The 48,912-nt window shown below is 69.9% G+C and carries 40 protein-coding genes and 1 pseudogene; 28 read left to right on the top strand and 13 right to left on the bottom strand.

Annotated elements, in window-relative coordinates:
- Positions 1–220: 220 nt before the first annotated feature.
- From Q7W02_22415 to Q7W02_22425, 3 genes are all read left to right on the top strand, one after another.
- Positions 221–1,429 carry a CaiB/BaiF CoA-transferase family protein gene (locus Q7W02_22415; GenBank protein MDO8478898.1) on the top strand — a complete coding sequence of 403 codons (1,209 nt, stop codon included), beginning with the start codon at positions 221–223 and terminating at the stop codon, positions 1,427–1,429.
- A gap of 36 nt (positions 1,430–1,465) precedes the next feature.
- Positions 1,466–3,097: a thiamine pyrophosphate-binding protein gene (locus Q7W02_22420; protein MDO8478899.1), complete on the top strand. Its 1,632-nt coding sequence runs from the start codon at positions 1,466–1,468 to the stop codon at positions 3,095–3,097.
- Positions 3,098–3,307: 210 nt separating this feature from the next.
- The gene (locus Q7W02_22425; protein MDO8478900.1) at positions 3,308–5,047 is read left to right on the top strand and encodes an EAL domain-containing protein; all 1,740 of its coding nucleotides are present in this window, start codon (positions 3,308–3,310) and stop codon (positions 5,045–5,047) included.
- Positions 5,048–5,190: 143 nt separating this feature from the next.
- On the opposite strand, the gene Q7W02_22430 is transcribed toward Q7W02_22425, so the two are convergent.
- Positions 5,191–6,366 (bottom strand): MFS transporter, encoded by a 1,176-nt coding sequence (locus tag Q7W02_22430; GenBank protein ID MDO8478901.1) that lies wholly within the window; start codon positions 6,364–6,366, stop codon positions 5,191–5,193.
- Between the two features lie 215 nt (positions 6,367–6,581).
- Between Q7W02_22430 and Q7W02_22435 the strand changes: the two genes are divergently transcribed.
- The 10 genes from Q7W02_22435 to Q7W02_22480 all read left to right on the top strand — a co-directional run bounded on the left by Q7W02_22435 (position 6,582) and on the right by Q7W02_22480 (position 18,248).
- On the top strand, positions 6,582–8,867 hold the full coding sequence (locus Q7W02_22435; GenBank protein MDO8478902.1) for a xanthine dehydrogenase family protein molybdopterin-binding subunit: 2,286 nt from the start codon (positions 6,582–6,584) through the stop codon (positions 8,865–8,867).
- 49 nt (positions 8,868–8,916) lie between these two features.
- Positions 8,917–10,011, top strand: a complete 1,095-nt coding sequence (locus tag Q7W02_22440) for a Zn-dependent alcohol dehydrogenase (protein MDO8478903.1) — start codon at positions 8,917–8,919, stop codon at positions 10,009–10,011.
- A 7-nt stretch (positions 10,012–10,018) separates the two neighbouring features.
- The gene (locus Q7W02_22445; protein ID MDO8478904.1) at positions 10,019–12,229 is read left to right on the top strand and encodes a molybdopterin-dependent oxidoreductase; all 2,211 of its coding nucleotides are present in this window, start codon (positions 10,019–10,021) and stop codon (positions 12,227–12,229) included.
- 183 nt (positions 12,230–12,412) lie between these two features.
- Positions 12,413–12,913, top strand: coding sequence for a YbaK/EbsC family protein (locus Q7W02_22450; GenBank protein ID MDO8478905.1), 501 nt, complete (start codon positions 12,413–12,415; stop codon positions 12,911–12,913).
- Complete coding sequence (locus tag Q7W02_22455) at positions 12,910–13,830, top strand: TIGR03619 family F420-dependent LLM class oxidoreductase (GenBank protein MDO8478906.1); 921 nt, start codon at positions 12,910–12,912, stop codon at positions 13,828–13,830. Before Q7W02_22450 ends, Q7W02_22455 begins: the two co-directional genes overlap by 4 nt.
- Entirely contained in the window at positions 13,827–14,786 is a 960-nt protein-coding gene (locus Q7W02_22460) for a TAXI family TRAP transporter solute-binding subunit (GenBank protein MDO8478907.1), read from the top strand. The genes Q7W02_22455 and Q7W02_22460 overlap by 4 nt, the downstream gene beginning before the upstream one ends.
- A gap of 160 nt (positions 14,787–14,946) precedes the next feature.
- On the top strand, positions 14,947–15,564 hold the full coding sequence (locus Q7W02_22465; protein MDO8478908.1) for an NIPSNAP family protein: 618 nt from the start codon (positions 14,947–14,949) through the stop codon (positions 15,562–15,564).
- 10 nt (positions 15,565–15,574) lie between these two features.
- The gene (locus Q7W02_22470) at positions 15,575–16,618 is read left to right on the top strand and encodes a GntG family PLP-dependent aldolase (protein ID MDO8478909.1); all 1,044 of its coding nucleotides are present in this window, start codon (positions 15,575–15,577) and stop codon (positions 16,616–16,618) included.
- 12 nt (positions 16,619–16,630) lie between these two features.
- A complete protein-coding gene (locus tag Q7W02_22475) occupies positions 16,631–17,356 on the top strand; it encodes a VOC family protein (GenBank protein MDO8478910.1) in 726 nt (241 codons plus the stop codon).
- Position 17,357: 1 nt separating this feature from the next.
- Positions 17,358–18,248 (top strand): TauD/TfdA family dioxygenase, encoded by an 891-nt coding sequence (locus Q7W02_22480; protein ID MDO8478911.1) that lies wholly within the window; start codon positions 17,358–17,360, stop codon positions 18,246–18,248.
- 58 nt (positions 18,249–18,306) lie between these two features.
- Here Q7W02_22480 and Q7W02_22485 read toward each other — a convergent pair whose 3' ends face one another.
- Together Q7W02_22485 and Q7W02_22490 are read right to left on the bottom strand one after the other, a co-directional pair.
- Complete coding sequence (locus Q7W02_22485; protein MDO8478912.1) at positions 18,307–18,579, bottom strand: multiheme c-type cytochrome; 273 nt, start codon at positions 18,577–18,579, stop codon at positions 18,307–18,309.
- Between the two features lie 56 nt (positions 18,580–18,635).
- Complete coding sequence (locus Q7W02_22490; protein MDO8478913.1) at positions 18,636–19,703, bottom strand: AI-2E family transporter; 1,068 nt, start codon at positions 19,701–19,703, stop codon at positions 18,636–18,638.
- Positions 19,704–19,872: 169 nt separating this feature from the next.
- Between Q7W02_22490 and Q7W02_22495 the strand changes: the two genes are divergently transcribed.
- Genes Q7W02_22495 through Q7W02_22505 form a run of 3 tightly spaced genes read left to right on the top strand, consistent with a single transcriptional unit; the run spans position 19,873 to position 22,076 of the window.
- Entirely contained in the window at positions 19,873–21,072 is a 1,200-nt protein-coding gene (locus Q7W02_22495) for a CoA transferase (GenBank protein ID MDO8478914.1), read from the top strand.
- 13 nt (positions 21,073–21,085) lie between these two features.
- Complete coding sequence (gene msrA / locus Q7W02_22500) at positions 21,086–21,733, top strand: peptide-methionine (S)-S-oxide reductase MsrA (protein MDO8478915.1); 648 nt, start codon at positions 21,086–21,088, stop codon at positions 21,731–21,733.
- A 43-nt stretch (positions 21,734–21,776) separates the two neighbouring features.
- Positions 21,777–22,076: a hypothetical protein gene (locus tag Q7W02_22505; GenBank protein MDO8478916.1), complete on the top strand. Its 300-nt coding sequence runs from the start codon at positions 21,777–21,779 to the stop codon at positions 22,074–22,076.
- Positions 22,077–22,217: 141 nt separating this feature from the next.
- Here the strand turns inward: Q7W02_22505 and yidC are convergent, their stop codons facing one another.
- From yidC to Q7W02_22530, 5 genes are all read right to left on the bottom strand, one after another.
- On the bottom strand, positions 22,218–23,666 hold the full coding sequence (gene yidC, locus Q7W02_22510) for a membrane protein insertase YidC (protein MDO8478917.1): 1,449 nt from the start codon (positions 23,664–23,666) through the stop codon (positions 22,218–22,220).
- A gap of 188 nt (positions 23,667–23,854) precedes the next feature.
- On the bottom strand, positions 23,855–25,651 hold the full coding sequence (locus Q7W02_22515; GenBank protein ID MDO8478918.1) for a DUF3413 domain-containing protein: 1,797 nt from the start codon (positions 25,649–25,651) through the stop codon (positions 23,855–23,857).
- Positions 25,648–26,841 carry a CDP-glycerol glycerophosphotransferase family protein gene (locus Q7W02_22520; GenBank protein MDO8478919.1) on the bottom strand — a complete coding sequence of 398 codons (1,194 nt, stop codon included), beginning with the start codon at positions 26,839–26,841 and terminating at the stop codon, positions 25,648–25,650. Before Q7W02_22520 ends, Q7W02_22515 begins: the two co-directional genes overlap by 4 nt.
- Entirely contained in the window at positions 26,838–27,050 is a 213-nt protein-coding gene (locus tag Q7W02_22525) for a hypothetical protein (GenBank protein MDO8478920.1), read from the bottom strand. Before Q7W02_22525 ends, Q7W02_22520 begins: the two co-directional genes overlap by 4 nt.
- Before the next feature lie 87 nt (positions 27,051–27,137).
- Positions 27,138–27,911: a phytanoyl-CoA dioxygenase family protein gene (locus tag Q7W02_22530; protein ID MDO8478921.1), complete on the bottom strand. Its 774-nt coding sequence runs from the start codon at positions 27,909–27,911 to the stop codon at positions 27,138–27,140.
- A gap of 50 nt (positions 27,912–27,961) precedes the next feature.
- Between Q7W02_22530 and Q7W02_22535 the strand changes: the two genes are divergently transcribed.
- Positions 27,962–28,726: a phosphocholine cytidylyltransferase family protein gene (locus Q7W02_22535; protein MDO8478922.1), complete on the top strand. Its 765-nt coding sequence runs from the start codon at positions 27,962–27,964 to the stop codon at positions 28,724–28,726.
- An 18-nt stretch (positions 28,727–28,744) separates the two neighbouring features.
- Here the strand turns inward: Q7W02_22535 and Q7W02_22540 are convergent, their stop codons facing one another.
- Together Q7W02_22540 and Q7W02_22545 are read right to left on the bottom strand one after the other, a co-directional pair.
- Complete coding sequence (locus Q7W02_22540; protein ID MDO8478923.1) at positions 28,745–29,962, bottom strand: LLM class flavin-dependent oxidoreductase; 1,218 nt, start codon at positions 29,960–29,962, stop codon at positions 28,745–28,747.
- Positions 29,963–29,993: 31 nt separating this feature from the next.
- Complete coding sequence (locus Q7W02_22545; GenBank protein MDO8478924.1) at positions 29,994–31,517, bottom strand: ABC transporter substrate-binding protein; 1,524 nt, start codon at positions 31,515–31,517, stop codon at positions 29,994–29,996.
- A 161-nt stretch (positions 31,518–31,678) separates the two neighbouring features.
- Here Q7W02_22545 and Q7W02_22550 point away from each other — a divergent pair, with 161 nt between their 5' ends.
- The 4 genes and pseudogenes from Q7W02_22550 (at position 31,679) to Q7W02_22565 (ending at position 34,014) form a co-directional block, all read left to right on the top strand.
- Entirely contained in the window at positions 31,679–33,094 is a 1,416-nt protein-coding gene (locus Q7W02_22550) for an NAD-dependent malic enzyme (protein ID MDO8478925.1), read from the top strand.
- Positions 33,095–33,262: 168 nt separating this feature from the next.
- Positions 33,263–33,490 carry a type II toxin-antitoxin system HicB family antitoxin gene (locus tag Q7W02_22555; GenBank protein ID MDO8478926.1) on the top strand — a complete coding sequence of 76 codons (228 nt, stop codon included), beginning with the start codon at positions 33,263–33,265 and terminating at the stop codon, positions 33,488–33,490.
- Positions 33,487–33,723, top strand: a complete 237-nt coding sequence (locus Q7W02_22560) for a type II toxin-antitoxin system HicA family toxin (protein ID MDO8478927.1) — start codon at positions 33,487–33,489, stop codon at positions 33,721–33,723. Before Q7W02_22555 ends, Q7W02_22560 begins: the two co-directional genes overlap by 4 nt.
- A gap of 42 nt (positions 33,724–33,765) precedes the next feature.
- A pseudogene (locus tag Q7W02_22565) lies at positions 33,766–34,014 on the top strand (malic enzyme-like NAD(P)-binding protein).
- A gap of 226 nt (positions 34,015–34,240) precedes the next feature.
- Here the strand turns inward: Q7W02_22565 and Q7W02_22570 are convergent.
- The 3 genes from Q7W02_22570 to Q7W02_22580 are packed head-to-tail and all read right to left on the bottom strand — an operon-like array spanning position 34,241 to position 37,424.
- Positions 34,241–35,164 (bottom strand): 2-dehydropantoate 2-reductase, encoded by a 924-nt coding sequence (locus tag Q7W02_22570; GenBank protein MDO8478928.1) that lies wholly within the window; start codon positions 35,162–35,164, stop codon positions 34,241–34,243.
- Between the two features lie 9 nt (positions 35,165–35,173).
- On the bottom strand, positions 35,174–36,034 hold the full coding sequence (locus Q7W02_22575; GenBank protein ID MDO8478929.1) for a 2-dehydropantoate 2-reductase: 861 nt from the start codon (positions 36,032–36,034) through the stop codon (positions 35,174–35,176).
- A 13-nt stretch (positions 36,035–36,047) separates the two neighbouring features.
- On the bottom strand, positions 36,048–37,424 hold the full coding sequence (locus tag Q7W02_22580) for an FAD-dependent monooxygenase (GenBank protein MDO8478930.1): 1,377 nt from the start codon (positions 37,422–37,424) through the stop codon (positions 36,048–36,050).
- Between the two features lie 461 nt (positions 37,425–37,885).
- On the opposite strand from Q7W02_22580, the gene Q7W02_22585 reads away from it, so the two are divergent.
- From Q7W02_22585 to Q7W02_22615, 7 genes are all read left to right on the top strand, one after another.
- The gene (locus tag Q7W02_22585; protein MDO8478931.1) at positions 37,886–40,870 is read left to right on the top strand and encodes a BTAD domain-containing putative transcriptional regulator; all 2,985 of its coding nucleotides are present in this window, start codon (positions 37,886–37,888) and stop codon (positions 40,868–40,870) included.
- 419 nt (positions 40,871–41,289) lie between these two features.
- Entirely contained in the window at positions 41,290–43,173 is a 1,884-nt protein-coding gene (locus Q7W02_22590) for an aldehyde ferredoxin oxidoreductase family protein (GenBank protein MDO8478932.1), read from the top strand.
- Positions 43,174–43,285: 112 nt separating this feature from the next.
- Complete coding sequence (fdrA, locus tag Q7W02_22595) at positions 43,286–44,800, top strand: acyl-CoA synthetase FdrA (GenBank protein MDO8478933.1); 1,515 nt, start codon at positions 43,286–43,288, stop codon at positions 44,798–44,800.
- Between the two features lie 4 nt (positions 44,801–44,804).
- Positions 44,805–46,265 (top strand): DUF1116 domain-containing protein, encoded by a 1,461-nt coding sequence (locus Q7W02_22600; GenBank protein MDO8478934.1) that lies wholly within the window; start codon positions 44,805–44,807, stop codon positions 46,263–46,265.
- Positions 46,262–47,221 carry a carbamate kinase gene (locus Q7W02_22605; protein ID MDO8478935.1) on the top strand — a complete coding sequence of 320 codons (960 nt, stop codon included), beginning with the start codon at positions 46,262–46,264 and terminating at the stop codon, positions 47,219–47,221. The genes Q7W02_22600 and Q7W02_22605 overlap by 4 nt, the downstream gene beginning before the upstream one ends.
- Complete coding sequence (locus tag Q7W02_22610) at positions 47,218–47,604, top strand: gamma-glutamylcyclotransferase (GenBank protein ID MDO8478936.1); 387 nt, start codon at positions 47,218–47,220, stop codon at positions 47,602–47,604. The genes Q7W02_22605 and Q7W02_22610 overlap by 4 nt, the downstream gene beginning before the upstream one ends.
- Before the next feature lie 58 nt (positions 47,605–47,662).
- Positions 47,663–48,496: a DMT family transporter gene (locus Q7W02_22615; GenBank protein ID MDO8478937.1), complete on the top strand. Its 834-nt coding sequence runs from the start codon at positions 47,663–47,665 to the stop codon at positions 48,494–48,496.
- The last annotated feature ends 416 nt before the right edge of the window (positions 48,497–48,912 follow it).

Below are 48,912 nucleotides of genomic sequence, written 5' to 3' on the forward strand. Positions count from 1 at the left end.
ACTGGACGGTGGCCGGCGCCGACGCCATCATCGCGCTGCGGTGCTGCACGCTGAGCGGGCGCTTCGAGGACTTCTGGGAGCGGCGATCCGTCGCCAGGGCGGTGGCCGCATGACCTTATCTCACAATCCTGACGTGCACCCCGCGCCCAGTTACCCAGCGGCGCGCCCAGTTACCCGGCGGCGCGCCCAGTTACCCGAAGACCCCTGCTATACTCCACCGGTGCCCGAAGATATCGCTCCCCTCCACGGCCTCGTGGTCCTCGACTTCACGCGCGTCCTGGCCGGCCCGTACTGCACGCGCCTCCTCGCCGACCTGGGGGCGCGCGTTGTCAAGGTCGAGCGCGCCGGCGGCGGCGACGACATGCGCAAGGGACACCTGCAGCTCGAGCCGGGGCGCGACGACCAGAGCAGCTACTTCACCCGCATCAACGTCGGCAAGGAGAGCGTGGGGCTCGACCTCGGGCGCCCCGAGACGCGCGAGATCGCCCGCGACCTGGCGCGGAAGGCCGACGTCGCGGTCGAGAACTTCGCCCCGGGCGTCGCGGCGCGCCTCGGCATCGACTACGAGACCCTCGCCGCCGCCAAGCCCGACCTCGTCTACTGCTCCATCTCCGGCTTCGGCCAGACGGGGCCGTGGCGCGAGCGCCCCGCCTTCGCCCACATCATCAACGCCGCCTCGGGCCTCATGCACCTCGAACAGGGCGATGCGCCGGCGCCGCAATCCGCGAACCTCCAGGCCGCCGACGTGCTGTCGGGCACGCATGCCTTCGGCGCCATCCTCGCCGCGCTGTGGCGCCGCGCGCGGACGGGAGCGGGCGCGCGGATCGACGTCTCGATGCTGGAGGCCCTGATCGCAGCCGACGACGTCTCCTTCGCGGCGGTGCTCAACGGCGGCGAGGAGATCGGCTCGCCGCGCCCCGGCATGGGCGTCTACGAGATCGGCGGGCGCCATCTGGCGCTCCAGACCGTGGGCTCGACGGAGCTCTGGCCGCGCCTGCTCGAGATGATGGACCGCCCCGAGCTGGCCAATGACCCGCGCTTCGCGACGGCGCAGGCGCGGCGCGAGCACTGGCCGCTCCTCCGCGATCTGATCGGCCAGTGGCTCACGCGCTTCCGGACGGTGGACGAGGCGCTGGCGGCGCTCGGGGCGGCCCGCATCCCCTGCGCGCCGGTGCTCGAGCCGCGCGAGGTGATCGCCCACCCTCATCTTCTGGAGCGCCAGGCGTTTCCCGACGTCTCCCACCCAACGCGTGGCCGCGTGAGAGTCACGGCGAGCCCGTATCACTGGGACGGCCGTCCCGTCCATCCGGCCGGGCCGGCGCCCTACCGCGTAGGCGAGCACAGCCGGCTGGTGCTCTCGGGGCTTCTGGGCTACGATGCGACGCGGATCGACACGTTGATCGCGAGCGGCGCCGTGGAACAACCGTAGGCGCCGCCTCCACCCTACGAGTCGGGAGCGACAGACATGGCCAGGATGACCGGCGGCGAAGCCCTCGTAGCCTCCCTCTATCGCGAAGGCGTGCGGGTGGTGTTCGGCCTGCCCGGCGTCCAGCTCTACGGCGTGATGGCGGCGCTGCGCGACGAGCCGCGGATCCGCTTCATCACCACGCGCCACGAGCAGGCCACGAGCTACATGGCCGACGGCTACGCGCGGGCCGGCGGCGGCATCGGCACGGCGCTCGTCGTCCCGGGCCCGGGGCTGCTCAACGCCGCCGCGGGGCTCAGCACGGCCTACTCCGCCTCCTCGCCCGTGCTCATGCTCTCGGGCCAGATCCCGCGCGAGCAGATCGGCAAGAACATCGGGCTCCTCCACGAGGTCAATGACCAGCTCGACTGCATCGCGCCCGTCACCAAGTGGCGGCGGCGCGTGCTCCAGGTGCCGGACATCCCGGCCGCCGTGCGCGAGGCGTTCGTGCAGCTCAGGAGCGGCCGCCCGCGTCCCGTCGAGCTGGAGATGCCGCCCGAGACCATGGAGGAGGAGGGAGAGGCCGAGCTCTTGGCGCCGGCGGAGGTCGCGCGCGCTAGAGCCTCGGCCGCCGACATCAGCCGCGCCGCCGAGATCCTGCTGGCCGCGAAGAGCCCGATCATCTACGCGGGAGGCGGCGTCAATCTCTCGGGCGCTCACGAGGCCCTGCACGCCGTCGCGGAGTACCTGCAGGCCGGCGTCGCGTGCACGGCCGAGGGCAAGGGCGCGGTCAGCGACCACAGCGACCTCTCGCTCGGCGCCGCGTTCTGGCGCGAGTCGCCGCTCCGCGCCGCCATCCACGCCGCGGACGTGGTGCTCGCCGTCGGCTCGAGGCTCGCCCTGGTCTCCTTCGCGCCTGAGACGCGGATCGTCCAGATCGACGCCGACCCGGAAGAGATCGGGCGCAGCCACAAGACCACGCTGGGGCTCGTGGGCGACGCGCGCGCGACGCTCGAGGCACTCCTGGAGAAGCTCCGCGCGGGGGCGCCCGCCCGCGCGTCCCGGAAGGCCGAGCGCGAGACCCTCCGGGCGGAGATCGCGGCGCAGATGACGCAGGAGCCGCAGGTCTCCATCGTCAAGAGCCTCCGCGCGGGATGCCCTGAGGACACGATCCTGGTCGCGGGCATGACGCAGATCGGCTACTACTCGCGCCCGCTCTGGCCGACGTACGGCCCGCGGACGTACCTCTCGTCCTCGTATTCCGGCAACCTCGGCTACGAGTACCCGGTCGCCCTCGGCGCGAAGGTCGCGCGCCCCGGCAGCCCCGTGGTCGCGGTGATCGGCGACGGCGGCTTTCTCTACAACGCCCAGGAGATGGCCACGGCCGTCCAGCACAAGATCAACGTCGTGGCGGTCGTCTTCAACGATGGGGCCTACGGCAACGTCGCGCGCGACCTCGACGAGGATTGGGGCGGACAGTACGGCTCGGCGCTCCACAACCCCGATTTCATGAAGCTCAGCGAGGCTTTCGGCCTCTACGGTATGCGGGTCAAGGTCCCCACGGACGTGGGCCGGCTCGTCGGCGAGGCCGTAGCCATGGACCGGCCGGTCTTGATCGAGGTGCCCGTGGGCCGGATGCCGCGTCCCGTCTTCTTCCCCCAGCGCAAGGTTCCCAGCAAGTACAAGCGCTGACCCGCCTCGGGCCACCGCCGGCCCTCGGCCGGCCGGTGACACGGAACGTCGGGCCCTCGACGGCCGACATCCAAGAATCGTCACTTTCTCTGTCGATCGACTGAGTACGCCGCTTTCTTTTCAGCCATTTAGACGCCGCCGCCGGTGGCACCAATGTTGCTCGTGTGACGTGAGGATTTCCTTGCCTAGACCACGAGCAGGAGAAAGGGGATGACGATGGACGGCGAGATCAAGCGAGAGGTGGCGTTCGCGGGGCAGCGGGTCAAGCAGAAGGTCGTCTTCGCCCTTGCCCTCTGCTCGGTCATCCCGCTCCTCGTCCTGACGTACGTGCTCCACAGCAACCTCGTGCCCTCCCTGGGCGCTGCAAACCTGAACGACGTGCTCGCCATCCCGACCCTCGTCGCCTTCACCGGACTCCTCATGGCTGGCGGCGGCTACGTCGTCTGGGACCTCGCCAGCGCGGTCACGCACGCGGCCAGCCTCGTCGCAACTGCGCAGCCCGCCGGGGAGACAGCCGGCGCGCGGCACGATGAGATCGGCACGCTCATGGTCTCGTTCAACCGCATGATGGCGACCATCGAGCAGCAGTCCGATGAGATAAGCCAGTTCCCCAGGCGCCTCGAGCAGCTGACCAAGCAGGCATTCCGCGACTCGCTCACCGGGTTGCCGAACCGGGCGCTGTTCATGGACCGGCTGACCCACGGGCTCACACGCGCCCGGCGGCGCCACGAGCACCTGGCCGTGCTCTTCCTCGACCTCGACCGCTTCAAGGTGGTCAACGATACGCTGGGCCACGCGGTCGGGGACCAGCTGCTGGTCGAGGTGAGCAATCGCCTCAGCGCCTCGTTGCGCCCGGGCGACACCGTGGCGCGGCTCGGCGGCGACGAGTTCGGCCTCCTGCTGGAAGACGTGGCCGACGCCGAGACCGCCGACGCGGTCGCCCTGCGCATCGAGGCGGAGCTGGCCAAGCCGCTGCTCTTCGAGGGGCGCGAGGTCTTCATCACCGCCTCAATCGGCATCGCGCTGTCCTCGGCCCGTATCGGGTTGCCCGAGGAGATGCTGCGCGACGCCGACCTCGCCATGTACCACGCCAAGGCCAAGGGCAGTGCGCGCCACGAGGTCTTCGACAACGGCATGAGCGCACCGGCGCTCGACCGGATGGACCTCGAGATGGACCTCCGCACGGCGATCTCGCGCCACGAGTTCCGGCTCCACTACCAGCCCATCCTGCGGCTCGACACGGGCAGGATCACCGAGGTCGAGGCGCTCATCCGTTGGCAGCACGCCAAGCGCGGCCTGCTCCAGCCCGACGCGTTCATCGGCCTGACCGAAGAGACAGGGCTCATCGTGCCCATCGGGCAGTGGGTGCTCAGCGAGGCCTGCCGCCAGGCGCGGGTGTGGCAGCTCGAGTTCCCGAGCGACCCGCCGCTCGTCATGAGCGTCAACCTCTCGGCCAAGCAGTTCCAGCACCCGCAGCTGGTCGACGAGATCACCCAGGCCCTGATGGAGAGCGGGCTCGAGGCGTCGTCCCTCAAGCTCGAGATCACCGAGAGCGTGGTCATGCAGAGCGCGCCGGCGACGCTCGCCAAGCTCAAGGAGCTCAAGGACCTCGGCATCCGCCTCGCCATCGACGACTTCGGAACCGGCTACTCGTCCCTCGGCTACCTCAAGAGCTTCCCCGTGGACACGCTCAAGATCGACCGGTCATTCGTGAGGGGGCTCTCCGGCGAGGGCGGCGACAGCGCCATCGTCCGCGCCGTCGTCACAGTGGCAAAGAGCCTCAACATGGACGTGACCGCCGAAGGCATCGAGACCGACGAGCAGCGGATCGAGCTCAAGGCGCTCGGCTGCGACCGCGGCCAGGGCTTCCTCTTCGCGCGGCCGGCGGACGCGGAGCACGTGACGCCGCTCCTCGCGAGCTCGAAGAGTGGCGCCCTGATCGCCGCCTAGCAGGCGGCCGATACGGGTCCATCTGCTTCGTTGGCGCCCTCGGCCGCACGCTCAACGTACAGGAGTACGCCTCGCGTGCGACCTTCGGGCGCCGCCTCGCATCTGGACCCTTCTCGGCCGCCTGCCGGTTCCAGGAGAGACTGCTAGGCGGGCGCTTGCGTGTGAACCGGCGCCGCGTGGCGCCGGACTTGGATAACCGTGGCGATGGTCAGCAGCATGAAGCCCGCGGAGGCCACGAAGACCATTCGCGGCTCGCCCCGGTCGAGCAGCCACCCGAAGAGGAGCGGCGTGAGCGAGGAGCCCAGGTCAAGCCCGGAGTAGACGAAGCCGTAGACCTTTCCCGAGGCGCCCGGCGGCGTGGCGGCGCGCACGAGCATGTCGCGCGAGGGCGAGGTCGCGCCGAGACAGAAGCCTGCCAGCGCCATCACCACCGGCAAAAGCGCCAACGGCGGCGCCGCGCTCGCGATGACGAGGCTCGCGATCGCGCCGAGGAACATGCCGCCGCCCGCGACCACGTCGTGCCGGCTGGTGCGGTCCGCGAGAAAGCTCCCGACGAGGACGCCGCCGGCGCTGCCCAGAAGGAATGCCGTCAGAGCGCCGGTGGCAAGGCCGAGCGGCGCCTCGTAGATCGCGACCATCGCCGAAACGGAGAAGGTCTGGATGCCGATGAGCGAGGTCGCCAAGAGCGCGAAGTAGGCGAAGGCGACCAGGATCGGCGTCGCCATGAGAAGCCTCACGTTGGCGGTCCAGCCCGACGACGGCGCGCCGCGCAGCCCGGCCGTCTCGCGCCGGTCGTCGAGCGCCTCGCCCAGCGTCGAGAGCGCGACCGCCGCCGCGATGCCAAGGACGCCCACCGTGACGAGGGCAAGGCGCCAGCCTATCGTCGATGACAACGTCACAACAACGGCGGGCGCCACGGCCCAGCCGAGAGCGCCGCAGATGCTGTGAACGCCGTAGGCGCGGCCGAGTCGCGACGGGCTGACCGAGGCGTTGAAGATCGAGTAGTCCGCCGGGTGGAAGACGCTGTTACCGAGGCCGCCCAGGAGCGCCGCCGGCACCAGCGCCCAATACGACTGGGCGAGCCCCGCCAGCGCCATGGCAAAGGCCAAGAGAGCCATGCCCGTCGGCAGCACGCGGCGCGCGCCCCAGTGATCGACGAGGAAGCCCGACGCGGTCTGGCCGATGCCGGAGGAGGCGTAGAAGAGGCTCATCAGGAGGCCCAGCTGGACGTAGCTGACGCCGAAGTCATCGCGCAGGAGCGGGAAGATGGGCGGCAGCGTCAGCTGGAAGAAGTGGCTGACGAAATGAGCCCCGCCCACCAGACCGATAATTCGGACGTCTCGCCTCAGAGTGCCTCGTGGAGCCTCGGCCGACGTCAGAATCGCGCGCCTCCAGGTGACAGGTCAGCGCCCGGCGGGGGCCGGGCGCCCGCCCAGCGTAACGCAACCTGAAGCCGGATGCGGGGGGATTCTCGCCGCGTGGTACCATGCCCTCCGGCTCGCACACCACGGGATCTCACAGGGAGACTGACGCCATGCCGATCCAGCACGTGGGCCGCCCGGTCAGGCGGCTCGAGGACCCCAAGCTCATCACGGGCGCCGACCACTTCGTCAACGACGTGCGCCTCGAAGGGGCGCTGCAGCTGGCGTTCGTCAGGAGCCCCCACGCCCACGCGGTTCTCAAGCGGATCGACACCACGGCTGCCAGGAAGATCCCCGGCGTCGTCGCGGTCCTGACCGGCGCCGACATCAACGCCGAGGTCGGCGTCATCCACACGCCGATCCCGCCCGAGATGTTCGCCTCGATGAACCGGCAGGGGTACACGATGCTGGCCGAGGGCCGCGTCCGTCACGTGGGCGAGCCCGTGGCCGTGGTCGCCGCCGAGACGGCGCAGGCCGCGGTGGACGGGGCCGAGGCCGTGGTCGTGGACTACGAGCCGCTGCCGGCCGTCGTGGACTCGGAGGCGGCGCTCCGCAAGGGCGCGCCGCTCCTGTACCCGGAGACCGGCTCCAATCTCGGCGTCTCGTTCAAGCTCGAGAAGGGCGACGTCGACGCGGTCTTCAAGACGGCCCCCGTGGTCATCGACGTCAAGCTGATCAACCAGCGCGTGATCCCGCTCGCGATGGAGCCGCGCGCCTGCAGCGCGATCTGGGATGCCAAGGCGCAGAAGCTGACCATGTGGGGCGACACCCAGATCCCGCACGGCATGCGGAACCAGGTCGCCGAGCGGCTCAAACTCAAGCCCGAGCAGATCCACCTGATGACCGGGCGCGTGGGCGGCGGCTTCGGCGCCAAGGTGCCCGTGTACCAGGAAGACACCATCGTCCCGATGCTCGCGAAGCGCCTGAACCGCCCCGTGCGCTGGGCGGCGACGCGGCGCGAGGACATGCAGGCGACGGGGCACGGTCGCGACATGCGCTGCCACCTGCGCCTCGCGGCCGACTCGACGGGCCGCATCCTCGCGCTCGACGCGAAGATCACCGGCAACGTCGGTTACTGCCTCTATCACGTCGGCTGCCTCCTGCCGGTCCTCTGCGCCCAGATGATCACGGGCTGCTACGACATCCAGACAGCGCGGGCCGAGGTCGTCTGCGCCTTCACCAACACGATGGGCACCGTGCCCTATCGCGGCGCGGGGCGGCCCGAGGCCGCCTACTTCATCGAGCGGGGCATGGACCTGCTCGCCGCGAAGGTCGGCCTCGACCCGTCCGAAGTCAGGCGGCGCAACTTCATCCCGCCCGACAAGTTCCCCTACGACACGGCGCTCGGGAACTCCTACGACAGCGGCGAGTACACGCGCGCCCTCGACCACGCGCTCGTGAAGGCCGGCTACGAGGAGCTCCGCCGGCAGCAGCAGGCGGCGCGCGCCCACGGGCGGCTCGTGGGCATCGGGCTCGCCTCCTACGTCGAGATCTGCGGCTTCGAAGAGGACGAGGTGTCGGACCTCGTCGTGGCCGCCGACGGGCGCGTGACCCTGCTGACGGGCTCGGCCTCGCACGGCCAGGGGCACGAGACGGCCTACGCCCAGCTGGTCGCCGACGAGCTCCAGATCCCGATGGAGATGGTCAAGGTCGTCCAGGGCGACACCGCGCTCGTCAGGAACGGCGTCGGCACCTTCGGCAGCCGCTCCGCCGCGCGCGGCGGCATGCACGCCCTCGGCCAGGCGGTCAAGGTCAAGGACAAGGCCCAGCAGGTCGCCGCCAGCCTTCTCGAGGCGGCGGCGCAGGATCTCGTGCTGGCCGACGGCAAATTCACCGTGCGCGGCGTGCCCGATCGCGCCGTCACCTGGCAGCAGGTCGCCGCGGCCGCCAAGGGCAGTCTCGACTCGCACGAGGACATCAAGACCGGCGCCGGCATGCTCTTCCCGTTCGGCTCCCACGTCGCCATGGTCGAGGTGGACAAGGACACGGGCCGCGTCAAGATCCTCCGCTACATGTCGGTGGACGACGCGGGCTTCCTCATCAACCCGCTCCTGGTCCAGGGCCAGGTGCACGGCGGCTTGGCGCAAGGCATAGGGCAGGCGCTCTGGGAAGAGGCGGCCTTCGACGAGGCGGGCCAGCTCCTCTCGTCGACCCTCATGGACTACGCGATCCCGAAGACGGACGACCTGATCTCGTTCCAGAACGACCACACGCACACGCACTCGCCGCGGACCACGCTCGGCGTCAAGGGGATCGGTGAGGCCGCGACCATCGGCTCGACGCCCGCCATCGCCAACGCGGTCATGGACGCGCTCGCTCCGCTCGGCGTCACCCACGTGGACCTGCCGCTCACGCCCCACAAGATCTGGGGCGCCATGCGCGCGGCCCGTAAGAAGTAGGCCAAAGGAGGCCACCCCCAATGGAGGTCACCCCCATGGAGGTCACCCTATGAAAGCCGCCGTCCTGTACGAAGCGAACACGCCGCTCCAGATCGTGGACCTTGAGCAGCAGGGACCGCAGGCGGGCGAGGCGCGCGTGCGCGTCAAGGCCGCGGGCGTCTGCCACAGCGACTGGCACATCATGAACGGGGATTGGCAGCTGCCGCTGCCCATGGTCCTGGGCCATGAGGCGGCGGGCATCGTCGAAGAGGTCGGTTCGGGCGTGGTCAACGTCACGCCCGGCGACCACATCATCTTCTCCTTCAGGCCGCAGTGCGGGCACTGCCTCTACTGCTCGCTCGGCCGCTCCATTCTCTGCGACGGGCACAAGTCGGCGCGCTGGGCCATGCTCGACGGCTCTCACCGCCTCACGCACAAGGGCCAGAACATCAACCAGATGGCGCGGATCGGCACGTTCTCCGAATCCGTCGTCTGCCCGTCCGAGATGCTGGTGCCGATCCGCAAGGAGATGCCGTGGCCGCAGGCGGCGCTCTGCGGCTGCTGCGTGCCGACGGGCGTGGGCGCCGTCACCTCCTGCGCGCGGGTCGAGGCTGGCGCCTCGGTGCTGGTCATCGGCTGCGGCGGCGTGGGGCTCAACGTCGTCCAGGGCGCGCGGCTGGCCGGCGCCGGGATGATCGTGGCCTGCGACCTCCTCGACAGCAAGCTCGACTACGCGAAGGAGTTCGGCGCGACCCATACGTTCAACGGCAAGCAGGAGAACATCGTCGAGCGCGTGCGCGAGCTGACCCAGGGACGCGGCGTGGACTACGCCTTCGACGCCATCGGCGGCGAGCAGACCACGCTCCAGATCCTCGACGCGATCCGCCCTGGCGGCGTGGCCGTCATCGTCGGCATGGCGGCCATGGCCGTGCGCGCCCCGATCACGCCCTATCTCATGGCGCTCCAGGAGAAGACGCTCAAGGGCACCATGTACGGCTCCGTGCGGCCCCCGATCGACTTCCCGCGCCTCGTCGATCTCTACCTCGACGGCAGGCTCAAGATCGACCAGCTCGTCAGCCGCACGTACAAGATCGAGGAGATCAACGAGGGCTTCACCGCCATGCGGACCGGCCAGGTCGCGCGCGGCGTGGTGGTCTTCAACTGAGACGCTGATGAAGGCGAAGACCATCTACGAAGCGGCGCGCGAAGCGGGCGCCCCGGGCGAAGAAGTCGTCACCAGCACCTGCGGGCACAACTGCGGTGGGCGCTGCGTGGTCAACGCCCACGTCAAGTACGGGCGGATCGTCCGCATCAGCACCGACCCGAGAAAGTGGACCTTCGAGATGCCCCCGCTCACCGCCTGCGCGCGCGGCTTCGGCGCCGCGGACCGCGTCAATCACCCCGACCGGCTGCGCTACCCCATGCGCCGGGTGGGCCCGCGAGGCGCGGGCGCCTACGAGCGCATCTCGTGGGACGACGCCCTCGACGAGGTCGCGGCTCAGATGCTGCGGATCCGCGACACGTACGGGCCCGCGGCCATCCTCGACTGCTCGCGCTCGGGCAACACGGCCGTCCTTCACAACCGCGCCGCCATCCAACGACTCCTGCACCTCTTCGGCGGCTGCACCGAGCTGTGGTCGAACCTGTCGAACGAGGCCGAGATCTTCGCCCTGCGCCACACGTACGGCCCGAAGGCGGACTGCAAGTTCTCTGGGCGCGAGCCCACCGACTACGTCAACTCGCGCCTCATGATCCTCTGGGGCTGGAGCCCCGCCGACGGCACGTTCGGCACGAACAATCCGCAGTACCTCCGCTGGGCCCACGAGCGCGGCGTCCGCATCGTCTCGGTGGACCCCCGCGCGACGCGGACGAGCGTGCAGATGTCCGACGAGCACATCGCGATCCGGCCGGGAACGGATGCGGCCATGCTGATCGCGATGGCGCAGGTCGTCGTCAGCGACGGCCTGCACGACCAGGCCTTCCTCGACCGGCTCGTGCTCGGGTTCGACGAGGCCCACCTGCCCGAGGGCGCCCCGCCGGGCTCGTCGTACCGCTCGTACCTCCTCGGCCTCTCGGACGGCGTGGTCAAGACGCCCGAATGGGCGGAGCCCCTGACCGGCGTCCCGGCCGCGACCATCCGGCGGCTGGCGCGCGACTTCGCCACGCGGAGGCCCGCCGCGCTCCACTGCGGCTACGCGCCCGGGCGCACGGGCTACGGCGAGCAGTTCCACCGGACGGCCTACGCGCTCTGCGCCATCACGGGCAATATCGGCATCCCGGGCGGCAACTCCGGATGCAGCGGGGGCGCGCGCAACCACGGCATCAAGCGGTTGGGCGCCCCACCGAACCCCGCCAACTCGCGCGTCGCCTCGACCCTCCTGGCCGACGTGCTCGCGCGCGGGCGGGTCGGCGGCTACCCGGCCGACATCAAGATGGTCTACTCGGCCTGCGGCGACCTGGCCAACCAGGCGCCGAACGTCAACAAGATCACCGCGGGGCTGGAGGGGCTCGAGTTCATGGTCGTCCACGATCATTTCCTGACGCCGACGGCGCGGTACGCGGACATCGTCCTGCCGGCGACCACGTTCTGGGAGCGGAGCGACATCCACACGCCCTGGAGCGGGGCGGGACACTACGCCATCTTCATGCGCCAGGCGATCAAGCCGATGTACGAGTGCCGGAACGACGTCGACATCTGCGCCGACCTGGCCAAGCGGCTCGGGCTCGAAGGCTACAAGCGCGTCGACGACGTCGAGTGGCTGCGGGAAATCTGCGCGGGCACGGACGTCGACGACTTCGACGCCTTCCGCGAGCGCGGGCTGGCGCGGCTGCCCGCGCCGGAGGATCCGGTGGCCTTCGCCGACGAGGTGCGCGACCCGGCGGGCCATCCGTTCTCGACGCCGAGCGGGAAGATCGAGATCTACTCGACCTCGATCGCGGCCAATCCCGACCCGATCGGCCTCGGCCGCATCCCCCCGATCCCGACGTGGATCCCGCCTCACGAGGCCGACCCGCGCCATCCGCTCGAGCTGATCTCGCCCAAGTCACGCGCCCGGACGCACTCGATTCACGACAACCAGGCGGCGCTGGCCCGGGTGGACCGGCAGGACGTGTGGATCCACCCCGAGGACGCGGCCGCGCGCGGCATCGCCGACGCCCAGATGGTGCGCGTGTTCAACGAGCGCGGCGCGACGATCGTGCCGGCGCGCGTGACGGATCGCATCGCCCGCGGGGTGGTCTCCATCAAGGAGGGCGCCTGGTTCACTCCCGGCCCGTCCGGAGCCGACACGCGCGGGTGCGCCAACGTCCTGACGGAGGACCGCGCCTCACCCTGCGGCGCCCCGACGTACAACACGTGCCGCGTCGAGATCGCCCCGGCCTGACCCAGCGGCCCCGCGCCCAGCCCAGATTATGCGTGAACTCATGCGCCACCCTCACCCCGACCCTCTCCCTCTCCGAGGGAGAGGGAGCCGTTTCGATCCCCTCGCCCCCAGAGGGGGAGAGGGTAGGGTGAGGGGGCGTCTAGAACGCGGAAGACGCGTTCGTGAGTCGAGCAGGCTAGTAGGATGAGCGACGACGCCGAGATCGAAGCGAAAGTCGCGGCCGCCCTCGAGGGGCTGGGAGCCGCGCATGAAGTCATCCGGATTGACCCGGGCTTCGCCGACACGGCGGTCTTCTGCGAGAAGTACGGCGTGCCGCTCGACCATTCGGGCAACACCATCGTCGTTGCCTCGAAGAAGGAGCCGAGGAAGTTCTGCGCCTGCCTCGTGCTGGCGACCTCGCGGCTCGACGTCAATCACACCGTGCGCCGTTTGATGGACGTCTCGCGCGTCTCCTTCGCCACGGCGGACGAGACGCAGGAGCTCACCGGCATGATGATCGGCGGCGTGACGCTGCTGGCCCTGCCGCCCGACCTGCCGATCTACGTCGAGGAGCGCATCATGGCGCTCGACTACGTCATCCTGGGAGGCGGCAGCAGGTCCTCCAAGCTCAAGCTCGCCCCCGACACCCTGCGCCGCCTGCCGAACTTGAGCGTCGTCCCCGGCTTGGCGCTGGTCGCATCGTGAAGGTCGGCGTCAACCTGATCAACTTCGGCCCGGGCGCCACTCCCGAGGCGCTCCTCTCCTGGGCCCACCTCGTCGAGGACCTGGGCTATCACCTGCTCATGACCTCCGACCACGTGACGATCACGCCCGATGTCGCGGGACGCTATCCCGCGCCCTTCTACGAGCCCCTGACGCTCCTCGGCTGGCTCGCGGGCGTCACGCGCCGCCTCGAGCTCGGCACCACCGTCATCATCGTGCCGTACCGTCACCCGCTCGAGACGGCGCGCGCGACGGCGGTGGTGGACCAGCTCTGCGGCGGGCGCTTCATCTTCGGCGTCGGCGTCGGCTGGGCCAGGCAGGAATTCGAGGCGCTGGGGCTGCCGTTCGAGAAGCGGGGCGCCATGACCAACGATTACCTGAACGCGATCAAGGCGTGCTGGACCCATGACGTCGCCTCCTACGAGGGGCGCTTCGTCCGCTTCGCCGGCGTGCACACCGCGCCGCGGCCGATGCGGGCCCCGCATCCGCCGATCTGGGTCGGCGGCGCGAGCGAGGCCGCGCTCCGCCGCGCGGTACTCCACGGCGATGCGTGGCATCCGATCAGGATCCGCATGGACTGGCTGCGCGATACCGGCCTGCCCAAGCTCAAGGAGATCGCGGAGAAGGAAGGCCGGCCCGTGCCGGCGCTCTGCCCGCGAATCAAGTTTCAGCTCTCCGACGGTCCGCTGCCCGAAGACCAGCGCAGCGCCGGCCAAGGCAGCCTCGAGCAGGTGCGCGGAGACCTCCGCGCGCTCGAGGCGATGGGCGCTCCGTATGTCCTGCTCGACACCTACTATGACGATCCCGAGGCAACCCGGAGCCACGAGCCGGCCTGGCGCCTGCTCAGGACGGCGGCTGAGCGCCTGGTCGACCTCGGGCGTGGGACCATACGCTCATGACTTGGCCGCTCATGAGATGGCTCGGCGCTGCCGCGATGCTCCTGCTCGCGGCCGGCCTCGCGCGAGCCGAGGAGCGCACCATGGTCACGCTCGGAACAGCGACGCCCGGCGGCGGCTTCCCGGTCTACGGCCAGGCCGTGGCCGAGACCATCAACGGGGTCGAGCCGTCCTTGGAAGTGAAGACGCGCAATACAAAGGGCTCTACGGAGAACGTCCCGCTCCTCGAAGCGGGGCAGCTCGACCTGGCGCTGGTCCAGGGCGAAGTCGCCCACGAGGCGCTCTCCGGCATCGGCCGCCCGCCGGCGCGCCTGCTGATCCTGGCAGCCATGTACACGACGCCCGGCATGTTCGTCGTGCGCGGCAATCAGCCGTACCGCGCGATCGCCGATCTCAAGGGCAAGGCCGTCGCTTGGGGCGCCCGCGGCTCGGGGCTCGTCGTCCTCGCGCGCTACGTGCTCGACGGCATCGGCCTCGACATGGAGCGCGATTTCCAGTCCATCTATCTCGACCAGGCCGGCGACGGCCCCGCCATGGTTCTGGACGGCCGCGCGGCCGCGCTCTGGGGCGGCGGCTCGGGGTGGCCCGGCTTCACGGCCGTCGCGCGCGGCGCGCAGGGCGCGCGCTTCATCGCGCCGAGCGCCGAGGAGCGGGCGCGGATCCAGGCCAAGCACGCGTTCCTGAAGACCCTGACCATCCCGGCCGGGGCGTATCCGGGACAGGGCGAGCCCGTCGTGTCCGTCGGCTCGTGGAGCTTCATCCTCGCCCGGCCCGACGTGCCCGAGGAGACGGCGTACCGCCTCGCGCGCGCCCTGCACCGCGGCGAGCCGGTCCTCGGCGCCAGGCTGCCCCAGGCGCGCGAGACCACCGCGGCCAATACCGTCGCCGCGGCGCCGCGCCCCGATCTCGTTCACCCAGGCGCGCGGCGCTACTTCCGCGAAATCGGCATCTCACCGTAGTCGTATGACCCCATACCCCAAGGCTGCTCAAAAAGGTCCAGATGCGAGGCGGTGCCCGAGGGCCGCACGCGAGGCGTACTCTCTGTACGTTGAGCGTGCGGCCGAGGGCACCAACGAAGCAGATGGGCCTTTTTCAGCCGCCTGCTAAGAGGAGTCCAGCATGATCTACGAGATCCGCACTTACGGCCTCCAGACCGGCAGCCTTGCCGAGGTCGAGAAGCGCTACGGAGAGGTGTACGAACATCGGAAGAAGTACTCCGAGCTCTTCGGCTTCTTCCACACCGAGATCGGGCCGCTCAACGAGATCATCCACATCTGGCAGTACGAGAGCATGGAAGAGCGGAGCCGGATCCGCGCCGCGGCCGCGAAGGACGCCAACTGGCCGCCCAAGATCCAGGAGTTCATCACGCGCATGAGCTCCGAGATCGTCGTACCCTTCCCCTTCGCCCCCACGGCAAAGCCGGGCAAGCACGGCCCCTTCTACGAGTTCCGGTACTACGAGATGAAGGCGGGGACGCTGCCCGACCTGATGAAGCGCTGGGAGCCCAAGCTTCCGGGCCGCCTCGGGCTCTCGCCGCTGGCGCTGGCGGGCAACGTCGAGTTCGGCACGGCGAACAGGTTCGTGCACATCTGGCCCTACCCGAGCCTGGACGCGCGGATGGCGACACGCAACAAGGCGCGGGCCGAGGGACTGTGGCCGCCGCCCGGCGGGGCCGGCACGCTGATCACGCAGGCTACGAAGATCTGTATGCCCTCGGCCTTCTCGCCGCTGCAGTAGGGCCGGCCCGATGGCGATCGAGGTCGATCTCTACAGCGATACGGTCACCAGGCCCACGCCGGAGATGCGCCGCTTCATGTGCGAAGCGGACGTGGGCGACGAGCAGAAGCACGAGGACCCGACGGTCAACCTCCTCCAGGAGATGGTCGCGGAGCTCCTCGGCAAGGAAGCGGCGCTGTTCCTGCCGTCGGGCACCATGTGCAACGAGATCGCGCTCCGCGTCCACTGCCGCCACGGCGAGGAGATGCTGGCGCACAAGACGGCGCACCCCATCCATTTCGAAGCCGGCGGTCCCGCGGCGCTGGCCGGCGTCAACGTGCAAGCCCTCGACGGCCCGCGCGGGCAGTACGACGCGGCGACGCTCGACGCCGCCATCCGTCCCGACAATCGCCACATGCCGCGGAGCCGCCTCGCCTGGGTCGAGCAGACGTCCAACCTGGGCGGCGGCTCCATCTGGCCGCTGGACAAGGTCCGCGCCGTCACCGACGTGGCTCGCCGCCGCGGGCTCTCGACCCACATGGACGGCGCGCGGCTCATGAACGCCGTCGTCGCCTCCGGCGTGTCCGCCCAGCAGTGGGCGGCGCCCTTCGATTCGGCGTGGATCGACTTCACCAAGGGGTTGGGAGCCCCGGTGGGCGCGGCGATCGCGGGCTCGCGCGATTTCATCGCCGAGGCGTGGCGCCTCAAGCAGCAGATGGGCGGCGCCATGCGCCAAGCAGGCATCATCGCCGCGGCCGGCGTCTACGCGCTCAGGCATCACGTCAAGCGACTGGCCGAGGACCACGCCAACGCCAAGCGGCTCGCCGAAGGGCTCGCCACGCTGCCAGGTATCAAGCTCGATCCCGCGACGGTCGAGACCAACCTCGTCTTCTTCGATCTCACGGGCGCGCTCGATGCATCGGCGGCGGTGGAGCGGCTGCTCGCCCGCAACGTCCGCATGGGCGCCCTCGGCCCGAGGACCATCCGCGCCGTCACCCACCTCGATGTGAGCGCCCAGGCCATCGAGCGCGCCCTGGACGCGGCCAAGGCGGTCTTTACCAAGGCGGTCTTTTAAAGGATGAGCCGGGTGGACCGCATCCTCTTCGACCACGTCGCCATTGGCATGCCGACGATGGCCGACGCGGCGCCCTTCCTCGCGGGGAATCTTGGCGGCATCCCCGACTCCGGCCACACGTCGGGGTCCTTCACCTGGGGCACCTACCGCTTCGACGGCGGCGGCTCTATCGAGATCATCGAGCCGCTCGGCACGTCGGGCTTCCTCCACCGATTTCTCGCCGAGCGCGGCCCCGGCGTCCACCACGTCACCTTCAAGGTGCCGAGCCTCGACGACGTCTCCACGCGGGCCGAGGCGGCGGGATACGACATCGTCGGCCGTGACGATTCCGACCCGACGTGGAGGGAAGCGTTCCTTCATCCCAAGCAGGCGCTCGGCATCGTCGTCCAGTTCGCCCAGCCCGGGCCGTCTCACGGCACGCCGCATCCCTCCACGCCTCCACCGGGAGTGCCCTCGCCCCCGCCGCCCGTGACGCTGCTGGGGCTCCGCATGCGGGCTCAGTCGCGCGAGCGCGCCGTGACCCAGTGGGGCACGGTGCTTCAGGGGAAGACGGCCGACGGGCCGCGCGGCAGCCTCGTCTTCAGATGGCCGGGCTCGTTCATGAGGCTTGCCGTGGAAATCGACCCAGTCCAGAATGAGGGTCCGATCGCGATCGAGCTGGCGAGCCTGCGCACGTTGGCGCTGCCGGAGGGCCCGCATCCGGCTCTGGGAGCCGTCTTCACGGAAGAGGAGGCCTGAGATGGGGATCCTGGTGGCGTCCGTCCGGGGAGACTTTGTCGCGAGAGTCAGCGGGCTCGATCTCTCGAAGCCGCTCGACGACGGCGACTTCGGCCAGGTGCGGGACGCCTTCCACCGCGACGCCGTGCTGGTCTTCCCCGAGCAACCGCAGAGCGACGAGCAGCAGATCGCCTTCAGCGAGCGCTTCGGCCCCCTCGAGGTCAGCATCCGCAAGGACAGGCCGCGGGCCGTGGCGCGCGCTGAAGTCTCCGACCTCTCCAACGTGGACGCCGACGGCCGGCTCTACGCCCCGGACGACGAGCGCTCCATCTACAACGCGGGCAACCGCCTCTGGCACAGCGACAGCTCCTTCAAGCGCGTGCCGGCCATGGCCTCGCTCCTCTCGGGCCGCGAGGTGCCGCCGCACGGCGGCGAGACCGAGTACGCCGATCTCCGCGGCGCGTGGGATGCCCTGCCGGCCGAGCGCCGCCGAGGGCTCGATGCGCTCGTCGCCGAGCACAGTTTCGTCTACTCGCGGGGGCTCATCGGCTACGACCAGTTCACCGACGCGGAGCGGGCCATCGTCCCGCCGATCCAGCAGGCGGTGGTGAGAACCCACCCGGCGACGGGCAGGAAGTCCCTCTACCTGGGCTCCCACGCCTCGTACATCATCGGCAGGCCGGTGGAGGAAGGCCGCGCGCTGCTGAAGGAGCTGCTGGAATTCGCGACTCAGCCCCAGTTCGTCTACTGCCACGTCTGGAAACGGAACGACCTCGTCATGTGGGACAACCGCTGCGTGCTTCACCGCGGTCGCCCGTGGGACGAACAGCGTCACCGCCGGGTCATGCACCGGACCACGATCGCCGGCGCCGGCCCCACGGTCGTGGACGGCCGCCCCATCCCCGTCGGCTAGACCGTTTGGCCGGGGTCAGGTCTTGCATTCCTACATTTCCGGGCCCGGTTAATCGCGGCTAGCCCAGTCCTGGGTGCCTGATGTCGTAATGCAAGACCTGACCCCGGACATGGCACACGCCGTTGAAGTCGCCCAAGACGGTCTCGGCCGTCGCGGGCTGCATGGCGCGCTGATGATGCGAGCCCAGCCACTCGTTGCTCTGCTTCGCGTGGCACTCGGCGCAGGAGCGGTCACCGACGTACGCCACCAGCCTGCCTTTAGTCGCCCTGTTGGGCTCTAAGCCGGAGAGGAGCTTCCAGCCGACGACCACGGCCGCCGCCAGGACGATCATCGCCGCGAGGCCAACCCAGAGGCGCTGCCCGCGTGGCGGCGGCGCAGCGGCCGGGCTCAGGCTCCGTGTTCCTCTTCGGCGAAGCGAAAGAGGGCGAGCACGAGGGCGACCACCACGGGACCGAGGATGATGCCGATGGCGCCGAATGTCGCGAGGCCGCCCATCAGACCGAGGAGCACGGGCAGCGTCGAGATCTGTGCCCGGCCGGAGACGACGAGCGGCTTGACGATATTGTCCACCAGGGAGACCACCACCAGGCCCCAGAAGGCGAGGAAGATGGCGGCGCCCACCCGCCCGTGCGCGACAAGCACAATCGCTGCGGGGACCCATACCAGGGCTGAGCCCACCAGCGGGATGAGCGCCGCCAGCGAGGCCAGGACACCGAAGACGACGGGAGACGGCAGGCCCGTGAACGCGAAGCTGAGGCCGACCAGCGTCCCTTGGCACACGGCCGTGAGGAGCGTCCCCAGGGCCACCGCCCGCGTCACGGCCGAGAGGTGGCCGACCAGGTGCTCCTTCCGCTCGGCGCTCAGCGGGATCATGGTCAGGCCGCGCGCCACCGCCCGCTCGCCGTCGCGCACGAAGAAGAATAGGAGGAAGAGGGTCAGGGTCACCTCGACAACCACACCCAGCACGCCGGCGAAGAAGGCGCCGCTAGAGGCGACGAGGAGGATCAGCAGCGACTTGGAGCCTTGGATCGCCAAGCCCTGGATCTGCTCCGGTGACACGGATACGAGCCTGCTGATCCACTGGACGAGGCGGTCGAGGGCCGGCACCAGAAAGACGTCGCTCGCCTGGGCGATCTTGTACCGGTCGGCGAGTTCCTGGAGCTTGGCGACGAGCTCGGACGCCTGGCCGGCGAAGACGACCGCGGTGACGACGGCCGGGATCAGGACGAAGAGCGCCCCCGCCAGCGTCACGAGCAAGGCCGCGAGACTCCGGCGCCCGCGGAAGGCGCGCGTGAGCCGGCGCGTGACGGGCGCGAGGAGAAAAGCGAGCAACCCCGCCCACAGGATGGATTCGAAGAAGGGCTTGAGGATGCTCAGGAGGGCCAGCGCCAGCAGCGCGGCCGCGGTCAGCCAGAACACCCTCGCGTAAAAGCGGCTGTCGCTCTCCTGGGCCATGAGGCGCTAGGCGAACGTGAACTTGCTCTCGATCGTCACGGTGCCCGAGGGCTTGTCGTCCGCCGCCGCCACGACCCAGATCCATGCACGCGCCATCGTCATTCTCCTTGCCCGGCACAAACTTTTACCGCCGCTGGAGTGTAACACGGGGCGCGGTATAGTAGCGGGCATGGCCACCTTCCCCCTCGCCCTCGACGGCGTCCGCGTGCTCGATCTCTCCCGCGTCATCGCCGGCCCCTGGTGCGGCGCTCTCCTGGCCGACCTCGGGGCCGACGTCATCAAGGTGGAGGACACGGGCGGCGGCGACGAGTCCCGCACCTGGCCGCCCCACAAGGACGGCGAAGCCGCGGCCTATCTCCTCTTCAACCGCAACAAGCGCGGCATGACGCTCGATCTCAAGGCCCCGGAGGCGGTCGAGGTCGTCAAGACCCTCGTCGGGTCCTCCGACGTCCTCATCGAGAACTTCCGCACGGGCACCATGGAGAGCTTCGGCCTCGGCTACGAGGCGCTGGCGGCGATCAATCCCCGGCTCATCTACTGCTCCGTCTCGGCCTTCGGCCGGACAGGCCCGCGCAAGGACGCGCCGGGCTACGAGGCGCTCATGCAGGCCTTCTCCGGCATCATGTCCATCACCGGTGAGCCGGGCGGCCAGCCGGTGCGCGCGGGCGTGTCCTTCCTGGATCTCTCGACGGGCATACTTTGCGCAATGGGCGTCTGCGCCGCCCTGATCCAGCGGGAGCGCACCGGGCTCGGCCAGCGGGTCGACGGCTCGCTCCTCGAGACCGCGGTGAGCCTGCTGGCCTTCCACGCCGAGGGCTACCTCCTGACCGGCGCCGTCCCCAAGGCGCTCGGCTCGGGGCATCCGTCGCTCTCGCCCTACCGCAACTTCAAGTGCAAGGACGGCCAGTGGATCTTCATCGCCGCGGCCAACGACCGCTTCTGGCTGAAGCTCGTGGGCGCGCTCGGCCTCGACGACCTGGCGGCCGACCCGCGATTCGCGGTCAACCAGCAGCGGGTCAAGAATCGTGTCGAGCTCGAGACGCTGCTGGAGCGGGTGATCGGCGAGCGGGACCGCGAGCCACTCTTGAAGCTCCTGGCGGAGGCCGACGTCCCCGCCACGCCCGTCAACACCGTGGCCGAGGTGATGACCGACCCGCAGACGATCGAGCGCGGTATCGTCCAGAAGGTGACGCACCCCACGCTCGGCGAGATCCCCGTGGTCGGGACGCCGCTCAAGTTCTCGCGGATGGCGCCGGGCGTGCGGCGCGCCGCGCCGCTCCGCGGCGAGCACACCGACCAGATCCTGGCCGAGTGCGGCCTGGCGCCTTCGAGGATCCGCGAGCTGCGCGACAAGAAAGTCGTCTTGTAACCGGAGGGCACCCATGTTCGGTCTCCACAAGCTCTCGATGATCGCGGAGGACGAGGCGCTTCCCGGCCGCGCGGCGGCCATGCCGGCGCCCGCGGCGCATTTCGTGAGCGGCGCGCACCTCGAGCCGCCTTTCCCCGCCGGCACGGAGCTGGCGCTCTTCGGCATGGGCTGCTTCTGGGGCGCTGAGCGGATCTTCTGGCAGGCGGGGGGCGTCTACTCGACCTCGGTCGGCTATGCGGGCGGCTTCACACCCAACCCGACCTACGAGGAAGTCTGCAGCGGCCTGACGGGGCATACGGAAGCCGTGCGCGTGGTTTTCGAACCCGCCGCGATTTCCTACGACAGGCTGCTCCGCCTCTTCTGGGAGGGCCACGACCCGACCCAGGGCATGCGCCAGGGCAATGACACGGGCACCCAGTACCGCTCCGCCATCTACTGCTACGGCGACGCGCAGCTCCGAGCCGCCGAGGCGTCGAAGGACGCGTATCAGCGGGCGCTGGGCAAGGCGGGCTACAAGGCGATCACGAGCGAGATCCGGCAGGCGCCCGACTTCTACTACGCGGAGGACTACCACCAGCAGTACCTCGCGAAGAACCCGCGGGGCTACTGCGGGATCGGCGGAACGGGCGTCAGCTGTCCGGCCGGGCTCACGACGCTCTAAGGAGGGCGGCATCGTCGGTCGGCGGAGTCGTGGAGTGGCCGTGGTGGCGTGGCTCGTGAAAGCCTCCCTGCTCGGCGGGTGCGCCTGGCTCGGCTTCGAGACGGCCGACTCGGTGATGAAGGAGGGGCAGCAGCTCTACCTGGACAAGAAATACGACGAGGCCATCGTCAAGTTCGAGCGGGTCTTCGAGCTCGACAGCACGCGCCGGCTCGCGTACGTCTACATCGCCCGCTGCTACATGGCCAAGGACAGCTGGAGCAAGGCCATGTCCAATGCCCGCCTCGCGTACCAGGCCGCGCCCGCCGGCGAGGACGTCGTGCCCACGCTGGCAGGCCGCCGATAAGGGCCCATCTGCTTCGTTGGCTCGGTCGCTCTTAGCGAAACGTACGGAGAGTACGCCTCGCTCGTCGCATCCCTCGCCGCCTCGCATCTGGACCCTTCTCGCCGGCCTGCGGCCCTCGGGCGCCGCCTCGCAGATGGGCCCTTATCGGCGGCCTGCTCGGCCGAGGCGGCGTTTCACTTCTTGGGCGGCGAGCTGGACGGCGTTTGTCGAGGTCCAGTAGAGGACCATTCCGGCGGGAAAGGTGTAGAAGAGCAGGAAGAACAGCAGGGTCATGCCCGTCAGGTTTCTGCGCTGCCTGCGAACGAGAGAGGGCGTGAGAGCGGAGGAGCGGAACCGGAGCAGGGCCGCCAGCGATACGCCGCTCATCAGGAACGGCAGCAGGTTCAGGTAGCACCCGAAGAACGGCAGGCACACGGGCAGCCGCAACAGCTCGTCCGGCCTCGACAGGTCCTGGATCCAGAGAAACCCCACCCGGCTGAGATCGAAGTCCTCCGCCAGCATGTCGAACACGGCGACGAACACGGGCAGCTGGATCAGGACGCCGAGCAGGCTCCTCAGCGTGTACAGCGGGTGGACACCCTCCTCACGGTACAGGGCCAGCGTGCGCCGCGCGCGCTCCTCGCCCCGATGGGCCGCCTTGATGGCGTCGAGCCCTGGCTGAAGCCGCGCCTGTGTGGCGTTGACCTGCTCCTGCCAGCGCTCGGCCACGACCGTCAGCGGCAGGAGGAGGACCTTGACGGACACCGCGAGGGCGACGATCGCGAGGCCGGGTTGGCCGACGAGCGCGGTCAGCCCGTGGAGGAGGAACAGGAGCGCCAGGCTCAGCGCGCGCAGCCAGGACCAGAGCCCGGAGAAGAGCAGCCGTTCGAGGCCCGGGTCGGCGCGGGTCAGCGCGCGGCTCTCCAGCGGCCCCGAGTAGAAGGTGTAGCGCCACGAGAGCCGTCCTGGCGGGTCGGCCGTGACGAGGGCGGCGCTCGCGCCGGACCGAGGCTCGAGGACGCCGGCGTCGCCGGGACGCAGGAACACCGCCCAGAATCGGCCGCGGAATCCCACCCAGTCGCCCGCGCCGAGAGGCGTGGGGTCTCGGGCGTCGTCGCCGACGGCGCGGACGCCGCCTCCAGCGATGACCACCCGGCTCACGCGGTCGAGCATCGCGGAGAAGCCTGGTGCGGGCGCCGGGAGGAGACCTCGCCCCGCGCCCAGCTCGAGCTCGAGGCGCCGGCCCGCCGTGAACGCGGCGGCCTTCTCTCCACTCAGTCGCACCGTCATCACGACCTCGTAGCCCTCCCGCGAGACCTCGAACGACTTGGCCATGCGCACGCCGCCGCCCGGCAGGTCGGAGCGGAAGGTCACCATCCGGGCGCGTGCGCCCTCGGTGAGGTCGGCGGTGAAGCGCAGGCCCTGGAGATCCACGGGCGGACCAGGGCCGCGAAGGTAGAGCCGCGCCTGAGGCGGATCATCGCGGCCGGTGAAGCGGACGGACATCCCCTGCCCCACATCGGCCTGCGCGCAGGACGGATGACAGGCGCGCCACGCGACGGGGCTGGCGCCATCGAGGGAGAACACCAGGTCGAGACGGCTGGTCGTCACGCGGACCCGGTTGCCGCCCGTCTCGTCGGCCGAGACAGGCAGGGCGGTCGCGCACGCGAGGAGGAGCAGCCCGGCAATCCGGAGCGGTTGGCGGCCGATCCCCGACGGCCCCCTTCGCCCGCCCAGCCGTGTCGCTATCGCCAGCCGCGCCGCTATCGCCAGCAGCGCAGCTATCGCCAGCAGCGCAGCTATCGGTAGAACCGGCGCATCTCCGCGAGCGCAGCCCGCAGGCCCGCGTTGGGGAGCTGCGGGTTCTGGACGAGGCGATAGTTCCGGTCGCGGATCTCGTAGCCGTTCGGGCGGACGATGGTCACCCGTTCCGGCTCGATCAAGGCGAAGTCGAGGTGGCTGGCGCCGATGAGCCATTCCCATTGGCTGTCGGAAAAAAGGCTCTGGCCGCTCGCGTAGTCGGAGGGCGGATTCGCGCAGCCGAACAGCTCGGTGAGCAGGGTCGGCGCCACGTCGTTGTGGGAGGTTCGGCGAAGGACGCGCCCCGGCGGCCGCCCCGGCCAGCGGATGACCAGCGGCGTGTGCATCTGGAGCTCGCTGTAGGCCGTTCCGTGTCCCGTGAAGCCCTGCCCGTTCTCATCGAACTCCATGCCGTGATCGGACGTGACGATGACTACGGTGCGCTCGTCGAGCTTCCGGCGCGCCAGGTCGTCGAGCACCCGCCCGATCAGGGCGTCGAGGAAGCGCACGGCGGTCAGGTAGCGGGAGTGCCGGCGGACCCACTCCGACGCGCCCGGCGGGACCGGCACGGCCGGGGGGTAGTCGTCGGGTGGCTCGAAAGCGGCCGCGGCATTGTAGTAGAGGAACCCGAAGAAGGGACGCGACGGGTCCCGCCGGTCAAGCCAGTCGTACCACTCATCCGTCAAAATCCGGTCCCTCGCGGCGGACCCTGGGACGGGGGAGATCGTCTCGCGGCGCAGGTTCGGGATGCGGGCCAGGACCGTCCGATCCAGCTCGACGACCCAGCCGTACACGGGAGAGCTGGAGAACAGGCCGAGCTGGTAGTCGTACTTCCGGAAGAGGTCCATCAGCACCGGTGGCTGGCCGAGGTCGGCGAAGGCGTCCCAGTAGGTCGCGGGGAGCCCGTAAAACAGGGAGAACATGCCGGCCCGCGACGCGTTCCCGCCGCTGTAGTGCGCATCGAACCGGGTCGCGCCCTGCGCGAACTCGGCGAGCCTCGGCGCGGCGTTGGGCGCGAGGACATCGGCGCGCATGGCGTCGACCACGACGAGCAGGACGTTGAGCATCGGGTGGCGTGGCTCGCACCGCAGGGGGGCCAGCGGGTAGTTGAGCTCGCCGTCGGGCGGCCGGCCGAGGGCGGTGACGAGCCTGTGCTCCCGCGCCCGGGCTTCATCCACGAGGCCGAGCCTCGCCATCCGCCGCGAGTCTTTGAGCGGGAAGTACAGCGGCAGGTACCGGGTGAACGCGGTCACCGGCACGTAACTGTGCGCCTCGGCCCACGCGTGGGCGAGGTGGCTCGCCACGAAGCAGATCCCGAGGCCCAGCGCCAGATACCTCCCGATGCGACGCCGCGGGGGGACCGCGCTGCGCTTCCAGACCCAGAGCGCCAGCATCGCCTCGATGGCCACCCCGACGAGGAAGTAGAGCGCGAGAAACGCCCAGGTCAGCGGCGCCAGCAGGAGGAAGGTCAGGACGCCGACGTGGTACCGGTTCTCGGCGAAGACCAGGCTGTCGAGGACCATGAAGCTGAGAACGGCGCTGGCCAGAAAGACGCCGAGGGGCACGACCACTTGAGGCCGCGGAACCAGCACCATCACGGGGACCAGCAGGAGGAACGGAATGTACCCGAGCGCGGTCATCTGGCCCAGGAAGGCGGGGACCGCGTAGATCCAGGCGAGCGAGGGTTGGAGCGCGGAGTAGTACCAGAGGTAGCGCAGGCCGACCCCAGCCAGGAGCGCCGCGTTGAGGACGGCGAACCAGCTTCCCCAGCGGAGCAGCCGCCTTCTCGCGCTCACTTCTCTCCGCTAGGCCGGCGCCCCGCGTGAAGCGCGGCGCCCGAAGCCCCGGCGCCCGCCCGCTCGTCCGCGATGCGGGCAATCTCCCGCGCCCCCACCTCCACGCTCCGGCCGACGTTGAAGGCCCATGCATCCCGCAACGCCGCACTGCGTGTACGGAACTCCGCCGCGCCCCGGAGCAGCTCCGCCGCGCGCTGCGGCGCATCCGCCACTCGATCGAGCGGCAGCACGGTCCCGAGCTCCCGACGGATGCGCATCTCCATCGGCTCGAGACCCAGCTCCGCGTACGTCGGGTTCCGCACGCGGGGCGGGACATCGACGAAGAGCACCGGCTTGCCGAGAGCCAGGGCGTACTCGATGGCCATGGAGGACCAATCACAGATCAAGAGGTCGGACTCGAGCAGCGAGGCGCTCTCCTCCATCCGGTCCACATGGCGGAAGCGCCGGTCGGGCCCGAACCGGGTGACCAGGCGCTGAACGAGACGCGGCGCGAGCCGGGCCGTCTGGTAGTGCGGCCGCAGGATCACGTGGATGCCGGCGTCCAGCAGGGCGGCGATCAACGGCTCACCGCAGACGTGCAGGATGGAGTGCTCGCCCCACGTCGGCGCGAGCAGCGCGGTGACCGTGCCCGACGGCGCCCGCGAGTGGGCGGCGGCCAGCTCGACGAGACGCTCGAGCCGCGGATAGCCGTAGGCGAACAGGTGCTTCGGCGCCAGACCCTTCAGCTCCTCGCGCCGGCGGATCTCGGCGACGTGATGGGGCCCGGTGCAGAAGAGGTCGTCGTAGTGGTCGTACGAGTTCTCGTGATCCACCATGTGCGTGCTGCCCATGCTATGGAACACGTAGACGTAGCGCACGGGGTGGACCGATCGCTTGAGCTGGAAGTTCTGGAGGTCCAGCATCGTCAGAACCATGACGTCGGCCTTGAGCATCTGGAAGAACCAGGTGCGCAGGGCGCCTGAGCGGATGCGGAAGGCGTGCAGGCCGGAGTTGGACGGGGACGGCACGGGCACGGTCTGCTCGGAGGTGACGTGGCAGACCGTCCGGGACAGGCGCTCGATGAGGAAGTCGATGAGCGGCTGGAGGTGGTGCCAGTCCTGGTAGGTTTCGGAGTAGAAGACGATGCCGCGGTCGCGCGACGGAAGCTTCTGGAAGGCGCGGTAGCTCTTCCAGTCCTCCCATATCTTCATCGGGCGTCGGGACGTCCGCCCTTCTTGCCGCGAAGCAAGCCGACGAGCCGGTACCAGAACAGCTTGAGCGCCAGCCCCACCCCCGCCGCCACGCCGATGATGGCCGAGAGGAGCATGCTGCCGGTCCCGGGATCGAGGTAGGCGTGCGCAGGGGAAGTGATCGACAGGCAGGCCACGAGAGCGAGCAGGAAAATCCGCCGGACCGTCATCGTCTGGGTTCCACGATTGTCATGAGTACCAGAATCGGCCGTCGGAATCAAGATCCGCGCGACAGGGATTCAGACTCGGACGGGGACTCAGACCCGAAAGGTGTATGTGCGCGTGGGATCACGCTCGATATCGGGCGGGAAGCTCTTTCGCTTGTCGGCATAGTAGCGCACGCGGTGATCCCCGGCCGATCGGCGGTTGAAGGTAATGTAGAGCACGCGCCGCCGCTCGGCGGTGAGATTCGGGCCTGAAGCGTGCGGCGTGTAGGAATCGAAGAACACGGCGTCACCGGCCCGGGTCGGCACCGGACGGGCATCCAGGCGGCGCATGTCGCCGTCGGTCATGGGCGCCCACTCTTCCCCCAGAAGGCCCTGCCGGTGTTGTCCGGCGCAGAGCTCCAGGCAGCCGTTCTCGGCGGTGGTCGGGTCGACGCTGACCATGGCGGTGATGAACAGGTCGGCGTAGGCGCTCCAGCCGGCCTGCTGGTCCTGATGGGGCTTGAAGCCGTCGCCGCCGGGCAGCTTGAAGTTGATCTTGTCCTTGAAGAGCACCGCCGGCTCGCCGAAGAGCCGGGACACCGTGCCGCGCAGCTTCTCGCTGTCGCACAGCGCGGCGAAGCCGGCATGGAAGGGGCAGAAGTTCTCGATCCGCTGGAGCACGCGCTCGCCCGGGCGCAGCAGGCTCGGCTCGAAGTACATCATGCATCGGCCCGGCGCCTCGGGGAGAGCCCCGAGCTCGTCGGTCCACGCCGAGATCCGCCGCATCTCCTCCTCGCCGAACAGACCCGGTACCGCCACGAAGCCGTCACGCCCGAACGTCTCCGCCAGCTCCGTCTCAGACCGCCGGGTCGCGCTCTCGCCCATGCACACACGATACTATGGACACGGCGCTTCCCGGATGCGACTCTTAGCGGATGCTGGGCCATGAATTGACGGCGGTCATCCTCGCCGCGGGTGTGGCGGGCCGGCTTGCGCCGTTGACCGATCACACGCAAAAATCACTCCTGCCGGTCGGAGGCCGGGCGATCCTCGCCTGGATGCTGGAGGCGCTCCATGCGGTCGGCGTGCGGCGCGCCGTGATCGTGGTCGGGCACTGCGCGGATCAAGTGACGGCCCTTGCCGCGGCAGCGAAGCACGGCATGACGGTCGAGTGCGTCCACAACCCCGCCTACCGCAAGGGCTCGTCGATATCCCTCTACAGCGCGCGCGACGTGATCGTCCGGGAGCCGACGCTGATCATGGACGCCGACGTCGTGTTCCCGCGCGAGTTTCTGCGCCGCCTCGTGCGCTCGGCGGCCGCGAACGCGCTCCTGATCGATCGGGGCTTCGCCGACACGGGCGAGGAAGTGAAGCTCTATACGCGGCGGGACCGTGTCATCGCCCTCGGGAAGAAAATGGTGCCCACGGCGTGGGATCGCGTCGGGGAGGGCATCGGCTTCTTCAAATGCGGAGCGGAGGCGGGCCCGGACCTCGTGCACCTGCTCGAGCAGGTGATCGAGCAGAGCCACGGGCTCTGCGAGTACGAGGACGCGCTGCATCTGTTCGTGACCCGGCAGCACGTCGAGGCGGTGGACGTGACGGGGCTGCCCTGGACGGAGGTCGACTTCGTCGAGGACCTGCGCCGGGCGGAGGCGGAGGTCTTCCCGGCGATCGCCCGACTCGAGCCGGAAGGTCGTTAGCCCGCGGACGTCCGCCGATCACGCGCCGCCCGGCACGATCGGCCCGGCGTCGGCGCCGCCCGTCGTGCGCGACAGGAACTCTTTGGGCACCGGGCGGCCGGCGTCCGTGAACGCCTTGCGGATCGCCTCGACGTTCGGCCCGAAGATGGTCTTGCGGTTGGCGCGGGCCCACTCGTTCGACCCGGCGACGCTGTCGAGCGAGCCCTGGAAGCGCGGCATGATGTAGCGCGCGAAGAGCTCGTAGCTCTTGAGCGTCTCCTCGCGGTTCGCCCATTCGTGGGCGCGGAAGAGGAGGCCGCCGAAGCCGCCGCGCGACAAATCCACCAAGCGGTCAATACCCTTGCTCACGGTGTCGGGCGTGCCGACGAGCGTCGTGCCGGCCGCGACGCCCTCGCGGAGCGGGTCGTCCGCCCTGCCGGGTGGCCGCCCCAGCGTCTCCTCGAAGTACGTCACGGTCTCACGGCGCTCTCCGGCGTGCACTTGTCGGAGCGCCAGCTCGTCATCCTCGGCGACGTGGACGTTGACGACGAGGCGCCACTGTCCGCGGTCCATGGTCTTGCCGTGCTGGGCCGCCGTCTCCTCGGCGATCTGCCAGTGCGCGGCGATCGCCTCGGGGCCGCCCGGCAGCCCCGCGCCGAGCGAAAGGACGCCCAAGCCGTGCTTGCCCGCGCTGACCATGCCCGCGGGCGTCAGCACGCTCGCCACCGCGATGGGGAAGTGGGGGTCCGTGTAGGGGGCGAGGTGCAGCCGCGCCTCCCGCAGCTCGAACCAGTCGGTCTTCATGCTCACGGGCCCGTCGCAGCGCAGGAGCGCCATGATGGCATCGAGCGCCTCGTCCATGCGCCGGCGCTGGGTGACGGGCTCGATCCCCATCATGTAGGCGTCGGAGACGAGGGCGCCGGGCCCGCAGCCGAGCATCGCGCGCCCGCGCGTCATGTGGTCGAGCTGGACGAAGCGCTGGGCGACCAGAAAGGGGTGGTGGTAGGGCAGGCTCGTGACGCCGGAGCCCAGCCTGATGTGGCGCGTGCGCTCGGCGGCGGCCGCGATCATGATCTCGGGCGAGGCGATCAGCTCCCACCCCGCCGAGTGGTGCTCGCCGACCCAGACCTCGTCGTACCCCAGGTGGTCGAGCCACTCGATCAGCTCCATGTCGCGGTCGATCGCCAGCGTCGGGTTCTCCCCCACCCTGTGAAAGGGAGCCAGGAAAATGCCGAACTTCATGCCGCGGTGAGCCATCGGGTCTCCATGAAATTGGGGGAAGCGAGCGTCAGCGGGCGAGCGACATCTCGGACACGATGAGGCGGTAGTCGGCGCGCGGCTTGAACGAGACGCGGCGGCTCACGCCGTAGACCACGACCTCCTGGAAGAGCTCGAGCCAGGGCTTGTCGTCGTGGATGATCTGCGTCGCCTCGGCGTAGATCGCCTTGCGCTTCTTCTGGTCGAGCGTGTAGCGGGCCTGCTCCATCAACTCGTAGAAGCGCTGGCCAGGCTGGTTGCCGATCCAGTACTTGCCGCCGAAACCGCTCGGGTGGAAGAGCCGCCAGAGGCTGCCGTCGGCGTCCAGCAGGGTGGACTGCGGGTTGATCAGCATGATCCCCGAGGGCGGCACCGTGCGGTCGTTGTTCATGCGCTGGCGGGCGCCCATCTCCATCATCTCGATGCGCGCGCGGATGCCAACCTTGGCCCACATGTCCGCGATGGCTTCGACGAGCGCCTTGTCGTTGACCATGGTGCCGCTGCCCGCGTAGAGCGTCACGTCGATGCCGCTTCCGAAGCCTGCCTGGGCAAGGAGCGCGCGCGCCTTCGCCGGGTCGAACGGGTAGGGTCTGAGCGCCGCGTTGTAGCCGAAGTCGGTGTCGGCGAGTCCCCCGCTGAAGGGCTTGCCCATGCCGGCGTAGAGGTTCTTCACGATCCCGTTGACGTCGAGGGCGTAGTGCATGGCCTGCCGCACGCGCTTGTCGGACAGCGGCGGCTGGTTCGTGTTCATCCAGAACGTGACTGTGCGCGTGGCCGGGACCGTCACGATCTTCGTCGCCCGCCCCTCCGCGATGCCCTTCATGCGGTCCGGCGGCACGTTGGTGATGATGTCCACGTCGCCCTTCTCGAGCGCGACGATGCGCGGGAACTCGTCGGGGATCGGCTTCCAGATCACGCGCTCGACGGACGGCGCCTTCCCCTCCCACCCCCACCAGTCGTGATTGGCCTGCATGACGAGCCGCTCGTCCTTGACCCATTCGACGAAGCGGTAGGCGCCGGTGCCCACGGCGCGTCGGGCCAGCTCCTTGACGCCGTCGTCCGTGATAAGCCGCGCAGGCAGGATCTGGGAGCCCATCTGGGCCATGCGCACCGCGATGAGCGGGTCGGGCTTCTTCGTGACGATGCGGATGACGCTGGGGCTCACCACCTGCACCGCCTCGATGGTCGTGAAGCCCGGCGTGACCACGGTCTTCCCCGGCTGCATGTTGCGCTCGAACGTGGCCTTGACGTCCTCGGCCGTGAAGGGAGTCCCGTCGTGGAACTTGACGCCGGGCCGCAGCGTGAACTCCCACGTGATGTCGTTGATCGTCTTCCACGACGTCGCCAGCCCGGGCTGCAGCTGGAGCGCCGTATCCCAGCGCGTCAGGGTGTCATAGAGGTTGACGAAGTAATTGACCGTCAGGACCTGGGTCGACCGCCCGGGGTCCATGGTGGTCGCCTCGGCGGGCTGGGAGATGACGATTTGGCTGGGCTGCGCCCAAGCCGGGGAGGCGGCGGCGAGCAGGAGCGCGACGGCGAGGCAGGTGGCACGCATCAAGCGGCAGTGTACAGCCGCCCGCGGCCGGCTGGCAATGGGCAGGACGGCCTCCTCCAAAGGCCCTTGCCCCGGAGGGCCGTGGGGTCTATTCTCAAGGCTCATTCACTTTCGGGCCGCGCCCGCAACGACCAGTCGACAGCTCACGCATGGAGGCTCTCATGAGCAATGCGCCGGTAGCCAGCTACAGCCTCACCGTTCGGGTCCGCATCGTCAACACCCCCGGCATGCTCGGCAAGGTGACGTCCGCCATCGGCGCCGAGGGCGGCGACATCGGCGCCATCGACATCGTCGAGGTGGGGCGCGAGGTCACCCGCGACATCAGCTTCAAGGCCAGCGACGAGGCCCACGGCCAGCGGATCACCGACCGCATCCGCGGCATCGAGGGCGTCACCGTCGTCCACGTCTCCGACCGCACCTTCCTGATGCACCTGGGCGGCAAGATCGAGATCAAGGGCCGCGTGCCGGTCAAGACGCGCGACGACCTGTCCATGGCCTACACGCCCGGCGTCGCGCGCGTGTGTATGGCCATACACCACGACCCGGAGAAGGCTTACACGCTGACCATCAAGCAGAACACGGTCGCCGTGGTCTCGGACGGCTCGGCGGTGCTGGGCCTGGGGGACATCGGCCCCAACGGGGCGCAGCCCGTCATGGAGGGCAAGGCGCTCATCTTCAAGGAGTTCGCCGACGTGGACGCCTTCCCGCTCTGCCTCAATACCAAGAACGTGGACGAGATCGTGATGATCGTGAAGGCCATCGCGCCCGTCTTCGGAGGCATCAACCTCGAGGACATCTCGGCGCCGCGCTGCTTCGAGATCGAGGAGCGCCTCCAGCGCGATCTGGACATCCCCGTCTTCCACGACGACCAGCACGGCACGGCCGTCGTCGTCCTCGCGGCGCTGCTGAACGCGCTCAAGGTGGTGGGCAAGAAGCTCCCCGACGTGCGCATCGTTTTCACCGGCGCGGGCGCCGCCGGCATCGCGACGGCCAAGCTCCTGATGCTCGAGGGCGCGCGCCACATCGTCGGCTGCGACCGGGCCGGGGCGATCTACCGCGGGCGCACGGAGAACATGAACTCGATGAAGCAGTGGTTCGCCGAGCACACGAACCCCGAGGGGCTCCACGGCTCGGCTGGCGAGGCGCTCAAGGGCGCCGATGTCTTCATCGGGCTCTCCGGCCCCGGTGTCGTCTCGCTCAAGGACATCCAGACGATGAACCGCGACCCGATCGTCTTCGCCATGGCCAACCCGACGCCCGAGATCATGCCCGAGGAGGCCGGCCCCTACGTGCGCGTCATGGCCACGGGCCGCTCCGACTATCCGAACCAGATCAACAACTCCTGCTGCTTCCCCGGCTTCTTCCGCGGCCTGCTCGACGTGCGGGCGCGCAGCGTCAACGACGAGATGAAGCTGGCGGCCGCGCACGCGCTCGCGGGCATCGTGGCCGACTCCGAGCGGAACGAGGAGTACATCACGCCGTCCATGTTCGACCCGCGGGTGGTGCCCACCGTGGCCGCCGCCGTGGCGGACGCCGCGGTGCGGACGGGCGTGGCGCGGAAAACCGGCCGCAAGTAGCCCCCGGCCCGGCGATCGCGGAGGTCTGGGCTGAGCGGCCCGACGGACGAGCTGCCCGCGGCTACGAGCCAAGGGTCTGAGCCGCATAGCACATCCTGAGTCTCCCTTGGCCCGTGCTATCTTTATGGCTGGTAGTGGATGTCAGAGATCCGCGGAGGAGGGAGAGGCGTGGCGGCCTATGACTTCAAGGTGCTCCTCGAGCCAGACGAGGCGGGTGGCTACGTGGTCACTTGCCCATCACTGCCCGGCTGTTACACGCAGGGTGACACCATCGAGACGGCCCTGGCCAATATCCGGGAGGCGATCGAGCTCTGCCTGGAGGACCTTGAGGCTCAGGGGCAGCCGCTACCCGATCCCTCGGGCGTTCTTGTCGGGAGCGTCGTCATCACTCGGTGAGCCCGAGCCTGCCCGTCGTTTCCGGGCAGCAGGCGGTGCGCGCGTTCAAGCGTCTCGGCTACGATGTCGTGCGTCAGCGCGGCAGTCATCTTCGCCTGCGGCATTTGCATGATCCAACCCGCCTGCCGTTGACCGTTCCAGATCACCGAGACCTGAAGCCAGGCCTGCTGCGACGGCTGATCCGGGACGCTCAAATCGATGTGGCCGAGTTCGTCAGGCTGCTCGATGCATAGTAAGGTCTCGCGCGGCGCGAACACATCGGCAGCTTCACCCCACAGATCAACAACTCCTGCTGCTTCCCCGGCTTCTTCCGGGGCCTGCTCGACGTGCGGGCGCGCAGCGTCAACGACGAGATGAAGCTGGCGGCGGCGCACGCGCTCGCGGGCATCGTGGCCGACAGCGAGATCAGCGAGGAGTACATCACGCCGTCCATGTTCGACCCGCGGGTGGTGCCCACGGTGGCCGCCGCACTGGCGGACGCCGCGGTGCGGACCGGCGTGGCGCGCAAGACCGGCCGCAAATAGGGCGCAGTCCAGAGGATCTCGCCCAAAGCTCTTCGAGCAGCCATCGCCCGTCGAGTTCTTGGAGAACGCGTCGCCCTTGACCCCCCGGCCGGAGATCAACCCTGTGCTTTACACGACGCTCTGGCCCCGCAACGCGCGTCGGCGGCCGGGCTACCTCAACCTGACCCTCGCCTGCCCGACCTCTCTGTTCGCCGAACGCGAAGGCTGAGCGGCCGGGCGCCGACCACTACGCCGGCGTGCCGTTCACGTAGGGCTTCAGGGCGGTGCAAATGAACGTGTTCGCCGGTGTCGGGATGCCGTATTGTCGGCCGAGCGCCACCACCTTGCCAGACAGCCAGGGCAACTCGAGACGGTTGCCCCGAATCAGGTCGACCGCCATCGAGGCGATGTGATCCGGTGGCAGGGATCGCACGAAAGCGAGCTGTGTCTCGACGATATCGGGCGGGAAGCGCACGCCGCTGGCCCGGCCAACGGCGGTGACCTCACGCATCGTCGCCTCGTACATCCCGAACAGGTCGGGATCGTCGCGCAGCTTGCCGATCGGCAGACGGGTGAGCGCGGTGACGGCGCTGTGTGCCACCAGCAGGTTGAACTTCTCCCATATCGCGCGCTCGATATCCTCGCTCAGCAGCCCCTCGAAGCCAGCCGCCCGACACAGGTCGTGAATGCGCTGGCCACGCGCGCTGCCGCGACCATCGAGCTCGCCAAAGGTCATGCGCTGGAATCTGCCGGTCTGGTGGACCACGCCGGGCGAAACGATCGCGCCGGTGACCAGGGCCGTCCCGCCCATCACCGCATCCCGCCCGAGGATCGGGATCAGCCGCTCAACGGCGTCGATGCCGTTTTGCAACGGGATGACCGCGGTGTTCGGCCCGACAATGGAGTGGATCCGCTCCCCGACAGTTTCGACATCCCATAGCTTCACGCAGAACAGCACCAGGTCCACGATGCCGATGCTGGCGGGATCGTCGGTGGCCTGGACGGGGTGGATATGGGTCTCGCCCCGATCGCCCTCGATGCGTAGCCCGTTCTGCTGCATGGCAACGAGATGCGCGCCGCGCGCGAGGAACGTGACATCCTCGCCCGCCTTCGCGAGCGCCGCGCCGAATGGACCGCCGATGCCGCCCGCGCCGATAACCGCGATCTTCATGTCGGGGACCTATCGCCGCGCGCCGGCACGGAGCTTGAGGGCGGCGTAGATGAACCGGTTGACGGGCGTGGGCACTCCGAAGGCTTCGCCGAGCCGGACGACGGTCCCGTGCATGGCCTCCAGCTCCAACGGCTTGCCCTGCAGCTGGTCCGGCGCGCCGTCCGGCAAGACCACGCCCGACTTACCGGCCACTGCCTCCACTTCCCTCATGCACCCCATGTACAGTGCCCTGGTATCGGGGTCCTCCCGGGTCGGTCCAAAGCCACGCCCGGTGACCGACTGAACACCCATGGTGCCTATCGCCCCCATGAACTTCATCCAGATCGCCACGCGGATGTCGGCGGGACGCTCGGCGGCGATTCCCGCGCCGCGCAACACCAAGAGAGCGGTCTTCGCTGCTTCTTCGTCGGCATCGCGGAGGGGTCCTAGTACCAGCGGCTTCTCCGTTCCGCCCTGACGCACCACGCCCCGCTCGGGCATCGAGGCCGGAAGGTACGTGAGGCCTCCAAGAATGTGTGTGGGGTCCGTGGCCGCTCCCAGCCGTGCGGCGCTATCTACACCGTTCTGGAGCGGAACGACGATCGTCTCGGGGCCCTTGAGCACCCGCAACGCCTCGATCGCGCCCTCCAGGTCGTACGTCTTCGTCGTAACGAGAACCAGTTCTACCAGGCCGACTTCCTCCGCGTCCGCCGTCGCCTGTACCTCAGGCACGGTGAATGTCTGGTCATCCCGAACGACCGTCAGCCCTCGCGTGCGCAACGCCTGAAGTGTCTCGCCGCGCGCGATGAAATGCACGGCTTCTCCGGCGCGCGCCAGCTTGGCGCCATAGTAGCCTCCGAGCGCCCCGGCCCCGATGATCGCGATCTTCATAGGTCGGCGTCCTTCAGAGCCCACGTCTCACCGCGTCTCCCTTCTCAGCCATCACGGCCAGCACTCGCTCCACGAGCTCGGGATCCCGATAGACGCTGCGCGGCCTGAGGAGGTGGGCGACCTCGTACACCAGCTTGTGGACGATCGGATCCCGGGCCGCGAGCCGGGTCAGGGCGAGCCCGAACTTGTGGCTCCTGTTGAAATCCGGTGGACGTCGCCCGCGAGTCTCCGGATGAACGAAGTCCGGGACGGCCGCCCCCGCCCACGGCGTGTCGATCAGGGGCTGCGCCTCGGAGAAGAAGGCGGGCGCCAGCCCAGCGAGCGGATCGGGCTCCGCGGCCCGCCCCTCGAGGAGACGATGGAGAAGGCACGCCTCCTGGACAGCCACCGTCATGCCCTGGCCGTACACCGGATTGAAGCGGCAGATCGCGTCACCAAAGGGAAGCAATCCCCGCGGGAAGGTGTCGAGCCGGTCGAAATGCCGCCAGACGCTCGCCGAGAAGCCGAAGCGAGCGACCTCCTCCAGACGCTTGGCGTGCTTGATCGCGTTGTAGACCGTCGGGGTCCACAGTGCCCGAGCACATGTCAGGAGCCCATCCTCGTCCCCGGGCGGCCGGTCGCCGTGCCGGCCGGCGACGGTCGTGATCCAGCGGCGGCCCTCCAACGGCAGCACGACGGCCCAACGGCAGTTCCGGGACCCCTCGGGAAACGTGAACACGCCCTTCCAATCAGGCGGAGCGTCCTCCGGAATGGCGAAGACAGCAGTGGCATAGCCGATGTCGACACCGATGGTCGTCTCCTCCGGCAGGGCTCGGCCGATGGATTCGAGCACGGCGAGGGTGAGGGTGCCGCGTCCGGAGGCGTCGACGACGAGATCCGCGGGGAGTGTCTCGGTCCTGCCGCCAACGGTCTCGTATCGCACCGCCTTGATCGAAACCCCGTCCGGCGTCGCCACGATGCCTTGGACCCGGCAGCGCTGACGCAGCGCGATGTTGGCGTGTCGCTGCACCCGCTGTCGCACGATGAGCTCGATCAGCGGGCGGGACATGGAGTACCAGAGCCAGCCGAAGTCACGCTGGGGAAAGGGACCGTAGCCCGGGCGTTCGGTACGCACGTCGGCGTCCGCCCGGAGCGGTACCGCTCCAGCCCGGACGAGGTCCTGCTCGAAGTCTGGAAACAATTCACTCAGCGCGCGCTGGCCGCCGCCCAGGAGCACGTGCAGGTGCCTGGCCTGTGGTGTCCCTGCCCGGTGAACGGCATCCAGCGGCAGGGTGTCCCGCTCCATCACGATCACGCGCTCGAAGTGATCGGCGAGCGCGCGGGCGGCTGTCAACCCGGCCATCCCAGCTCCGACCACGACGGCCTGCTTCCCGATGGTAGCGGGCACCATGAGCACCTCCGCAATGCCGTCCATACCGCCGGCGGCACCGCCGCTGGCCCAACGTTCAATCGCACGTGAAGTGCCAGAGCAAGAGCTTCAGGGTTCAGGGCATCAGCATAGTCCGCAAGCCGTTACGGAACCGTCTGCGGTCGCGTTAGCAGCTAAAGAGGTCGCCCGACGTTCGTGCTAGAGTCCGTCCAGCATCACTCACCATGAGCCGACTAGCGCTGACGCTTCTCGGGGGATTTTAGGTCCAGGCGGGCACCGCCCGGCCGCTCACCGTCCCGACCAAGAAGGCGCAGGCCCTCCTGGCCTATCTCGCCCTCACCCCGGGCCAGACTCAGCCCCGGGATAAGCTGACCGCCCTCCTCTGGGCCGACGTTCCCCACGGGTCGGCCCGCAACGCGCTCCGTCAGACGCTCTTTGTCCTTCGTAAAGCGCTGGGCCCTGCCCAGGACACCACGCTCCTCGTGGGAGGCGGCGGGATCACGCTGCCGGTGGACGCGGTGCAGACCGACGTGGCGGCGTTCGAGCAGGCGGTGGCCGACGGCACGCCCGTCGCGCTCGAAGCGGCGGTCGGCCTCTACAGGGGCGATCTGCTGGCGGGGCTCACGGTCGTCGCGCCGACCTTCGAGGACTGGCTCATGAGCGAGCGCGAGCGGCTGCGTGAGCGTGCTGTCGAAGCTCACGCGCGGCTGCTCGCCCACCAGCGGGCCGTCGGGGCGACCGCCTCCGCCGTGCAGTCGGCGCTCCGGCTGCTGGCCCTGGACCCTCTTCAGGAAGCCGTGCACCGCACGCTCATGCGCCTGCATGCCCAGCTCGGGCGGCGCGACGCTGCGCTCCGCCAGTACCAGGAATGCGTCGACGTCCTTCGGCGTGAGCTGGCCGTCGAGCCGGAGGCAGACACCAAGGAGCTGTACCAGGAGATCCTCCGGCAACGCCCCCTACGGGCGGCAACCACGCCGAGCGTGACCGGGCCCGCCGAGGCGCCCCTGGTCGGGCGGGACGGCGAGGTCACGCAGTTACACGAGGCGCTGGCGGAGGCCTGGGCGGGACAAGGCCGCGTCCTCGCCGTCCTCGGCGAGGCTGGGATCGGCAAGAGCCGGTTGCTGGCCGAGCTTGCCGCCGAGGCCGGACGCCGTGGCGGAGCGATCCTGCTCGGGCGCGCCTACGAGACGGAGCAGATCTTGCCGTTCGGGCCCTGGGTCAGTGCCCTGCGGGACGCCGGCGTCGTGACCGACTCGCACGTGCTGGAGGGTGTAGGGAGCGAATGGCGGGCGGAGCTCGCACGCCTATTCCCAGAGCTGGCCGATCCTGGCCGGTCGGTAGCGTCCAACCCGGGGGACCAGATGCGCTTGTTCGAGGCTTTGGCCCAGTTGCTCCGGCGCCTGGCCGTCGCGCAGCCCCTCCTCGTCCTGCTGGAGGACGGCCACTGGGCGGACGACATGACACTCCGCTTCCTGGCGTTTCTCGGGCGCCGGCTCCATTCCGCGCCCATCCTGCTGGCCCTGAGCATTCGGGACGAGGAACTGCCCGACCACCCGCTCCTGCGCCGTACCCTCGACGAGTTGGACGCCGACCGCCGGCTGGTCTGCGTGTCGCTGGGGCGCCTGGAACGCGAGCCCACGACGACGCTCGTGCGCCTGCTCGGACGCGCGGACAGCCACGCGACGGCGCTGGCGCAGCGGGGCGAGCAGGTCTGGAGGGCCAGCGGCGGCAACCCGTTCATCGTCGTCGAGACCATGCGCGCGATCGGGTGTGGTGGTGTCGCCCTGGAACCTTCAGACAGCCTTCCGCTCCCGACGAACGTGCGGGACATGATCGCCCGGCGCCTGGAGCGGCTGAGCGAGCAGGCCCGACAGCTCCTGCGCGTGGCCGCAGTCATCGGGCGCGAGTTCGAGTTCACGCTGCTCCAGCGCGCGGCGGGAGTGGACGAGCCAGCGGCCGCCGAGGGGCTGGAGGAGCTCGTCCGCCGGCGCGTCGTCCACGGCGTCGGAGACCGTTTCGATTTCACCCACGAGCGAATTCGGGACGTGGTCGCCGCCGAGCTCCTCCCACCCCGGCGGCAGTGGCTGCACGCACGAGTCCTCGATGCGATCGAAACCCTCTATCAGGGAAGGCTCGGTGAGCACGTCGAGCGGCTCGCTCAGCACGCCGTCCGGGCCGAGCAACGGGATAAGGCCGTGCACTATCTGCGGCAGGCTGGGCTCCAGGCGACCGCGCGGTCGGCGCTTGAAGCCGCACGGGTCTGGTTCGAGCAGGCGCTGACCCTTCTCGGAGCGCTCCCGGAGAGTGAGCCGGCGCTGGAGGAGTCCTTCGAGATCCGACTCGAGTTGTGGCCGGTGCTGAGCGTGTTCGGCGAAGTCCGGCCGGCGTTGGAGCGCCTGCACGAAGCCGAGGCGCTCGCCGAACGGTTGAATGATGAGCGCCGGCGGGGGCGTGTCTGTGCGTTCATCGCGAGCGGCCACTCGTTGCTCGGCGAGCTGGGCGAGGCTCTAGCCTTCGGCGCTCGCGCACTGGCGATCGCACGAGAGCTGGGGGCCCTTCGGCTCCGAATCCTCGCCACCAGCTATCTGGAGCAAGCACACTACTTCCGCGGTGAGTACGAGCGGGTGGTAGAGTTGGCCACCGACAACCTCGCGGCGTTGCCCGCCGACTGGGTCCACGAGAGTTTCGGACTCCCCGGACCGGCATCAGTGCTGGATCGAATCTGGCTCGTCATGAGCCTCGCCCAGCTCGGCCGGTTCGCCGAAGCGGCCGAGCATGAAGGCGAAGCCCTTCGCCTCGCCGAGCCGACGCGCCACGGATACACCGTCGGCTGGGCTCACCTCGGCGCGGGCATGCTCCACACCCTCAAGGGCGACTGGTTGACGGCACGCTCGCTGATCGAGCATGGGATCGCACTCCTCCGGGCGGGCAACGTCGCCATCCTGCTTCCGTTCACGGCCGCCTTGTCCGCTCGGGTCCTCGCGCAGCTCGGTGAGCGGCGTGACGCGTTGGACCGGCTCCAGGAGGCCGAGCAGCTTCTCGAGCGCCAGACGGCGAGCGGGATCGTCGTCGGTCGCAACGCAGCCTCCTACATGCTCGGTCACGCCTGTCTCCTGCTCGACCGGCTCGACGAGGCGCGGAGCCTCGGCGAGCGCGCGGTGGAATCTCCGAGTCATCCCTACACGACCCATGCGCGGCACCTGCTCGGCGACATCGCGGCCCATCCTGACCGCTTTGATGCCGAGCGCAGCGAGGCCCACTACCGCGAGGCGCTCGCGCTCGCCGAGCGGCGCTCCCTGCGTCCGCTCGTCGCCCACTGCCACCTCGGCCTCGGCAGGCTCTACCGACGGACAGGCAAGCGCGAGCAGGCCCAGGAGCACCTCGACACCGCGACCACGCTGTACCGTGAAATGGACATGCGCTTCTGGCTGGAGCATGCGGAGTCGGAGGTGAAGCAACGCGCTTAAGGCACAGCACGACCTAGAGACAGCGCGCGGTGCTCTGGTACACGCGTGTCGAGACGACGCAGGTCCATGCGCGGCTTCGCCCGGCGCAGCTCAAGCAAACGGTGAGCTTCTGTGGGAAGGCCGGCCCACGACCGAGAACGCGCTTTTTGTCACCTATGCTCCCGGGTCAACATGTACACGCCGCGACATGCTGGTTACATGGCCAACAGCGCACCAAGGGACACCGGCGCGGCGCTCATACCCGGAGAACTTGCCCGGAGACATTGCCCTTGCCCACTGGCCAAAGTCCGTCTATCGTCTCGTCCTAGAAGCGCGGGCAAGGGCGCCGCACTGCGGCATCCACCCGCCGCTGCCGACGTTCAATCACCCCGTCCCGCGCCGCGTGAGGCAAGGGGCGGTTCCAAGCCCTGGGAGGCCCTATGGCAGCCGGCACCACCGCGAAGATCCTGCACGTCGACCTCTCCACCCGCGAAACCCGCGCCGAGATCCTGCCCGAGACGACCGTGCGCAAGTACCTGGGCGGCGGAGCGCTGGCGAGCTACATCCTCCTCCGCGACATGCCGGCCGGGGTAGACCCGCTCGGTCCCGACAACGTCCTGGTCTTCACCACGAGCGTGATCAACGGGCTCTCGCTGTCCGGCACCAACCGCTACACGGCGGCCGCCAAGTCGCCGCTCACGGGCGGCTACGGCGAGTCGGAGGCGGGCGGCTGGTGGGGGCCGGAGCTGCGCGCGGCCGGCTGGGACGCCGTCGTCATCCGCGGCAAGGCGGCCTCGCCCGTGTACCTCTGGATCAAGGACGACGTGATCGAGTTCCGTGACGCCGCTGCCTACTGGGGCCAGCTCTCGGGCGAGGTCCAGGACGGGATCGAGGCGGAGCTCGGTGACAAGCGCGTGCGGGTGCTCCAGTGCGGCATCTCCGGCGAGCGCGGCGTCCGCTTCGCCGCCATCGTGAACCAGCTCAAGCACTTCCACGGCCGGGGCGGGCTCGGCGCCGTCATGGGATCGAAGAACCTCAAGGCCGTCGTGGTGCGCGGCTCCAAGCCGCCGGTCGCCAACGACAAGGTGGAGGCCAAGGGCCAGCTGGTCTGGTTCAAAAACCACTACGACCGCGCCACCGACCGCTTCCACCAGGTCGGCTCCTCCGGCGGTGTGCTGGCGCTCGAGGCCAGCGGCATCCTGCCGACGCGCAACTTCCGCGACGGCTCCTTCGAGGGCGCCAAGGCCATCAGCGGCCAGACCATGCGCGACACCATCCTGGTCAACCGCGGCACCTGCTACGCCTGCGCCGTCGCCTGCAAGCGCGAGGTCGAGGTCAAGGAGCTGGGCGTCACGCCGAAGTACGGCGGGCCCGAGTACGAGACCCTCGCGGCCGCGGGCTCGCTCTGCGGCGTGGACGACCTCAAGATGCTGGCGCTCGCCAACCAGCTCTTCGCGCAGTACGTCCTCGACTCGATCTCGACGGGCGCCTCCATCGCCTTCGCGATGGAGTGCTACGAGAACGGCATCATCACCAAGGAGATGACGGGCGGGCTCGAGCTGACCTGGGGCAACGCCGACGCGGTGATCCAGCTGACCCACATGATCGGCAAGCGCGAGGGCATCGGGAAGCTCCTCGGCGAGGGCGTCAAGCGCGCCGCGGCCCAGCTCGGCAAGGGCGCCGACTGCTTCGCGCTCCACGTCAAGGGGCAGGAGCTGCCGATGCACGACCCGCGGGGCAAGAAGGGGTTGTCGCTGGCCTACGCGCTGTCCCCGACGGGCGCCGACCACATGGAAGCGCCCCACGATCCGCTCTACGCCGGCTTCCACCCCCAGGGCCATCCGCTGGGCGCGCTGGGACTCATCGAGCCCCTCGAGCCGCTCACGCTCGACTCGAAGAAGGTGCGCGCGTTCTTCGAGACCCAGAAGGTCTGGAGCGCGTACAACTCGGTCGGCATGTGCGACTTCGTCGGCGCGCCGCTCAACGCGCTCGGGCTGCAGCCCATGATGGACTACATCAACGCCGTCACCGGCTGGAACATGAGCCTCTACGAGCTCATGAAGGTGGGCGAGCGCAACAACACGCTGGCGCGGGTCTTCAACAACCGCGAGGGCTTCACGCCGGAAGACGACATCCTCCCGCAGCGCCTGCACGAGGGCATCGGCAACGGGGTGCTCAAGGGCTCGAAGATCGACCCCGACGAGTTCTTCGCGGCCCGCCGCACGTACTACGAGATGGCCGGCTGGGACCCCAGCACGGGGCGGCCGACGGCGGCCAAGCTCGCTGAGCTGGGCGTGGAGGACGCGGCGGCAGGGCAGAAGTAGGCCGCCGGCGCATTCGCTCCCGAGAAGCGGAGGGCCTCGTGGCTACCGCCTCCTTTCGCTTGCCTCGGACGGCGGGGCCCCAGCCCCGCGACGTCCTGCGGCTCGCACTACCATGACGTGCTGCCTGGTCCGCCCCGACACGTACCGCGACTCGGTCGAGTTGATGCGCGTGGCCGCCCTGGTCGAGAAGGTGCGCGGGGTGAGCCGCGCCGCGCTCATGATGGCGACGCCGGCGAACCGCGAGCTGCTCTCCGGCGCGGGGCTCCTCGACGCCACGGGCGCGGCCGCCGGGCCCAACGACCTGGTCGTGGCGGTCGCCGCGGTGGACCGCGCGGCGGGTGAGCGTGCGCTCGCCGAGGCGGCCCGTCTCCTCGACGAGCAGGCCGCCGTGTCAGCGCCCGCGGGCGACAAGCCGGTCCCCCGCAGCATCGCCGAGGCGGCGAGCGAGCTGCCGCGCGCCAACCTCGCCATCATCTCGACCCCGGGCGCCTACGCGACGGCTGAGGCCCTCAAGGCGCTCAAGCGCGGGCTCCACGTCTTCATCTTCAGCGACAACGTCCCCGTGGCCGACGAGGCCGAACTCAAGCGTCTCGCCGCGAAGAAGAAGCTCCTCGTGATGGGCCCGGACTGCGGCACCGCCATCCTCGACGGCGTGCCGCTCGGCTTCGCCAATGCCGTGCGGCGCGGGTCCATCGGGCTCGTCGGGGCCTCCGGCACGGGGCTCCAAGAGATCAGCTGCCTCATCGACCGCCTGGGCGAGGGCTGCTCGCAGGTGATCGGCGTGGGCGGCCACGACCTCGACGAGCGCGTGGGCGGTCTCATGATGCAGGCCGGCATCGAGCGCCTCGCGGCGGACCCAGGCACGCGCGTCATCGTTCTCGTCTCCAAACCTCCCGCCCCCGCTGTCGCCCGCCGCGTCCTCGACGTCGCCCGCAAGTCGGGCAAGCCCGTCGTCGTCAACTTCCTCGGCGGCGACCCCGCGGCCATCCTCGGGGCCGGCGCGATTCCGGCAGCCACGCTCGAAGACGCGGCGCGTGCGGCGGTCGCGCTCGCGCGAGGCAAGCGGGTCGCCGCGGCGCCGCTCGCGGTGGCTCCGAAGCTCGCGGCCGCGGGGCGGGCCAAGGCGCGACGCTTCCGCAAGGGCCAGTCTCTCGTGCGCGGCCTCTACAGCGGCGGCACGCTGTGCCAGGAGGCGGCGCTGATCCTCGAGGAGGCCGGCGGCCAAAAGCACACGACCGTCGACCTGGGCGACGACGAGTTCACCGTCGGCCGCCCGCACCCGATGATCGACTTCAGGCTGCGCAACGAGCGCATCCTGGCGGCGGCCGAGGACCCCGCCACGGCGGTCATCCTGCTGGATGTCGTCCTCGGCTATGGCGCCCACGCCGATCCGGCCGGCGCGCTTGCCCCCGCTATCGAGGCCGCGACCAAGGCTGCGGCCAAGCGCCGGCGCGGCCTCGCCATCGTCGCCTCCGTCTGCGGCACTCCCGCCGATCCTCAGGGCTTGGCGCGCCAGGAGACGCGGCTCGCGGCCGCCGGGGTGCTCCTGGCGCCGAGCAATGCCCAGGCCGCGCGGCTGGCGGCCTCGCTGGTCGGCCATCGCCGGCCCGCGCAAACGAAGGGCTGAGCCGATGCCGGCGCCAAAACGGAAGACCTCGGGCGGATCCGCGCCACTCTTCGACGGCGGCATCCGCGCGCTCAACATCGGCGTCGCGGAGTTCGCGCTCTCCCCGCGCGCCCACGGCGCCAGCGTGCTCGAGCTCGACTGGCGCCCGCCTGCGGGCGGCGATCGCGACCTCGGTCTCCTGCTGGCGCGTCTCGAGGACGACCCCGACGACCCGATCGGCTCGCGCGTCGCCGCCGCGAACAAGCAGGCCATCGAGCGCATCCTGGCCGCCAAGCCCATGCTGGTGGACATCGGGCGCGCCGCCGACAACGTGAAGGGCCTGGGCCCGCGCCACCTCCTCCACGCCGGACCGCCCATCGCGTGGGCGCGCATGTGCGGCCCCATGCGTGGCGCCGTCATCGGCGCCATCCTCTACGAGGGCTGGGCCGACACGCCGGACGCCGCGGATCGGCTGGCCGCCGGAGGCGGCGTGACCTTCGCCCCCTGCCATCATTTCGGCGCCGTCGGGCCGATGGCGGGCATCCTCTCGCCGTCCATGCCCGTCTTCATCGTCGAGAACGCGCCAGGCGGCACCCGCGCCTTCGCGATACTCAACGACGGGATGGGCAAGGTGCTGCGCTTCGGCGCCTACAGCCAGGAAGTCCTCGACCGCCTGCGCTGGATGAACGAGTCGCTGGCGCCCGCTCTCGCACGCGCGCTTCGTTCGCGCGGGCCGGTGGACCTCAAGAACCTGACGGCCCAGGCGCTCCAGATGGGCGACGAGTGCCACAACCGGAACGTGGCGGCGACCTCGCTCTTCGCCCGGCTGATCGCGCCGTCCCTCGTGCGCACCACCCCGGCCGACGTCGCGGCGCGCGTGCTCGAATTCCTCGAGGCCAACAACCACTTCTACCTGAACCTCTCGATGGCGGCCTCCAAGGCGACGATGGACGCGGCGCACGGCATCGAGGGCTCGACCGTGGTGACCGCGATGGCGCGCAACGGCGTGGAGGTCGGCGTCCGCATGAGCGGCACGGGGGACGCGTGGTTCACTGCCCCGGCCCCGATCCCCGACGGTCTCTACTTCCCCGGCTACGGTCCCGCGGACGCCAACCCCGACCTCGGCGACAGCGCCATCACGGAAACCGCCGGCCTCGGCGGCCTCGCGATGGCGGCCGCGCCCGCCATCGTGCGCTTCATCGGCGGCGCCGCCGAGGAGGCCATCGCCACCACGAAGCGCATGTACACGATCACGCTGGCGCGAAACAACGACTTCGGCATCCCGGCGCTGGGCTTCGCCGGCACGCCGACCGGCATCGACGCGCGGCGCGTGGTGGACAGCGGCGTCCAGCCGGTGTTCAACACGGGCATCGCCCACCGCGAGGCGGGCGTCGGCCAGATCGGCGCCGGCATCGCGAAGGCGCCGCTCGCCTGCTTCGCGGGCGCCCTTCGCGAGCTCGGCCGCCGGCTGAAAGTCCCGGCGTGACGCTGCCCGCCCACACCGCCGTCATCGCCGTCGGCGGCAACGCGCTGATCCGCGAGGGGCAGAAGGGCACCATCCCCGAGCAGTTCGAGAACGCGCGCGCGACGGCCGCCCACGTGGGCGCGCTCGTGTCCGACGGCTGGCGCGTCGTCCTGACCCACGGCAACGGCCCCCAGGTGGGCTTCATCCTCCGCCGCTCCGAGATCGTCGCCGAGACCGATTTCACCCCGCGGCTCACCCTCGACGTGTGCGTGGCCGATTCCGAGGGCGGCATCGGCTACCTCCTCGCCAACTCCCTCGTGAGCGAGCTGGGGCGGCGCGGCATGGCCGACCGCGTCGTGTGCGTCCTGACCCAGACCGTCGTGGATCCCAAGGACCCCGCCTTCCAGCACCCGTCCAAACCCATCGGCAGGGGCTACTCCACCGAGGAGGCGCAGCGGCACAGGACGCGCGACGGCTGGGTCATGGCCGAGGACGCCGGGCGCGGCTACCGCCGGCTCGTCCCCTCGCCGCGCCCCGTGCGCATCGTGGAGGCCGAGGCCATCAGGGCGCTCCTCCACGCGGGCTTCGTCGTCATCGCCTGCGGCGGCGGCGGCATCCCGGTCGTCGAAGAGGCGCCCGGCGTCTACCGCGGCGTCGAGGCCGTGGTGGACAAGGATTTCGCCTCCGGCTTCCTCGCCGCACGTCTAGGCGTGCCCGTATTCCTCGTCTCGACGGGCGTCGAGAAGGTCGCGATCCGGTTCCGCCAGCCCGACCAGCGCTTCCTCGACCGGATGACGCTCGGAGAGGCGCGGGGCTACCTCGAGGCGGGCGAGTTCCCGGAGGGCAGCATGGGGCCGAAGGTCCGCGCGGCCGTGGAGTTCATCGAGCGGGGAGGAACACGCGCCATCATCACCTCGCCCGACCATCTCGAGGACGCGCTTGCCGGGCGGACCGGCACGCACGTGGTCGCGGGATGATGTCGGTCAAGCTCGCGGTCAACGGCACGCTGATGCGGGGGCTCGAGCTCAATCGCAACCTGATCGACGCGGGCGCGACCTTCGTGCGGGAGGCGGCGACCGTGCCGGCGTACAGGCTCTGGTCGATCAACGACCGGCACCCCGCGATGATCCGCGTCGCCTCGGGCGGCGTGTCGGTGGCCGTCGAGGTGTGGGCCGTGCCGCCGGACGGCCTCGCGAAGATCCTGGTCCAGGAGCCGCCGGGCCTCTGCATCGGCAAGGTCAAGCTGGCTGACGGCGAGGAAGTACTCGGCGTGCTGGGCGAGACGCTCCTCTGCGAGGGGCAGCGCGAGATCACGCAGCTCGGCGGCTGGCGCGCCTACATCGCCTCGAAGAAAGGATAGCGGCCTGCCACGCCCCGCCAGCCCCGCGCCCCGCGAGACACGCATCCTGCGCGGGGTCCTGCTCATCACGCTGGCGACCGGATTCTTCGTCGTCATGAACACGGGCGCCAAGGTCCTGAGCGCGCACCTGCCCGTCGTCGAGATCATCTGGGCGCGGAGCCTCGTGCACCTCGTCTTCGTCTTCGCGCTGTTCGCGCCCACGTCCGGCGGCTGGCGGCTCTTCGTGACCCGGCGGCCGGCCATCCAGGTGACACGCTCGCTGCTGCTGCTCGCCTCGACGAGCTTCTTCTTCACGGCCCTCTCCCGCGTGCCGCTGGCCGACGTGACGGCCATCTCCTTCACGGCGCCCTTCGTCGTGGCGGGGCTGGCGGGCCGTCTGCTCCACGAGCGCGTCGGGACTGGGCAGTGGCTGACCATCGCGGTGGGCTTCCTGGGGGCTCTCGTCATCATCCGGCCGGGCTTCGGGCACACGAGCCCGTATGCGCTCCTGGTCTTCGGCAGCGCCGCGTGCTACAGCCTCTACCAGATCTTCACCCGCTACGTGGCCGGCGTGGACCGCCCCGAGACGAGCGTCACGTACAGCGCGCTGGTGGGGACGGTGCTGCTGTCGGCCGTCGTGCCGTTCTACTGGCGCGCGCCCGCCACCCTCTCACACGCGCTCGTGCTGATCTCGCTCGGGCTCCTGGGCGGGCTCGGCCACTACTGCGTGGCGCGCGCCCTCCTCTGGGGCCCGGCCTCGATCCTCTCCCCGTTCCACTACTCCCAGCTCGTCCTGGCCGCGCTGGCGGGCTACATCGTCTTCGGCGACGTGCCGAGCGTTTGGACCTGGGTCGGCGCCGCCATCATCATCGGGAGCGGGCTCCACATGGTCTGGCGGGAAACCTCGCGATAGCGGCGGCCTTCCGCAAACGACTTCGTACCGGGAGGGGGGAAGATTCGCCGGTCGCGGATCCGGAAGAGTTCGCTCCCGTCGAGGTTGACCGCCGCGCAGGAACGTGGCAGGCGCCCCCGAGAGCGCCTCCGGCGCCCCGAACAATCTCCCGACCGGCGGCCAAACACCATAACTCCGCTCTAAGGGGTGCCGAGACCGGTCGGGCGGCGGTGAAAAACGCGGGAAGACCCGAGGGCGCGTAGCGGCAGACGGGCGCAGGCGCGACGCGCCGGCGACTACCGGGTGGGCGCAGGTGACTGGCCGAGGGCTTGGCGGGTCGCCAGCAGGCGCTGCCGAGCGAGGACTAACTCCGCGGGTCGCTCGCTGCTCGCGGCGAGGGTGGCGATGAGCTGGCTCTGATGGACCGAGAGGCGCGC

It is taken from the genome of Candidatus Rokuibacteriota bacterium, assembly GCA_030647435.1.
GTDB lineage: Bacteria > Methylomirabilota > Methylomirabilia > Rokubacteriales > CSP1-6 > AR37.

Excerpts from the sequence above, each read along its gene's own strand:
- Q7W02_22550 (MDO8478925.1), top strand. The coding sequence starts at position 31,679 with ATGAGCAATGCGCCGGTAGCCAGCTACAGCCTCACCGTTCGGGTCCGC.
- Q7W02_22480 (MDO8478911.1), top strand. The coding sequence starts at position 17,358 with ATGGGGATCCTGGTGGCGTCCGTCCGGGGAGACTTTGTCGCGAGAGTC.
- msrA (MDO8478915.1), top strand. The coding sequence starts at position 21,086 with ATGTTCGGTCTCCACAAGCTCTCGATGATCGCGGAGGACGAGGCGCTT.
- fdrA (MDO8478933.1), top strand. The coding sequence starts at position 43,286 with ATGACGTGCTGCCTGGTCCGCCCCGACACGTACCGCGACTCGGTCGAG.
- Q7W02_22580 (MDO8478930.1), bottom strand. The coding sequence starts at position 37,424 with ATGGTGCCCGCTACCATCGGGAAGCAGGCCGTCGTGGTCGGAGCTGGG.
- Q7W02_22440 (MDO8478903.1), top strand. The coding sequence starts at position 8,917 with ATGAAAGCCGCCGTCCTGTACGAAGCGAACACGCCGCTCCAGATCGTG.
- Q7W02_22425 (MDO8478900.1), top strand. The coding sequence starts at position 3,308 with ATGACGATGGACGGCGAGATCAAGCGAGAGGTGGCGTTCGCGGGGCAG.
- Q7W02_22535 (MDO8478922.1), top strand. The coding sequence starts at position 27,962 with ATGCTGGGCCATGAATTGACGGCGGTCATCCTCGCCGCGGGTGTGGCG.
- Q7W02_22445 (MDO8478904.1), top strand. The coding sequence starts at position 10,019 with ATGAAGGCGAAGACCATCTACGAAGCGGCGCGCGAAGCGGGCGCCCCG.
- Q7W02_22485 (MDO8478912.1), bottom strand. The coding sequence starts at position 18,579 with ATGATCGTCCTGGCGGCGGCCGTGGTCGTCGGCTGGAAGCTCCTCTCC.
- Q7W02_22530 (MDO8478921.1), bottom strand. The coding sequence starts at position 27,911 with ATGGGCGAGAGCGCGACCCGGCGGTCTGAGACGGAGCTGGCGGAGACG.
- Q7W02_22520 (MDO8478919.1), bottom strand. The coding sequence starts at position 26,841 with ATGAAGATATGGGAGGACTGGAAGAGCTACCGCGCCTTCCAGAAGCTT.
- Q7W02_22545 (MDO8478924.1), bottom strand. The coding sequence starts at position 31,517 with ATGCGTGCCACCTGCCTCGCCGTCGCGCTCCTGCTCGCCGCCGCCTCC.
- Q7W02_22470 (MDO8478909.1), top strand. The coding sequence starts at position 15,575 with ATGGCGATCGAGGTCGATCTCTACAGCGATACGGTCACCAGGCCCACG.
- Q7W02_22435 (MDO8478902.1), top strand. The coding sequence starts at position 6,582 with ATGCCGATCCAGCACGTGGGCCGCCCGGTCAGGCGGCTCGAGGACCCC.
- Q7W02_22495 (MDO8478914.1), top strand. The coding sequence starts at position 19,873 with ATGGCCACCTTCCCCCTCGCCCTCGACGGCGTCCGCGTGCTCGATCTC.
- Q7W02_22525 (MDO8478920.1), bottom strand. The coding sequence starts at position 27,050 with ATGACGGTCCGGCGGATTTTCCTGCTCGCTCTCGTGGCCTGCCTGTCG.
- Q7W02_22460 (MDO8478907.1), top strand. The coding sequence starts at position 13,827 with ATGACTTGGCCGCTCATGAGATGGCTCGGCGCTGCCGCGATGCTCCTG.
- Q7W02_22465 (MDO8478908.1), top strand. The coding sequence starts at position 14,947 with ATGATCTACGAGATCCGCACTTACGGCCTCCAGACCGGCAGCCTTGCC.
- Q7W02_22610 (MDO8478936.1), top strand. The coding sequence starts at position 47,218 with ATGATGTCGGTCAAGCTCGCGGTCAACGGCACGCTGATGCGGGGGCTC.
- Q7W02_22490 (MDO8478913.1), bottom strand. The coding sequence starts at position 19,703 with ATGGCCCAGGAGAGCGACAGCCGCTTTTACGCGAGGGTGTTCTGGCTG.
- Q7W02_22575 (MDO8478929.1), bottom strand. The coding sequence starts at position 36,034 with ATGAAGATCGCGATCATCGGGGCCGGGGCGCTCGGAGGCTACTATGGC.
- Q7W02_22570 (MDO8478928.1), bottom strand. The coding sequence starts at position 35,164 with ATGAAGATCGCGGTTATCGGCGCGGGCGGCATCGGCGGTCCATTCGGC.
- Q7W02_22420 (MDO8478899.1), top strand. The coding sequence starts at position 1,466 with ATGGCCAGGATGACCGGCGGCGAAGCCCTCGTAGCCTCCCTCTATCGC.
- Q7W02_22450 (MDO8478905.1), top strand. The coding sequence starts at position 12,413 with ATGAGCGACGACGCCGAGATCGAAGCGAAAGTCGCGGCCGCCCTCGAG.
- Q7W02_22600 (MDO8478934.1), top strand. The coding sequence starts at position 44,805 with ATGCCGGCGCCAAAACGGAAGACCTCGGGCGGATCCGCGCCACTCTTC.
- Q7W02_22540 (MDO8478923.1), bottom strand. The coding sequence starts at position 29,962 with ATGGCTCACCGCGGCATGAAGTTCGGCATTTTCCTGGCTCCCTTTCAC.
- Q7W02_22590 (MDO8478932.1), top strand. The coding sequence starts at position 41,290 with ATGGCAGCCGGCACCACCGCGAAGATCCTGCACGTCGACCTCTCCACC.